Origin of the sequence: Bradyrhizobium sp. 137 (assembly GCF_023074095.1) — a bacterium.
In the GTDB taxonomy this organism is placed as follows: domain Bacteria; phylum Pseudomonadota; class Alphaproteobacteria; order Rhizobiales; family Xanthobacteraceae; genus Bradyrhizobium.
In genome coordinates this window covers 110,660-168,330 of record NZ_JADPKU010000055.1, presented here as the reverse complement: position 1 = coordinate 168,330, position 57,671 = coordinate 110,660, and the positions used below count along the sequence as shown (strand labels likewise).

49 protein-coding genes (2 of these 49 running past the window's edge) are annotated in these 57,671 nt (G+C 64.4%); 17 read left to right on the top strand and 32 right to left on the bottom strand.

Annotation, left to right across the window (positions count from 1 at the left end; translation table 11 throughout):
* The 5 genes from IVA78_RS17210 to IVA78_RS17190 form a co-directional block, all read right to left on the bottom strand.
* On the bottom strand, positions 1-596 hold the 5' portion of the coding sequence (locus IVA78_RS17210) for an ABC transporter permease (protein ID WP_247466665.1). 298 nt of this gene lie to the left of the window's left edge; the window shows 596 of its 894 coding nt (coding positions 1-596); it begins with the start codon at positions 594-596; its stop codon lies beyond the left edge, outside the window.
* 9 nt (positions 597-605) lie between these two features.
* The gene (locus IVA78_RS17205; RefSeq protein WP_247303622.1) at positions 606-1,553 is read right to left on the bottom strand and encodes an ABC transporter permease; all 948 of its coding nucleotides are present in this window, start codon (positions 1,551-1,553) and stop codon (positions 606-608) included.
* 35 nt (positions 1,554-1,588) lie between these two features.
* On the bottom strand, positions 1,589-3,187 hold the full coding sequence (locus IVA78_RS17200) for an ABC transporter substrate-binding protein (protein ID WP_247281923.1): 1,599 nt from the start codon (positions 3,185-3,187) through the stop codon (positions 1,589-1,591).
* A 247-nt stretch (positions 3,188-3,434) separates the two neighbouring features.
* Complete coding sequence (locus tag IVA78_RS17195) at positions 3,435-4,979, bottom strand: AMP-binding protein (RefSeq protein WP_247466663.1); 1,545 nt, start codon at positions 4,977-4,979, stop codon at positions 3,435-3,437.
* 18 nt (positions 4,980-4,997) lie between these two features.
* Complete coding sequence (locus IVA78_RS17190; RefSeq protein ID WP_247466659.1) at positions 4,998-6,152, bottom strand: iron-containing alcohol dehydrogenase; 1,155 nt, start codon at positions 6,150-6,152, stop codon at positions 4,998-5,000.
* Positions 6,153-6,461: 309 nt separating this feature from the next.
* Here IVA78_RS17190 and IVA78_RS17185 point away from each other — a divergent pair, with 309 nt between their 5' ends.
* The 3 genes from IVA78_RS17185 to IVA78_RS17175 all read left to right on the top strand — a co-directional run bounded on the left by IVA78_RS17185 (position 6,462) and on the right by IVA78_RS17175 (position 12,245).
* Positions 6,462-7,661 carry an efflux RND transporter periplasmic adaptor subunit gene (locus tag IVA78_RS17185; RefSeq protein WP_247466657.1) on the top strand — a complete coding sequence of 400 codons (1,200 nt, stop codon included), beginning with the start codon at positions 6,462-6,464 and terminating at the stop codon, positions 7,659-7,661.
* On the top strand, positions 7,658-10,816 hold the full coding sequence (locus IVA78_RS17180; protein WP_247466653.1) for a multidrug efflux RND transporter permease subunit: 3,159 nt from the start codon (positions 7,658-7,660) through the stop codon (positions 10,814-10,816). The genes IVA78_RS17185 and IVA78_RS17180 overlap by 4 nt, the downstream gene beginning before the upstream one ends.
* A 238-nt stretch (positions 10,817-11,054) precedes the next feature.
* Positions 11,055-12,245, top strand: coding sequence for an ABC transporter substrate-binding protein (locus tag IVA78_RS17175; RefSeq protein ID WP_247466650.1), 1,191 nt, complete (start codon positions 11,055-11,057; stop codon positions 12,243-12,245).
* A gap of 138 nt (positions 12,246-12,383) precedes the next feature.
* On the opposite strand, the gene IVA78_RS17170 is transcribed toward IVA78_RS17175, so the two are convergent.
* The 4 genes from IVA78_RS17170 to IVA78_RS17155 are packed head-to-tail and all read right to left on the bottom strand — an operon-like array spanning position 12,384 to position 16,979.
* Positions 12,384-12,770 carry an MAPEG family protein gene (locus IVA78_RS17170; protein ID WP_247466648.1) on the bottom strand — a complete coding sequence of 129 codons (387 nt, stop codon included), beginning with the start codon at positions 12,768-12,770 and terminating at the stop codon, positions 12,384-12,386.
* 24 nt (positions 12,771-12,794) lie between these two features.
* On the bottom strand, positions 12,795-13,877 hold the full coding sequence (locus IVA78_RS17165) for a lipocalin-like domain-containing protein (RefSeq protein ID WP_247466647.1): 1,083 nt from the start codon (positions 13,875-13,877) through the stop codon (positions 12,795-12,797).
* Complete coding sequence (locus tag IVA78_RS17160; RefSeq protein WP_247466645.1) at positions 13,867-16,329, bottom strand: FtsX-like permease family protein; 2,463 nt, start codon at positions 16,327-16,329, stop codon at positions 13,867-13,869. The genes IVA78_RS17165 and IVA78_RS17160 overlap by 11 nt, the downstream gene beginning before the upstream one ends.
* A complete protein-coding gene (locus tag IVA78_RS17155; protein WP_247281915.1) occupies positions 16,326-16,979 on the bottom strand; it encodes an ABC transporter ATP-binding protein in 654 nt (217 codons plus the stop codon). Before IVA78_RS17155 ends, IVA78_RS17160 begins: the two co-directional genes overlap by 4 nt.
* Positions 16,980-17,128: 149 nt before the next feature.
* Here IVA78_RS17155 and IVA78_RS17150 point away from each other — a divergent pair, with 149 nt between their 5' ends.
* On the top strand, positions 17,129-18,454 hold the full coding sequence (locus tag IVA78_RS17150; RefSeq protein ID WP_247418216.1) for an MFS transporter: 1,326 nt from the start codon (positions 17,129-17,131) through the stop codon (positions 18,452-18,454).
* A 111-nt stretch (positions 18,455-18,565) separates the two neighbouring features.
* On the opposite strand, the gene IVA78_RS17145 is transcribed toward IVA78_RS17150, so the two are convergent.
* The 10 genes from IVA78_RS17145 to soxX form a co-directional block, all read right to left on the bottom strand.
* Complete coding sequence (locus IVA78_RS17145) at positions 18,566-19,774, bottom strand: MFS transporter (protein WP_247466643.1); 1,209 nt, start codon at positions 19,772-19,774, stop codon at positions 18,566-18,568.
* Between the two features lie 184 nt (positions 19,775-19,958).
* A complete protein-coding gene (locus IVA78_RS17140; protein WP_247281912.1) occupies positions 19,959-20,147 on the bottom strand; it encodes a hypothetical protein in 189 nt (62 codons plus the stop codon).
* Between the two features lie 86 nt (positions 20,148-20,233).
* Positions 20,234-21,271, bottom strand: a complete 1,038-nt coding sequence (locus IVA78_RS17135; RefSeq protein WP_247281911.1) for an MBL fold metallo-hydrolase — start codon at positions 21,269-21,271, stop codon at positions 20,234-20,236.
* A gap of 252 nt (positions 21,272-21,523) precedes the next feature.
* Positions 21,524-21,982: a hypothetical protein gene (locus IVA78_RS17130; RefSeq protein WP_247281910.1), complete on the bottom strand. Its 459-nt coding sequence runs from the start codon at positions 21,980-21,982 to the stop codon at positions 21,524-21,526.
* Positions 21,979-23,730, bottom strand: a complete 1,752-nt coding sequence (soxB, locus tag IVA78_RS17125) for a thiosulfohydrolase SoxB (protein ID WP_247466641.1) — start codon at positions 23,728-23,730, stop codon at positions 21,979-21,981. The genes IVA78_RS17130 and soxB overlap by 4 nt, the downstream gene beginning before the upstream one ends.
* Positions 23,731-23,883: 153 nt before the next feature.
* Positions 23,884-24,192: a hypothetical protein gene (locus IVA78_RS17120; protein ID WP_247281908.1), complete on the bottom strand. Its 309-nt coding sequence runs from the start codon at positions 24,190-24,192 to the stop codon at positions 23,884-23,886.
* The gene (soxA, locus tag IVA78_RS17115) at positions 24,189-25,052 is read right to left on the bottom strand and encodes a sulfur oxidation c-type cytochrome SoxA (protein WP_247282052.1); all 864 of its coding nucleotides are present in this window, start codon (positions 25,050-25,052) and stop codon (positions 24,189-24,191) included. The genes IVA78_RS17120 and soxA overlap by 4 nt, the downstream gene beginning before the upstream one ends.
* A complete protein-coding gene (soxZ, locus tag IVA78_RS17110) occupies positions 25,052-25,363 on the bottom strand; it encodes a thiosulfate oxidation carrier complex protein SoxZ (protein WP_247281907.1) in 312 nt (103 codons plus the stop codon). The genes soxA and soxZ overlap by 1 nt, the downstream gene beginning before the upstream one ends.
* A 13-nt stretch (positions 25,364-25,376) precedes the next feature.
* Entirely contained in the window at positions 25,377-25,868 is a 492-nt protein-coding gene (gene soxY, locus IVA78_RS17105) for a thiosulfate oxidation carrier protein SoxY (protein WP_247281906.1), read from the bottom strand.
* A gap of 26 nt (positions 25,869-25,894) precedes the next feature.
* Positions 25,895-26,248 (bottom strand): sulfur oxidation c-type cytochrome SoxX, encoded by a 354-nt coding sequence (gene soxX / locus IVA78_RS17100; protein ID WP_247282051.1) that lies wholly within the window; start codon positions 26,246-26,248, stop codon positions 25,895-25,897.
* Positions 26,249-26,507: 259 nt separating this feature from the next.
* Here soxX and IVA78_RS17095 point away from each other — a divergent pair, with 259 nt between their 5' ends.
* Complete coding sequence (locus IVA78_RS17095) at positions 26,508-27,182, top strand: DUF938 domain-containing protein (protein ID WP_247281905.1); 675 nt, start codon at positions 26,508-26,510, stop codon at positions 27,180-27,182.
* Positions 27,183-27,193: 11 nt separating this feature from the next.
* Here IVA78_RS17095 and IVA78_RS17090 read toward each other — a convergent pair whose 3' ends face one another.
* Positions 27,194-29,263: a prolyl oligopeptidase family serine peptidase gene (locus IVA78_RS17090; RefSeq protein WP_247466638.1), complete on the bottom strand. Its 2,070-nt coding sequence runs from the start codon at positions 29,261-29,263 to the stop codon at positions 27,194-27,196.
* 198 nt (positions 29,264-29,461) lie between these two features.
* Here IVA78_RS17090 and IVA78_RS17085 point away from each other — a divergent pair, with 198 nt between their 5' ends.
* The gene (locus tag IVA78_RS17085) at positions 29,462-30,709 is read left to right on the top strand and encodes an MFS transporter (protein ID WP_247281903.1); all 1,248 of its coding nucleotides are present in this window, start codon (positions 29,462-29,464) and stop codon (positions 30,707-30,709) included.
* Between the two features lie 189 nt (positions 30,710-30,898).
* Positions 30,899-32,131 (top strand): MFS transporter, encoded by a 1,233-nt coding sequence (locus tag IVA78_RS17080; RefSeq protein ID WP_247281902.1) that lies wholly within the window; start codon positions 30,899-30,901, stop codon positions 32,129-32,131.
* A 165-nt stretch (positions 32,132-32,296) separates the two neighbouring features.
* On the opposite strand, the gene IVA78_RS17075 is transcribed toward IVA78_RS17080, so the two are convergent.
* Entirely contained in the window at positions 32,297-32,791 is a 495-nt protein-coding gene (locus tag IVA78_RS17075) for a VOC family protein (protein WP_247281901.1), read from the bottom strand.
* A 200-nt stretch (positions 32,792-32,991) separates the two neighbouring features.
* Complete coding sequence (locus tag IVA78_RS17070) at positions 32,992-33,537, bottom strand: carboxymuconolactone decarboxylase family protein (RefSeq protein WP_247281900.1); 546 nt, start codon at positions 33,535-33,537, stop codon at positions 32,992-32,994.
* A 148-nt stretch (positions 33,538-33,685) separates the two neighbouring features.
* Here IVA78_RS17070 and IVA78_RS17065 point away from each other — a divergent pair, with 148 nt between their 5' ends.
* Both IVA78_RS17065 and IVA78_RS17060 read left to right on the top strand, forming a co-directional pair.
* Entirely contained in the window at positions 33,686-34,900 is a 1,215-nt protein-coding gene (locus IVA78_RS17065; RefSeq protein WP_247281899.1) for an acyl-CoA dehydrogenase family protein, read from the top strand.
* A gap of 126 nt (positions 34,901-35,026) precedes the next feature.
* Positions 35,027-36,166, top strand: coding sequence for an acyl-CoA dehydrogenase family protein (locus IVA78_RS17060; RefSeq protein WP_247466636.1), 1,140 nt, complete (start codon positions 35,027-35,029; stop codon positions 36,164-36,166).
* A 254-nt stretch (positions 36,167-36,420) separates the two neighbouring features.
* Here the strand turns inward: IVA78_RS17060 and IVA78_RS17055 are convergent, their stop codons facing one another.
* The 10 genes from IVA78_RS17055 to IVA78_RS17010 form a co-directional block, all read right to left on the bottom strand.
* Positions 36,421-37,458 carry an amino acid ABC transporter substrate-binding protein gene (locus IVA78_RS17055; RefSeq protein WP_247303951.1) on the bottom strand — a complete coding sequence of 346 codons (1,038 nt, stop codon included), beginning with the start codon at positions 37,456-37,458 and terminating at the stop codon, positions 36,421-36,423.
* Between the two features lie 54 nt (positions 37,459-37,512).
* Positions 37,513-38,106, bottom strand: a complete 594-nt coding sequence (locus IVA78_RS17050) for a L,D-transpeptidase (RefSeq protein WP_247281897.1) — start codon at positions 38,104-38,106, stop codon at positions 37,513-37,515.
* 448 nt (positions 38,107-38,554) lie between these two features.
* Complete coding sequence (locus tag IVA78_RS17045; protein ID WP_247466634.1) at positions 38,555-39,529, bottom strand: hypothetical protein; 975 nt, start codon at positions 39,527-39,529, stop codon at positions 38,555-38,557.
* A 102-nt stretch (positions 39,530-39,631) separates the two neighbouring features.
* Positions 39,632-40,195 (bottom strand): thioredoxin family protein, encoded by a 564-nt coding sequence (locus tag IVA78_RS17040; RefSeq protein WP_247466632.1) that lies wholly within the window; start codon positions 40,193-40,195, stop codon positions 39,632-39,634.
* Positions 40,196-40,226: 31 nt separating this feature from the next.
* Positions 40,227-40,925 (bottom strand): cytochrome c biogenesis CcdA family protein, encoded by a 699-nt coding sequence (locus tag IVA78_RS17035; protein ID WP_247466630.1) that lies wholly within the window; start codon positions 40,923-40,925, stop codon positions 40,227-40,229.
* Positions 40,926-41,292: 367 nt separating this feature from the next.
* Complete coding sequence (locus IVA78_RS17030) at positions 41,293-41,904, bottom strand: sigma-70 family RNA polymerase sigma factor (RefSeq protein WP_247281893.1); 612 nt, start codon at positions 41,902-41,904, stop codon at positions 41,293-41,295.
* Between the two features lie 351 nt (positions 41,905-42,255).
* Positions 42,256-42,993 (bottom strand): response regulator, encoded by a 738-nt coding sequence (locus IVA78_RS17025; RefSeq protein WP_247281892.1) that lies wholly within the window; start codon positions 42,991-42,993, stop codon positions 42,256-42,258.
* A gap of 10 nt (positions 42,994-43,003) precedes the next feature.
* The gene (locus IVA78_RS17020) at positions 43,004-44,749 is read right to left on the bottom strand and encodes a DUF3369 domain-containing protein (protein WP_247466628.1); all 1,746 of its coding nucleotides are present in this window, start codon (positions 44,747-44,749) and stop codon (positions 43,004-43,006) included.
* Positions 44,719-46,797, bottom strand: coding sequence for an ATP-binding protein (locus tag IVA78_RS17015; RefSeq protein ID WP_247466627.1), 2,079 nt, complete (start codon positions 46,795-46,797; stop codon positions 44,719-44,721). The genes IVA78_RS17020 and IVA78_RS17015 overlap by 31 nt, the downstream gene beginning before the upstream one ends.
* Positions 46,798-46,803: 6 nt before the next feature.
* On the bottom strand, positions 46,804-47,799 hold the full coding sequence (locus tag IVA78_RS17010; RefSeq protein ID WP_247281889.1) for a TRAP transporter substrate-binding protein: 996 nt from the start codon (positions 47,797-47,799) through the stop codon (positions 46,804-46,806).
* Between the two features lie 221 nt (positions 47,800-48,020).
* Here IVA78_RS17010 and ugpB point away from each other — a divergent pair, with 221 nt between their 5' ends.
* The 8 genes from ugpB to IVA78_RS16970 all read left to right on the top strand — a co-directional run.
* Positions 48,021-49,325 (top strand): sn-glycerol-3-phosphate ABC transporter substrate-binding protein UgpB, encoded by a 1,305-nt coding sequence (ugpB, locus tag IVA78_RS17005; protein ID WP_247466746.1) that lies wholly within the window; start codon positions 48,021-48,023, stop codon positions 49,323-49,325.
* Positions 49,326-49,534: 209 nt separating this feature from the next.
* Positions 49,535-50,494 carry an aminoglycoside 3'-phosphotransferase/choline kinase family protein gene (locus IVA78_RS17000; RefSeq protein ID WP_247466624.1) on the top strand — a complete coding sequence of 320 codons (960 nt, stop codon included), beginning with the start codon at positions 49,535-49,537 and terminating at the stop codon, positions 50,492-50,494.
* A gap of 384 nt (positions 50,495-50,878) precedes the next feature.
* The gene (locus IVA78_RS16995; protein WP_247466622.1) at positions 50,879-52,501 is read left to right on the top strand and encodes an ABC transporter substrate-binding protein; all 1,623 of its coding nucleotides are present in this window, start codon (positions 50,879-50,881) and stop codon (positions 52,499-52,501) included.
* Between the two features lie 233 nt (positions 52,502-52,734).
* On the top strand, positions 52,735-53,748 hold the full coding sequence (locus IVA78_RS16990) for an ABC transporter permease (RefSeq protein ID WP_247281885.1): 1,014 nt from the start codon (positions 52,735-52,737) through the stop codon (positions 53,746-53,748).
* A 212-nt stretch (positions 53,749-53,960) separates the two neighbouring features.
* On the top strand, positions 53,961-54,860 hold the full coding sequence (locus tag IVA78_RS16985) for an ABC transporter permease (protein WP_247466618.1): 900 nt from the start codon (positions 53,961-53,963) through the stop codon (positions 54,858-54,860).
* A gap of 274 nt (positions 54,861-55,134) precedes the next feature.
* Positions 55,135-56,919 (top strand): ABC transporter ATP-binding protein, encoded by a 1,785-nt coding sequence (locus tag IVA78_RS16980; RefSeq protein WP_247466615.1) that lies wholly within the window; start codon positions 55,135-55,137, stop codon positions 56,917-56,919.
* A gap of 17 nt (positions 56,920-56,936) precedes the next feature.
* Complete coding sequence (locus IVA78_RS16975; protein ID WP_247281882.1) at positions 56,937-57,116, top strand: DUF4089 domain-containing protein; 180 nt, start codon at positions 56,937-56,939, stop codon at positions 57,114-57,116.
* Between the two features lie 7 nt (positions 57,117-57,123).
* Positions 57,124-57,671: the 5' end (the start) of an AtzE family amidohydrolase gene (locus IVA78_RS16970; protein WP_247418701.1), read on the top strand. It continues 847 nt past the right edge of the window; 548 of the gene's 1,395 nt are visible here — the first part of the coding sequence; it begins with the start codon at positions 57,124-57,126; the stop codon falls past the right edge of the window.

Below are 57,671 nucleotides of genomic sequence, written 5' to 3'. Positions count from 1 at the left end.
TCGCTCATACCGATCGATTTTGCCGCTTCCACGAAGGGCTGTTCGCGCAGCGCCAACGTGTTGGCGCGGATGACGCGCGCGACCGTCGGGATCAGCGGAATGGCGATGGCGAGGATGACGTTCGGCAGCGACGGACCCAGCGCCGCCGTCATCACCAGCGCCAGCACCAACAGCGGCAGCGCCTGGAGAACATCGGAGACGCGCTGGAACACGAGATCGACCCAGCCGGAGAGATAGCCGGAGGTGAGGCCAACGATCACGCCGATCGAGCCGCCGAGTGCCGTGGAGCCAAGCCCGACCGCGAGCGAGATCCGCGCCCCGTGGATGATGCGGCTGAACACGTCGCGGCCGAAGGAATCGGTGCCCATCCAGTGCGCAAGGCTCGGGCGCGCCAGCGCTCGGGCGGAATCGACCGTCAGCGGATCGTAGCGCGCGATGAAATCGGCGAAGATCGCAGTCAACACGAACACCGTCATGATGACGAGCCCCGCCGCGCCCAGCACGTGCCGCTGCGTCATGTACAGCACGCGCCGCCAGCCGCCGGTCGCATGTGCGCCGGCGCGCCTTAATTCGAGATCATAGTCGATCGCAGTCAAGCTGGTCTCCTAGTCCGTATACCTGATCCGCGGGTCGAACACCGCGTAAAGCATGTCGACGGTGAAATTCGCGAACACGACCACGACCGCAATGAACATCACGAGGTTCTGCACGATCGGGTAATCGCGCCAGCGGATCGCCTCGACCAGGAAGCGGGCGACGCCGGGGATGTTGAACACGGTCTCAGTGACGATCAGGCCGCCGATCAGGAACGCCGCCTCGATGCCGATCACGGTGATGACGGGCAGGATCGCGTTCTTCAGCGCGTGGTGATAGTTCACGGCAGCATCGGATGCGCCCTTGGCGCGGGCGGTGCGGATATAATCCTGCCGCAGCACCTCCAGCATCGAGGAGCGGGTGATGCGCATGGTCAGCGCGGCGCTGCGGAAGCCGACGGCGGCCGCGGGCACGGCATAGGTGGCAAACGCTTCGAGCCAGGTCTGCGGATTTGGATTGAAGATCGGCATCTGCCCGAACATCGCCACCGACGCGGTCAGGATCAAAAGGCCAAGCCAGAACGAGGGCAGCGACAATCCGCTGAGGCTGACGACACGCAGGGCATAGTCGAGTTTTGTGCCCTGCTTCACGGCGCTGATGACGCCGAGCGGGATGCCGATGGACGCCGAGAACAACAGCGCAAGGCCGGCAAGCCGCGCCGTGATCGGAATCCGCGGCAGGATCTCCTGAAGCGCCGGCTTCTCCGAGACGTAGGAATAACCAAAGTCGCCGCGCAGAAGACCGCCGATCCAGTGCCAATATTGCACGATCAGCGGTTGGTCGATGCCGAGCTCCTTCTCCAGATTGGCCTTGTCGGCGGGATCGACGTAGCCAGCCGCTGCGAACAGAATGTCGACGATGTTGCCGGGGACGATGCGCAGCAGAAAGAAGATGACGATCGAGATCCCGAACAGGGTCACGAGCATCAGGAACAGGCGCCGCACCAGATAGGCAAACATGCACCGCCTCCTGTCGAACCCGTCAGCTGTCGGCGTTACTTGTCGATCCAGACGTCCTCGTAACGAAAGCCGTTATAGGAGCTGTTCGACATGATCGTGATCCCCTTGACATAGGGCTGCCAGCAGGTGCCGGCCCGCGCATGGAAGATGATCGGCCGGGCGACGTCTTCCTGCAGCTTCTTGTCGATGTCCCAGACCAGTTGCTTGCGCTTGCCTATTTCGATCTCTTGGGACTGCACGTCGAATAGCTTCTCGATCTCCTTGTTGCAGTAATTGGTGTAGTTCCGCTCCGAACCACAGGAGTAGTTTTCGTAGAATGACTGATCGGGATCGTCGACGGAATTGCCGGTCAAGTTCAGGCCGAGCATGTAATCCTTGCGTGCGACCTTCGGGAACCAGTTCGCCGTCTCCACGACGTCGAGCTCGCCGTCGATATAGATGCTCTTGAGCTGGTCGATCAGGATCACCGCGGGATCGCGATATTCCGCGAGATTGCGCGTCGAGACCTTCACCGCGAGGTGCTTGTCGGGGCCGTAGCCCGCCTTCTGCATCAGCTTCTTGGCCTCCTCCCGGCTCGCGTTCACGTTCGGGCCATAGCCTGGAATGGTCTCGAGCTTGTCCTTGGGCATGCCCCAGATGCCCTGCGGCGGCGGGAGCATGGTGCCGCCGATATCGGCCTGGCCTTCGAACAGGATGTCGACGAAGGCTTTGCGGTCGAGCGCCATCGCCATCGCCCGGCGAATATCGATGTTGTCGAATGGCGGGGACGCCGAATTGACGATGATGTTGGTCGAAACGTTGGTCGGCTCGACGGCGCAGATCGCGTTCGGCGCCTGCGACTTGATGTCTTTGAGGAGCGGGATGGTAATGTGCGTCGGGAAGGTCATGTCGAACTTGCCGGCGACGAAGGCGAGGATGGCAGTCGAGCGGTTGGTGATGATCGTGTACTCGATGCCGTCGAGATAGGGCAGGCCCTTCTTCCAGTAGTCAGGGTTTCGCGTCAGCTTGATCGATTCATTGGCCTTGAACTCGACGAATTTGAACGGGCCGGTTCCGACCGGGTGGGTGCGCATGTCGGCCGGCGAGACGTGACAGGGATAGATCGGCGTATAACCGGATGCGAGCATCGCCAGCAGCGACGGCTGTGGCCGTTTGAGGTCGAATGAGACCTCGAAATCGCCGTTCGGCGCGACGTCGTTGACCTCGTTGTACCAGGCCTTGCGCGGATTCTGCCGCAGCTTCTGCTGCGATTTGCCCATCAGGAGATCGAAGGTGCATTTGACGTCGGCCGACGTGAACGGCTTGCCATCGTGCCACTTCACGCCCTGACGCAGCTTGAACGTCAGCTTCTTGTTGTCGCCGCTCCAGGACCAGCTCTCGGCCAGCTCTGGCCTGACGGTCTCAGGGCTGTTCTGCGCTATGTGCTGATCATAGATGACCAGATTGTTGAACACCCCCATGAAGGGCACGTTGATCGAATAGGTCGCGCCCTCGAGGATGGACGCATTGGCCGGGCTGTCGCGATGATACATCCGCAGGATACCGCCCTGCTTGGGCTCGCCGGCAAGCGCAATGGTCGAAAACGCCAGCAAAGATAGCGCCGCCGTCGCGGCGAGCGCCCGCACGCTCCGCATCCTCGTCCTCCCTGGACATCGGCCTTTTGGCCTGTTTGAGGGGACGATAGCGATGGGCGTGAAGGGAGGCAACCGGCAAGGCCGTCCACGCTCTCGACAATTCGGATGACGGAAGGCCGCGGCGCTGTTCTCTCACGATGTCACAGTGCGGTGCGAAGGACGGTTCCTTTCGGGGCGCAGCCAACAAACGCCAGCGTTGTCCCAAATCGGTGCGCGCTGGGACAACAACCGAGTTTGTGGCTGCGCCTCACACGATACGCGACGCCTTGTTCCCCCAGTACCTGTCCCGCAGCAGCCGCTTGTACAGTTTCCCCGTCGGCAGTCGCGGCAATTCCTTTTCGAAATCGACCGAGCGCGGCACCTTCTGCCGCGACAGCGATTTTGCGCAGAACGCGATCAGCTCTTCCGCGAGCGCCGGGCCCGGCACCACGCCTGGCATCGGCTGCACCACCGCCTTCACCTCTTCGCCGAGATCGGCATTGGGCACGCCGAACACCGCGGCGTCGGCGACTTTCGGATGGGTGATCAGCAGATTCTCGCATTCCTGCGGGTAGATGTTCACGCCACCGGAGATGATCATGAAAGTCGCGCGATCGGTGAGGTAGAGGAAGCGGTCCTTGTCGACATAGCCAACGTCGCCGACCGTGCTCATGCTGCCGTCGGCAGAGCGCGCCTCCCGGGTCTTTTCGGGATCGTTGAAATATTCGAACGGCGAGGCCGTCTTGAACCAGATCTGCCCAGGCGTGCCGGTCGGGCACTCCCTCATGTTCTCGTCGAGAATGTGGAGGTCGCCGAGCAGCACCTTGCCAACCGTGCCGCGATGGGCGAGCCACTCCTCGCTGTTGCAGGCGGTGAAGCCGAGTCCTTCGGTGGCGCCGTAATATTCGTGGATAATCGGTCCCCACCATTTGATCATGTCGTCCTTGACCAGGGCCGGGCAGGGCGCCGCGGCATGGATCGCGATCTCCAGCGAGGATAGGTCATAGCGTACTTCCTCCGGCAGTTTCAGCATGCGCGAGAACATCGTTGGCACCAGCTGGGTGTGGGTGATGCCCCATCGTTCGACGAGCTGGAGGTAACGTTCCGGATCGAAACTCTCCATGATGACGACGGTCCCGCCCATGCGGATCGTGAGGTTCACGGCAGCTTGCGGCGCGGAGTGATACAGCGGTGCCGGCGATAGATAGACCATGCCCTCGCGGTAGTACCAAAGTTTCGTCAGGAAATCGAATAGCGGCAGATTGTGCTTTGGCGGCTCCTCCGGCAGCGGTCGCAGGATGCCCTTGGGCCGTCCGGTCGTGCCCGACGAATACAGCATGGCGGTGCCGAGCCACTCATCCGCGATCGGCGTTGTCGGCAGACCGGCGGTCACGTCGGCCAGGCCGACGATGCGCTCGCTCTCGCCAGGACCGTCGGCGACGACGCAGAGCCTGACGTCGGGGCAAGCCTGTATGGCTTCGCGCGCGATGTCGAGCTTCGCCATTGACGTGATCAGGATCTTGGACTGGCTGTTGACGAGGAGATAGGCGAGCTCGCCCGGCGTCAGGAAGGAGTTGATGCAGGTGTAGTAGAGGCCAGAGCGCTCGCCCGCGGCGCAGGCTTCGAGATAGCGCGAATTGTTCTCCATGAAGATCGAATAATGATCGAGCCGCTTCAGGCCGTGCCTACGAAACAGATGCGCGAGGCGGTTACTGCGCGCCTCCAGCTCGCGATAGGTGACGGTCTCGTCCGTCGCCGCCATGATGAAGGCAGGCTGAAGCGGGCGTAGGCGGGCATGCTGACCTGGGTACATCAGTCCTCCGGCTTTGGATCATGCGGCAAGAAGCAGGATTTCGCGCACTTGCGCGGGGCCATCGATCTTGCGGGGATTTCGCGGGATCCAGTTCGTGCGCATCGCCTGTTCGGCGATGGCGTCGAAATGTTCCGGCGATACGCGCACCTCGGCGAGGCTGCGGGGCATGCCGAGCGAGCGGATGAAGGCATCGAGCACGTCGGCGGCATTTTGGCCGGGGAAGCCCATGGCGGCCGCGACGATCATCTGGCGCTCGGCATTGTCGCGCGCATTCCAGCGCATCACCGCCGGCAGCATGACGCAGGAGGTGTAGCCGTGCGGCACGTCGAAGGCTGCGCCCAGGACGTAACCGATGCCGTGGCTCGCGCCCATGGGAACGCCGGCCGAAAGCGCGCCCATCGATAGCCAGGTGCCGATCTGCGCATCCATCCGCGCGTCGAGATCGGCGGGATCGGCCTTCACCCGCGGCAGCGCATCGGCGAGCATGGCGAGGCCCTTCACCGATTGCGCGTCGGCGTAAGGGTGCGTTTCGCGCGAGCAGATCGCCTCGACGCAATGGTCGACGGCGCGAATGCCGGTGGACAGAAACAGCCATTCCGGCGTGTGCACGGTGATAGCGGGATCGAGGATGGTTGCGCGCGGCACCGTGAGCGGATGCCGCAACATCTGTTTCATATGCGAGCTGCGGTCGGTCACGCCCGCGATGGCGCTGAACTCGCCGCCGGCAATCGTCGTCGGCACGCTGATCTGCCGCACGCTCGGGGCGGTCAGCTCGGGCGCGATGCCCTTGTGGACGCGGATGCGCTCGATGCCGCCGATATCATCGATGCCGTTGGCGAGGCAAAGCTGCACCGCCTTGGCGCCGTCGGTGATGGAGCCGCCGCCGACGGTGACGATCAGATCCGCGTTCACCTCGCGCGCCGCATGGGTGGCCGCGATCACAGCCTCGCGCGGCGTATGCGCCGGCATGGCGTCGAACAGGCCGGCGCAGCGCTCGCCGAGCGCCTGCGTAATCTTTTTGATTTCATCGGTCTTCCGGTTGAGCGTGCCCGAGACCATCAGGAAGGCGCGGCGCGTGCCCAGCCGGTCCATCTGCGCGACGATGGCTTCGGCCGCAGGATGGCCGAACACAACCTCCTCGATCGCGCCGTAAACGACACGTCCCTGGTGCACGCCTGTCCTCCCTGGACAATTCGTCTTTGTTTTATGAGCATAATCTAGCCGAGCCGCTGGCGTTCGTCATGCGCGAAGACGCTGGCCGCTTGTCGCCATCCAGGGGAGGGTAGCGAGCATCGCTTTTTGTCACCCATCTCGCACTGCCCGTGCGACCATCTCTGTCTCTGTCAACCCACCATCCGGTCAGGGCCTCTTCCCCAGCCTTGCGTCCGCCGTCGTCTTGAAGAGTTCATCATCGCAACACATCTTGTGTCGCCCGCGGGTAGACGAGTACCCTGTCCTGCGGCTTTGATGCGAGGACCTGGGATGAGCGGACCGGACGGAAGCGAGCAGTTCGTCAAAAAGCACGATTTCGTTCAGCGCAGCGCAATTGCCGGGCTTCTCGCTGCGGCGTTCGCCCTTTCCGGCTGCGACAAGCCGGCGTCACAGGCCGCTGCCCCGCCGCCGGCGCCGGTGACAGTCGCCCAGCCGGTCAAGCGCACCGTCACCGATTGGGATGAGTTCACCGGCCGCTTCGAGGCGGTCGAGGAGGTGCAGGTGCGCCCCCGCGTCGGCGGCTTCGTCAACTCGGTCGAGTTCCAGGACGGCGCCATCGTGCGTCAGGGCGATCTGCTCTACGTGATCGATCCCCGTCCGTTCGAGGCGGTGGCCACGCAGGCGGAGGGGCAGCTGTCGGATGCGCGCGCCAGGGTGGAGCTTGCCAAGCGCGAGCTCGACCGCGGCCTCAATCTGGTGCAGACCAATGCGGTCTCGGAGCAGGTCGTCGATCAGCGTCGCCAAGCCCTGCAGGCCGCGCATGCGGCCGAGATGCAGGCCGAAGGCGCGCTGAAGGCCGCCAAGCTCAACATCGAGTTCACGCATGTGACGGCGCCGCTGACCGGTCGCGTCAGCCGCCATCTCGTCAGTCCCGGCAATCTCGTGCAGGGCAGCGACAACGGCGCTTCGACGCTGCTGACCTCGATCGTCACGCTGGATCCGATCTACATCTATTTCGACATGGATGAGGCGACCTTCATCAAATACAGCAAATTATGGTTCGAGGGGCGGCGCCCAAGCTCGCGCGACACTGCGAACCCGGTGCAGGTGACGCTGGCCGGTGAGACCAAGCCGTCGCATGAGGGCACCGTCAACTTCCTCGACAACCGGCTCGACGTCTCGACCGGTACGCTGCGCAGCCGCGCCGTGGTCAAGAACACCGACCTGTCGATCCTGCCCGGCCAGTTCGGGCGCGTCCGCCTAATTGGCAGCGCGCCCTATGAGGCGCTGCTGATTCCGGACGTCGCTGTCGCAACCGACCAGTCCCGCAAGATCGTGTTCGTGGTGAAGCCCGATGACACGGTCGAGGCGCGTCCGGTGGTGCTCGGGCCGCTCGATGACGGCCTGCGCGTCATCCGCGAGGGGCTGAAGGCGGAGGATCGCGTCATCGTCAACGGCATCCAGCGCGCCCGGGTCGGCGCCAAGGTCGCCCCGCAGACCGCGCAAGCGCCGGCCGGTGGCAAGTCATGAATCTTGGCCGCCTCTCCATCAACCAGCCCATCCTGGCAATGGTGCTGTCGATCGTGCTGCTGATCGTCGGCGCGATCGCCTACACCACGTTGCCGGTCTCCGAATATCCGCAGGTGGTGCCGCCCACCGTGGTGGTCACCACGCAATATCCCGGCGCGTCCGCGCAAACCGTGTCCGACACGGTCGCAGCTCCCATCGAGCAGGAGATCAACGGCGTCGAGGACATGCTGTATCTCTACAGCCAGGCGACCTCGAACGGCCAGCTCACCATCACCGTTACCTTCAAGCTCGGCACCGATCTCGACAAGGCCCAGGTGCTGGTGCAGAACCGCGTCGCCATCGCGCAGCCGCGTCTGCCGGAGGAGGTCCAGCGCAACGGCGTCACCACACGCAAGAACTCGCCCGACATCCTGATGGTCGTGTTCATGCTGTCGCCGGACGACACGTTCGACCAGCTCTACATCTCCAACTATGCCTTGCTCCAGGTCCGCGACCAGTTGCTGCGTCTAGACGGCGTCGGCGACATCCAGATCTTTGGCGCACGCGACTATTCGATGCGATTGTGGCTCGATCCTGACCGGATCGCCAATCTCGGCCTGACCTCGGCCGAGGTGCTGGCGGCGATCCGTGCCCAGAACGTTCAGATCGCCGGCGGCCAGATCGCCGAGCCGCCGATCGCCGACCGCGCTTTCCAGCCGAACCTCACCTTCACGGGGCGCCTGAAGGATCAGAAGCAGTTCGAGGACATCCTGATCAAGGCCGGCCCCGATGGCCGGATTGTCCGCCTGCGCGACGTCGCTCGCATCGAGCTGGGTGCCTTGTCCTACACCACCAACAGCTTCCTGCTGCGCAAATCCGCGGTCGCCATGCTGGTGACGCAGCGACCCGGATCCAACGCGCTCGCGACGGCGAAAAACATTTCCGACACGATGACGAAGCTCAAGGAGAGCTTTCCGAGAGGTCTCGACTACAATATCGGCTACAATCCGACCGAGTTCATCGCGCAGTCCGTCCACGAGCTGATCAAGACCATCTACGAGGCGATGCTGCTCGTGGTCGTCGTGGTGTTGGTGTTCCTGCAAGGATGGCGGCCCGCGATCATTCCGATCATCGCTATTCCGGTCTCGCTGGTCGGCACTTTCGCGGTGATGGCGGCGCTGGGCTTCTCCATCAATAATCTCACGCTGTTCGGTCTCGTGCTCGCTGTCGGCATCGTGGTCGACGACGCCATCGTCGTGGTCGAGAATGTCGAGCGGCATCTCGAGCACGGCATGAGTCGGCGCGACGCCGCGCTGAAGACGATGGAAGAGGTCGGCGGCGCGCTGGTGTCGATCGCGTTGGTGCTTTGCGCAGTGTTCGTCCCGACCGCGTTCCTGGGCGGCATTTCTGGGCAATTTTTCCAGCAATTCGCCGTCACCATCGCGGTCGCGACCGCGATCTCCTGCTTCTGCTCGCTGACGCTATCGCCCGCGCTGGCGTCGCAGATCCTGGTGCCGCACGAGGAGAAGCGGCCGCCGGCCGGCTGGAACGTCATCGCGCGCGGCTGGAATGCTTTCACTGGCGTGTTCAACCGGGCGTTCGACCGGCTGGCGCACGGCTATGCGGGTCTTGCCAATTTCGTGATCCGGCATTCGGTCGTGATGCTCTTGGTGTACGTGGTGCTGATCGGCAGCGCGGGCTGGCTGATCGTGACGACGCCGCAGGGCTTCATTCCCGCGCAGGATCGCGGCTACGTCATCATATCCGTGCAATTGCCGGGCGCAGCGTCGCTGGCGCGCACCACCGAGGTCGTACGTGAGATCGAGCGGATCTCGCTGGATACGCCGGGCATCGTCCGTGTTGCGGCATTCGCCGGCTTCTCCGGCGCCACGCGCACGCAGGCCGGCAACGCGGCGGCGCTCTTTCCGGTTTTCGATGAGCCCGAGGTGCGACTGAAAAAGGGGCTGTCCGCCAACGCCATCACGGCCGAGCTGCGCAAGCGCCTCACCGCAATTCAGGGTGCCTTCATCATCGTGATTCCGCCCCCGGCCGTGCCCGGCATCGGCACCGGCGGCGGCTTCACCATCCGCGTCCAGGATCGCCAGGGCCGCGGGCCCGAAATGCTTGCCGCTGCGACCGACGAGCTGGTCGCCGCCGCGCGCAAGGCACCCACTCTCACCTCGGTATTCTCGCCGTTCACGGCCAACACGCCGCAGCTCTTCGTGGACATCGACCGCACCAAGGCGCAGAAGCTCGGCGTTCCCATTTCCAACATCAACGACACGATCCAGTCCTATTTCGGCTCGACCTATGTCAACGACTTCAACCTGTTCGGCCGCACCTACCACGTCACCGCGCAGGCCGATTTCCCGTACCGCAAGGAGCCGAGCGACCTCGCGCGGCTGCGCACGCGCAACGCCTCCGGCGACATGGTGATGCTGGGCAGCGTCGTCGAGTTCAAGGATGTCTCGGGTCCCGATCGCGTCGCGCGCTATAATCTTTACGCCGCCTCCGAATTGCAGGGCGAGCCGGCGCCGGGCACCAGCTCGACCACCGCGCTCAACACCATCAAGCAGCTCGCCAACGATACCTTGCCGAGCGGCTTCACCTTCGAATGGACGGATTTGTCCTACCAGCAGGTCACCGGTGGCAATGCCGGCCTCTACGTGTTCCCGATCTGCGTGCTGTTCGTCTATCTCGTGCTCGCCGCGCAATATGGCAGCTGGACCTTGCCGTTTGCAGTGATCTTGATCGTGCCGATGTGCCTGCTCGCTGCCACCATCGGTGTGCGCATCATGGGCCAGGACGTCAACATCCTCACCCAGATCGGCTTCGTCGTTCTGGTGGGACTAGCAGCAAAGAACGCGATCCTGATCGTCGAGTTCGCGCGCGACATCGAGAACGAGGGCAAGCCGCGGCTCGAGGCCGTCATCGAGGCCTGCCGGCTGCGCTTGCGGCCGATCCTGATGACGTCCTTCGCCTTCATCCTCGGCGTGCTGCCGCTGGTGATCTCGAGCGGCTCCGGCTCGGAGATGCGGCAGGCCGTCGGCGTTGCCGTGTTCTTCGGCATGATCGGCGTCACCCTGTTTGGGCTTCTGTTCACGCCCATCTTCTATGTGGTGGTGAGGAACTTGGCGGAGGGGCGGCGGGATAAGAAGCCAGGGGTCGTTGCGTAGTCAGTGTCGCCACCGGCGTATCCACATCCGCGCCGTCGTCCCGGACAAGCGTAAGCGCAGATCCGGACCCACCCCCAGAGACGCGCGCTCGCTCAAGGCGCGCTTGGTCCGGTGACGAAGCGGAGAAAATAGCGCCCACCTCCATACTAACGGCCTACGCCGAAATGGATGGGCATGCGCGGGGTTCTTCACTACTATCCGCGCGATTTCACAACAGAAGACTGCTGGGAGTTAACATATGAAATCAACATTTTTGGCCGTAGCGGCCTCTGCCGTATTGCTGACGGCGCCGGCCGCCGCGCAGGGCGTCAAGATCGGCATCCTCAACGACCAGTCCGGCGTCTATGCCGACTACGGCGGCAAATGGTCGGTCGAAGCCGCGAAGATGGCGATCGAGGACTTTGGCGGCGAGGTGCTCGGCCAGAAGATCGAGCTCATCACGGCCGACCACCAGAACAAGCCGGATCTCGCCAGCTCGATTGCGCGGCGCTGGTATGACGTCGAGAATGTCGACATGATCACGGAGCTGACCACCTCCTCGGTCGCACTCGCGATCCACGAGCTCTCCAAGGAAAAGAAGAAGATCGACATCGTCGTCGGCGCCGCGACCTCGCGCCTCACCGGCGATGCCTGCCAGCCTTACGGCTTCCACTGGGCCTACGACACCCGCGCGCTCGGCGTTGGCACCGGCGGTGCGCTGACCAAGGCCGGCGGCGACACCTGGTTCTTCCTCACCGCGGACTACGCCTTCGGGTACGCGCTGGAAAAGGACACCAGCGAGATCGTCACCGCCAATGGCGGCAAGGTGGTCGGCTCGGTACGCGTGCCGCTCAACTCATCGGACTTCTCCTCCTTCCTGCTCCAGGCGCAGAGCTCGAAGGCGAAGATCGTCGGCCTCGCCAATGCCGGCCTCGACACCACCAACTCGATCAAGCAGGCGTCCGAGTTCGGCATCGTCGCAAGTGGCCAGAAGCTCGCCGGCCTGCTGATGACGCTCGCTGAAGTGAACGGCCTCGGCTTGCAAGCTGCGCAAGGCCTGGTGCTGACCGAGGGCTATTACTGGGATCTCAACGATCGCACCCGCAATCTCGGCGAACGCTTCCTCAAGCGCACCGGGCGGATGCCGAGCATGATCCACGCTGGCACCTATTCGGCGACGCTGAGCTATCTCAAGGCGGTCAAGGCCGCCGGAACCAAGGATTCGGACGCGGTTGCCAAGAAGCTGAAGGAGCTGCCGGTCGACGACGACTTCGCGCAAGGTGGCAAGGTGCTCGAAAACGGCCGCATGGTCCACGACATGTATCTGTTCGAGGTCAAGAAGCCCTCGGAATCCAAGAAGCCCTGGGACTATTACAAGCTGCTCGCTACCGTCCCCGGCGACAAGGCATTCTTCGCCGCCAAGGAAAGCGGCTGTCCGCTGACGAAGTGACGCGCAGCGTCATTCCGGGGCGATGCGAAGCATCGAACTATGGTGCGCAATTGCGCACCTGAGAATCTCGAGATTCCGGGTTCGGCGCCAATGCGCCGCCCCGGAATGACGGCGGAATTTGGAGCCGCAGATGGGCCCTCACATCAGCCGCAACGCCACCGCCCCTAACGCCCCCGCCCACAGCGCCATGGCGGCGAGGCTCTGGATCGCGAAACCCAGGCTGCGCTTTGCCGCCGCCTTGGAATAGCCGACGAAATAGAGGATGCGGCCGATGATCCAGACCACGCCGATGCTGGCTGCGATGGCGTCGCTGATATAGATGGCGAACAGCCACAGCGCCGGCAGGAAGATCGGCATCCATTCCAGCGTGTTCATCTGGATGCGAAAGGCGCGCTCGAAATCCGGATGGCCGGACATCGCCGGTACCTTGACGCCGGTCTTGGTGCGCGAGCGAGAGACGTTGACGGCGGTGAAAAAGTAAAATGCGATCGCCAGCAGCGTGACGAGGGCGGTGAGATGATGCATCGTTAGTCCCTTCGAGATCGCGCTTCAATAGCCCGTCAGCTCGAGATAGCCAACGCCATCATGCGTGCCGGCAAAGCTCATCGGCCCTTCCCAGTAGGAGAAGCCGGTCCCCATCCAGGCCCCTGGATTGAGCGGCTTGCACAGGATCGAGAACGATTGCGAGGGGATTGCGATGTGCCATTCCACCGGCAGCTTGCGTCCCGCAACATCCGCGGTCGCCTTCGGCATCATCTGGATGTCGCTACCTGCAATCATCCGCGTCTCGCCGGCGGCGCTGATCCAATTGCCGAACGGATAGTTTTGGCCGTCCTTCTGCCGCAGCCGGTACAGCATCAGCTTGTCGCCGGATCCGAGATGCAGCGACAGCCAGTCCCAACCGGTCTGATCGGCATCCAGCGGCTGGCTGCTCCATTCGCGGTCCATCCAGGCCTGGCCCATCACTTCGGCCGGCTTATCGTCGATCGTGATGCTGCCGCGCGCGCGGTAGAACGGCTGGCTGTAATAGTAAGATGCTTGCCCGCGCTCCGACTTGCGGCTGTAGCCGCGGTCGCCCTGCAATACCATCGGACGATCGGCCTCCAGCGTCAGCGCATAGCTGAAGTCGGTGGCGGAGGCTTTGAGCGTCAGCGGCGCCAGCGTGCGATCATCGGTGCGCTCAAGCCCCTTCATTTCCCAATCGTCGATCCAGGCATCGAACGGCTTGGCCGTGACGCCGGCCTGCCCCACACCGCCGCGTGAAAACGTCTCGCTAAAGCGGTGGGTGTCGGCGCGCGTCACCGCCGCATGTCCCATCCATACCTGCTGATTGGCCCAGCCCTCGCGTTGCGGGCCCGGCTGCGCCGCCTGGCGGAACAGGGTCCATTGCAGGCCGCAAGCAGCACCACTGGCATCGACGAGGTTGGCCGTGAGATACCACCACTCGATGCGAAACTCCGGATGCGGCCCGTGATCGCCCGGAAAGGTGAAGACCTTGCCCGCCGTTACCTTGGCAAAGCCGTCCGCGGTCTCGCCGAGCCCGGCATAGCCCTGCGCCCCCGCGCGAGGTGTGAGTGCCAGCGCAGCAAAGCCGCCGATGACCGCGCGTCGTGAGATTTTCTCAGCGCTCATTGGCGAACACCTTGACGAGATTTGCCGGCTGCATCCGCGCCAGCCGTAGCATCGGCAGCAATGCGGCAAGCAGCGAGGCGAGCAGCGCGACCGCGACCAACTCGACCAATTGCAGCGGAAACACATGGAACGGCAGCCGCCAGCCGAATGCCTTCACATTGACGATCGCGATCAGGCACCACGCCACCAAGAGGCCGAGCGGCACGGCCAAGAGCGATGTGAACAGCGCCACCGATAGCGTCTTGGTCAGCTCGATCGCGGCAAGGCGCGGCCGGGTGAGGCCCATCGCCCACAGCGGCGCAAGCTGCGGCAGGCGGGAGTTGGCCAACGTCAGCAGGCTTGTGAGCAGCGCGATGCCGGCGACGCCAAGCGTAAAGGCATTCAGCGCGGACGTGACCGCAAAGGTGCGGTTGAAGATGCGGATCGATTCCGCCTTCACCGTCGCCTGGTCGGCGACGCTGCGATCGTCGAGCGCAAATTGCTTCTGCAACGCTGAGATCAGGCCGGGGATATCGTTCTTGTCGACGATCAGGCCGATCCGCGTCTGCGGCGTCTGCGGAAATTGCCGGATCAGCGCCGCGACATTGATGGCGAGCTGCCCCTTGGGATTGCCGTAGTCAGCATAGATGCCGACAATGTCGAGCTCCCAGGTCCCGCCCGGCGCCGGCACCTCGACGACGTCGCCGATGCGGACGTTCAGCCGGCGGCTCAACTGCTCGCTGATGAAGGCAGCATTGCCGGGCACGAGCCGGGTCCAGGCGCGCGGCGCGGCTTCCAGCAGCGGCCAGCGTTCGCGATAGAGCGCGTGGTCGGGAAGGCCGAGCAATTCCACCGGCTGGCCCTGAACTTGCGCCTCCGCGCGTCCGCCCGAGAGGATCGCCTGGACATCGCTGCGCTCGCGCAGCCAGTTCCGGATCGCAACGCCTTGCGTGTTGTCGGACGCGCTGATGTAGACGTCGGCCGCCAGCCGTCCATTGAGCCAGCCGATAAAGGTCCGGCTGAACGTCTCCACCATCGTGGACACCCCGACATTGACGGCGAGTGCAAGCAGCAGCGCCATCAGCGCCAGCGACAATCCGGAGAGTTGCTGCCGGCTGTCGGCCCAGAACCACAGCGCCAGCGGCCCTTTCGCCCAACGCTGGCCAACGAGCAGGATGAGTTCGAGAAATGTCGGAAGGATCAGGGCCGCACCGAGCATCAGCGCGGCCAGCACGCCGAAGCCTGCGATCAGCGATTGCCCATAGTGAAGCAGCAGCAGCGCGACGGCGAATACGGCGCAGGCGCCTGCACTTTGCAGGATCAGCCAGCGGCGCTGCGCCTGCTGCCAGGCGCGTGGTTGCGCGGTTGCCAGCACCGGCATCCTGATCGCCTTGATCAGGCTGGTTGCGGCCGCGACCAGCGCGCCGACAACGCTGATGCCGATACCAGCCAGCCACCATTCGGAACGCAGCGTCAGCTGCCCCGGGATCTGCGCGCCATAGAGCCCGCGCAGCGACGCCGCGACGTCGGGCAACAGCGCTGCCGCGATGAAATAACCGCAGACGAGCCCGATCAGCCCGGCGATCAGCGCCAGCACCACCAGCTCCAGCACCAGCATCGTGTTGACCAGCCGCGCCGACGCGCCGCAGGCGCGCAACGTCCGCAGCATCGGCAGACGCTGCTCGAAGGCGAGGCCGACGGCCGAATTGACGATGAAGAGCCCGACGAAGAATGACAACAGGCCGAAGGCGGTGAGATTGAGATGAAAACTGTCGGTGAGGCGTTCCAGCTCCGTCTCGGCATCCGGCTCAACCCGCTGCAGCTGATCGCCGACGACGCTTTGAAGTGACGTGGGCTTACCCTTCGCCTTGCCGATCAGCAACCGCGACACCTGGTCCGGCTTGTTGAGGAGCCGCTGCGCCACGCCGATATCGACCGCCAGCACGCCGGGCACGAGCTGCGGCAGCACGCGCAGCGGCGGCAGTTTTGCGCCGCTGCTGATCACCAGCACCGCACCCTCCTGCTCTTGGAAGTCACTCAGCGTCTCCCGCGCCACCAGCGTCTGGCCCGGCGGCGCGACGAAACTGCTGAGATCCGAGGCGCCAAGGCGCGGCGCATTGCCGACGTCGGTCGGCAGCGTCACCGGCTCGATGCCGAGCAGCCGCACCGAGCGTCCATTGATCTGGACGCGTCCCTCCAGTACCGGGGAGACCGGCCAACCGGCGCGGCGCAATTTTATGAACAGCTCCTGGGAAAAGGTCGCCGAATCCGGCGCGACCAGCATCGCCGTACGTGCGCCGCCGAATGTCGCCGCGGCGCGGTCATAGGCGCTGCGGGCCTGCTGGTTGATCGCCTGCACGCCACTCCACAGCGCGGTCGCCGCGATCAGCCCGATCAGCAGCGTTGCGAACTGCATCTGGTGACGCCGCCAATGGCTGAGCAGCACGGCGAGGATCCACAGCGCGCGCCTCATGCGATGCGCCCGCCGTGCAAAGTAAGGTGGCGGTCGAGCGTCGCTGCCAGATGCAGGCTGTGCGTCACCATCAGGAAGCCGCAGCCCGTGCGCGCCACGAGATCGCGCGTCAGCGCCAGCACGTCCTCGGCGGTGGCTTCGTCCAGATTGCCAGTCGGCTCGTCCGCCAGCAGCAGCGAAGGCTTCGTCGCCAGCGCCCGGCCGATGGCGACCCGCTGCTGCTGTCCGCCCGACAATTGCTCTGGATAACGCTTGAGGAGAGTGCGAAGTCCGAGCCGTTCGATCAGCTCTTTGGTCCAGGCCGCATCGTGCCGGCCGGCGATCCGGGCCTGGAAGGCGAGATTGTCCGCGACCGACAGGCTCGGGATCAGGTTGAACTGCTGAAAAACCAAGCCGACCCGGTCGCGTCGCAAGCTGGCGCGTCCCGCATCCGACAGCTTCGTGACCTCGATGTCCGCCAGCCGGATCGAGCCGCTATCAGCCGCATCGAGCCCGGCGATCAGGTGCAGCAGCGTGCTCTTGCCGCTGCCGGATTCTCCCGTCAGCGCGACCCGCTCGCCGGCCGCGAGGTCGAGATCGACGCCGCGCAGCACGTGGACCGGCTCGCCGGCTGAGAAGAAGGTCTTCGAGAGATTTTTGATGTTCAGCACGATTAATGGCGCCGGACGGAATTAGCGGAATTGCTGCCTAGCACACTTGCTGCGGAAATGCCGGGGTTGCGTTGGCATCCAAGCCGTTGTTAGCTCCAAGAAGGTCAAATCAAAAAAGTGCCAAAAAGATACATGGGGAAAATAGAAGCATGAGCGCTCAGGGAACGCCGTCCGCGGCGAGCAAGCCGACAGCGACGCCGAAGGGCGCCTGGACCATCACCTTTCTCCTGTTTCTGTTCATGCTGGTGAACTTTGCCGACAAGATCGTCGTCGGTCTTGCCGGCGTGCCGATCATGGCGGACCTCAAGCTCACGCCGGAGCAATTCGGCCTGCTCGGCTCTTCGTTCTTCTTCCTGTTCTCGATCTCGGCCATCGTGGTCGGCTTCATCGTCAACAAGGTGCCGACGCGCTGGGTGCTGCTGTCGCTCGCGGTGGTTTGGGCGCTGGCGCAGTTTCCCATGGTCGGCACCGTCTCCTTCACCACGCTCCTGATCTGCCGCATCGTGCTGGGCGCCGGCGAAGGCCCGGCCTTCTCGGTCGCGGCGCACGCCATCTATAAATGGTTCCCTGACGAGAAGCGCACGTTGCCGACCGCGATCCTGTCGCAAGGCTCGGCCTTTGGCGTGATCATCGCAGTGCCGGCCTTGAACTGGATCATCGTCAACCATTCCTGGCACTATGCCTTCGGCGCGCTCGGCGTCGTCGGCCTGGTCTGGGTCTGTGCCTGGCTCGCGCTCGGCAAGGAGGGGCCGCTGGAGGATGCGCAGGCCCTCGCCGCCACCGAGACGAAGATTCCCTACATTCAGCTTCTCACCTCGCGCACCTTTCTCGGCTGCGTCGCCGCGACCTTCGGGGCCTATTGGGCGCTGTCGCTCGGGCTGACCTGGTTCACGCCCTTCATCATCAAGGGTCTCGGCTTCTCTCAGAGCCAAGCCGGCTGGATTTCCACTCTGCCCTGGATCTTCGGCGCCACCATCGTGATCCTGACGGGCTGGATCTCGCAAATGATGATGGCCCGCGGCTCGACCACGCGCATCGCTCGCGGCGTGCTCGGCTCGGTGCCGCTGGTCGTCGGCGGCCTGATCCTGGCGACGATGCCGCATGTCCAGGGCGCCGGCCTTCAGCTGGCTTTGCTCGTGGTCGGAACGGGCCTGTGCGGCGCGATCTATGTCGTCTGCCCGCCCATGCTCGGCGAGTTCACGCCGACATCGCAGCGCGGCGCCATCCTCGCGATCTACGGCGCGCTCTATACGCTTTCGGGCATCATCGCACCCGCCGTGATGGGCACCGTGATCCAGCACGCCGGCAGCATGCTCGACGGCTACATGACCGGCTTCACCATCAATGCGGCGATCATGGTCGGCTCCGGCCTGCTCGGCCTGCTGCTGCTCTGGCCGAACACCGAACGCGCCAGGTTGACGGGCGGTGCCGCCCCGCAGGCGGGCGCGCTGAAGAGCGCGGTATCGCCGACGTAAGGGTGGCGGCGCACGCCCAAGCAACACCCTCGTCCCCGGACAAGCGCGCCCCAAGGGCGCGCCGATCCGGGGTCATGACTGCGGGGCGATGTTTGGCGCCGGAACGGACGACTAGCTTTGTGGTCGCCGCTTCTGCTCCGTGAACCCTGACAGCACCACCGTCGCCGCCATGAAGATCACGGAGGCGCCGAACACCCAGTGCGGCGCGCTCTGGTCCATGATCCAGCCGAACAGCAGCGGGCTGACGATGCCGCCGAGATTGAATCCGGTGGAGACGATGCCGAAGGCACGCCCCGCAGCGCCGGGAGGAGCCGCGTTGCGCACCAGCATGTCGCGCGAGGGTGCGATCACGCCGCTGAGGAAGCCTGCGGCCGTCATCGCCGCGGTGAGAGCCCAGCCCGGCAGTGTGGCGAGTGCGATCAGCAGCACGATCGCCGCATTCGCGGCAAAGCAGGCCGCGGCGACCTGGCCGTGGCGCTCGGTTCGGTCGGCGAGCAAGCCGCCTGCGAGCACGCCGATGGCGCTGGCGCCAAGGAATGCCGTCAGCGCGATGTTGGCGGCGGAGTAGGAGGCGCCGTAGCCGCTCATCAGCGCCACCACGCCGAAATTGTTGATGCCGGCAACCGAGAGGCTCAGCAGCATGAACAGCGCGGTCAGCGTGATCAGCGCCGGCGTGATGACGGCCTGTTTTGGCGCGTTCGCGCTGCCGGGTTTTGTCTTGTGCGCGCCGGCGTCGGGAATGTTCATGGTGATCAGCAGCAGCGCCACCGCGACACCGATCGCGCCGGAGGCGATCAGCGCTCCAGTGCCACCGGACAACGTGACGAGCGCAGCGACGATGGCAGGAGCGACGGCGCCGCCGAGAAAGCCGGCAAAAGTGTGGATCGAGAAGGCGCGGCCCATCCGCGCCTCGTCCATGTGCGCGGCCAGGATCGCGTAATCGGCGGGATGGTAGACGCTGTTGGCGAGGCCCAGCAGCACGGCGCACGCGATTAGCGAGGCGTAGCTGAGGTGCAAGCCGAGCAGGATCAGCGCGAAGCCGCCGAGTGCGAGCCCGGCCAGCAGAATTCGTCGCGCGCCAAAATGGTCGACGAGATAGCCGGTCGGCGCCTGCGTCAATCCCGACACCACCGCAAACACGGTGAGTGCGAAGCCGAGCTCGATATAACCCACGCCGAGCTGGCTCTTGAGGAACGGGAACAGCATCGGAAGCACGAGCAGATGGAAATGGCTGACCCAATGCGCGATCGAGATCCCCGTCAGCGTGCGCAGCGCGCTGTCCGCCTTGCCTTGCTGCGGTGCGGCGAGAACGTCGACCATTGCAGTTCCGTCTTGCGTCCCAAAGGAGGCGCAAACTATCGGGCAGAGCGGTTATTTGTCCATGAACGCGGGCGCATGGCAGGTAGCGCGGGCGGCGGCATGAGGTTGTCGCTATGCCTCCACTTCGCCGGAACGACTTTGGAGGATGTTGCGCCAGCGTGCGCTCAACCCGCGAGCACCGTCCTCACAACGGCTCGTCGTCCGGCCCGTAGCGGTCGCGCTTCGGGGTCGCGATGTCGCCGTCTTCGTAATCGTCATGGTCGATCTCGCGCGGAGGCTTGGGCTTTTTCGCCTTGTCTTGCGCTTGCTTATCGTCCGCGATCTTGTTGTCCGCGATCTTGGGCGGCTCGCTCGGCTTGCCGATCTTGGCCATGGCGGCTCCCGGATGGTGATGCTGCATCCGTCCTAGCCCGACATATGGGAACTTCCTGATCTATCTCAAGCACGGCACTCGGCCGTTCAGTGCACCACCGGCCCGCCTGCCTTCTTCCAGGCATCCAGACCGCCGGCGATGTGCGCGCTGTTGGAGAGCCCCGCCTCCTTGGCGGCGGCCACCGCCATCGCCGAGCGTTCGCCGAAGGCGCAGAAGAACACGACGCGGCGGCCGGTAGCGGCTGCGACCTCCCGCAGCATGCCGCCGGGCTTCAGGCTCTCCTCCACAGATTGATAGGGCGTGTGCAGCGCGCCTTCGAGCATGCCGTGCTTCATCCGCTCGTTGCTCTCGCGCAGATCGACCAGCAGGATGTCGGGCCGGCCGAGGATGCGGATCGCCTCGGCGGCGCTGAGCGCGCGGCCCTCTTTCTCGAGCTCCTCCTGATGCAGGCCGACATGCATGTTGGCAGGGACCGCCACATCCATCATCTTCGGATTGGGCAGCTTCAGATTGGCCATCAGCTCGATATATTCGTCGACCGAGCGGACCTGGAGCCGCGGATTGTAGCGCTTCTCCTCGCCGATGGTGGAGACGGTATCGCCCTTGTAGTCATGCGCCGGAAACACCATCGTCTCGTCCGGCAGCTTGAGCAGGCGGTTGAAAATCGAATCGTATTGCGCGCGCGATGAGCCGTTCTGGAAATCGGTGCGGCCGGTGCCGCGGATCAGAAGCGTATCGCCGGTGAAGACACGGTCGCCCATCAGATACGAATAGGAATCGTCGGTGTGGCCCGGCGTGTACATCACGTCGAGCGACAGGCCCTCGATCGTCACTTTGTCGCCGTCGGCGACCCGCATCGCCACCACGTCGGCCTTGGTCTGATCGCCCATCACAGTCATGCAATGGGTGCGGTCGCGCAACTCGCCGAGACCGGTGACGTGATCGGCATGCAGATGGGTGTCGATCGCCTTGACCAGCTTGAGGTCGAGCTCGCGCAGCAATTGGCAGTAGCGGTCGACCTTCTCCAACACGGGATCGAGGATCAGCGCCTCGCCGCCTGGGCGGCTCGCAAGCAGATAGCTGTAGGTGCCCGAAACACTGTCGAAGAGCTGGCGGAAGATCATGGCGGGACCTGACGTGTGGTGATTTCTAGGATTCTACTACGGGACGGGCCCCAGAGAGAAGCAAATCACTGTGTAGAGAATGAATTTTAGAAGATCTTTATTGCGCGGGTGGCCGTCCCCACCCACCCCTGTCATCGCCCGCGCAGGCGGGCGATCCAGTATTCCAGAGGCGCTGAACGGGATGAGGGGGCCGCCTTCGCGGGGAATGACACCGATTGTGTTGCGCGGACGTGCGACAAGCTCGGACAGCTCCTACGGCCGCACCACCGTGTAGCCGTTCTCCGCCAGGAACAGGATCTGCCCGACGCCCACCTGCACCGGCGTCGCCGCGGGAATGAACTCCGGCCGCTTGCCCGTCTCGCGCTCGATCGTGTCCACCGTATTGAGGCAGATGTCGAAGCGCACGCCCTGTGCGATCAGGCTCTCGACCTGCTTGCGACGCTCGCTGCCGGACAGCAGCAGATCGATACCGGGACCGAACGCCACCACTTCGACCGCGATCTTGTCAGGGTCGTAAGCCTTCAGCAGGTTGTTGGTGACGCTGAGCACCAGTGCCTGTTTCTTCGCATCGCCGTCGGAGAGCTGAAGCACGACCTTGTGCTCGGCGAACGGCTTGTCCTGCAGCGGCACCTGCTGCGCCAAAGCCGGCGGGATCGCTGCCCAGACGAGCAATGCCAGCAGCATCGCGGATGAGATTTGCGACCGCATCATCCTTGTCCTGCAATGCCTGGATTGCCCTCGACCCCTTTCAGCGTGACGCCGGAGCCGAGCCGCTCCTGAAACATCCGGCCCGAGCGCAGATATTTGCCAACGACGTCCCACACCGGCGCGCCTTGCTGGCGGTTGACCGAGGCCCAGCCTGCGACCTTGTAGCGGTGGCTGGCGCCGAGCGCCTTGCCGCCGTTGAGCTTCAGCTCGGAGATGCGGCCGCCGATCGCAGCCTCCGGCGTGCAGGTGTAGCTGAACCCGCCGGCGCGCACCATGTCGCCACCCTGCTGGTAATAGGGATCTGCGTTGAAGAGGTTGTCGCAGATGTCCTCCAGCACGTCCTTGATCTGTGCGCCGGTCATCTCCTGCACATAGGTCTCGGGATAGGTGATCGCGGTTTCCGCGAGCAGATCCTCCATGGTCAGCGCCTGGCCCGACAGCGCCGTGACGCCCCAGCGGAAGCCCGGCGACAGCGCGATCTCGGCATCGAGCTCGCTGCGCAGCGCCGTGCAGATCAACTCGTCGACGGGACCGGAAAAATTGCCCCGGCGGTAGAGCAGGCGATCGGGCGTTGTGATCTTCTCCGACCAGTCGCTCACATGCGGCGCGCGCAGCCGGCCGATCAGCTCGGCCATCCCCGGATCCGGCTTCAGCAGCTCGGAAAAAACCGGCAGCAGATGATAACGAATGTCGCTGACCTTGCCCTTGCCGATTGCGAGATCGAGCACGGCCAGGAATTTTCCGTTGGAGCCGGCATTGGTGACGAGCGTGGTTCCTCCAGCGTTCTTCACGGCAATCGGCTGCGGCACGGCGTCGTGGGTATGGCCGCCGAGGATGACGTCGATGCCGGTGACGCGGCTCGCGAGCTTGAGATCGACGTCCATACCGTTGTGCGACAGCAGGATGACGGCATCGACCTTCTCGGTGGCGCGCAGAGCATCGACATGCTTCTGCAACTCCTCTTCGCGGATGCCAAAGGTCCAGTCCGGCGTGAACCGCTTGGGATGCGCGATCGGCACGTAAGGGAACGCCTGGCCCACAATTGCGACACGATGGCCGCCGAGCTCCTTGATGACAGACGGTTTGAACACGCGCCCGCTGGCCTTGTCGAAGGCGGGGGCGTCGTTGAAGGCGGCCTCTTCGGTCAGGAAGACGTTCTGTGCCAGAAACTCGCCCTTGAAGCGCTCGAGATTGTCGCGCAGCACCTGCTCGCCATAGGTGAATTCCCAATGTCCGGTCATCGCCTCGATGTCGAGCAGATTCGCGACCTCGACCATGTCGCGGCCCTGCATGACGTTGGCAAGCCCGGTGCCCTGCCAGAGGTCGCCGCCATCGACGAGCAGCGAATGTTTTGCGCCGACGTCGCCGCGCAAGCGGTCGATCAGCGTCTTCAGATGGGCAAAGCCGCCGAGCTTGCCGAAGCGGCCCGCAGATTTCTCGAATTCGAAGCAGGTGAAGGCATAGGCATCCGCGCTGTCGGACCGGATGCCGAACCGCTCCAGGAAGGCGCGGCCAACCAGGTGCGGCGGTCGTCCCGCCATCTCGCCGATGCCGATATTGACGCTGGGCTCGCGGAAATAGACCGGATTGAGCTGCGCATGCGTGTCGGTGATGTGCAGGATGCGCGCATTGCCGAAACGCTCGATGTCATAGATGCTCGCGGTGTCGGCACCGCGCGCGAGCCGCGGCAGTCCGAGCGATGCGGCGGCTAGGCCCGCGCTCTTCAGGAAATCGCGGCGGCGGATGCCCATCTTAACTTCTCCGCGCCCTCAACGCTGTCGACTGTTCTACAAGCATATCCGGATCCGAAGGGCCGCGTCAGCGCAAGGTTTGGTGCGGCTTTCCGACAAGATCATGCTCAAAGAATGATCTGGAGCACGATGTTCTCGCGCGCCAAGCCCAGTCTAGCGGATTTCCATCGCCTTCCAGGCCTCTTTTTCGGAATTAGCCTGGAAGATCGACGCCTTCGCCAGCGCCTCGGCCTCTTTCGCTGCGGCAAATGCGCGGTCGAAATCGCCGCCATCGGCCGCCTTCTTCGCCGCCGTCAGCGTCGAGACGGTCGTGGTCCATTGGTGACGCAGGCTGGCCGCCTCCTTGGCTGCGGCTTCGGCGGCGGCATAGGCCGCCTTGTAGTCCGCTTCCGTTGCCGCGCGCGCCGACGGTAGCGCGATGGTCAACGCAACCAATGTGGCCAGGAGACATGCCCGCTTCATGGCCGCGCTCCCGGTCCCGAGATCGGCAGGCCGTTGGCGACGTAGGAGAGGAAATATTCGACGTCGCGATATTCGTCCGATTGCGGCTCCAGCGGAACCGCGCGGGTCTGGCTGTTGCAGGTGACGAAGCGGCGGCTGGTCGTGCCCATGCCGCTCCATTCGGAGCGGTAGATCGGCATCGCATTCAAAATGCCGAGCGCCGGCGCCAGAGTCTCGGCGCGGATGCGCTCGCCCGGGCTCTGCACGTGGCAGCTCGCGCAGGAGAAGTTCATCTGGCCGCGGCGGGTGTAGAAATACCGCTTCCCGTTCTCGAACGCTTCGAGCGCACGGGGATCATCGGGAATCTTGATGTCCATCGGCTTGCCGCGCGAGGTGTAGGCCATGTAGGCGGTGAGCGAGGCCATCTCGTCTTTGACGTAGGAATAGGGCGCCTCGCCATTGGCCTCGCGGCAGCGGTTCAGCGCGAGCTCCAGCGTGATGACCTTGCCTTCCTTGGTGTCGAAGTAAGGATAGTTCTGGCGGATGCCGATGCCGCCGTTCGGGAAGCAGTCGGCGTAAGTCTTGCCGTTCTTGAACGGGGTCGCAAACATTTCCTTGCCGGCGTCGAGCGCGAACTCGTAAGGCGGGAATTCTTCCTTCTCCTGCCACTGCCGCTTCATGTCCTCGTTCATGGAATAAGGACCGTTGACGAAATCCTCGCGCTTCACGTTCGGAAATTTCTGGAAGAAGAAATTCTGGAACGCCTTCGCATCAGCAACGGGATCGACCTTGTCGGCCGCGACGACGCGCGGCGAGGTGAGGGCGCACGCAACGAGTGCGGCGCCTACCGAGCCAAGCAGGAGGGAGAAGCGGGTCTTCATCACGCGATCTTCGCGGTGGTCGTATCCGACGCACCCTTGTTGTCGGTCCAGGAGATCTTGAGCTCGTCGCCCTTCTTGGCGCCCTTGAAGCTGAATTTGACGTAGGGGTCCTTGGAGACCGCCGTGCCCCAATTGGCGACAAAGACGTCCTTGCCGTTACATTCGAACTTCAGCTCCTGGATGAAGTGGGCCGGGATCAGCTCGCCCTTGGAATCCTTGACCAGGCCGGTGTCCATGGGGTGCTGAATCAGCGTCTGCACCTCGGTGATGTCGCCATTGGATGTTGCGCGCACGCGAATGCTTGATGCCATCGGACCGATCCTCCTAGCCGCCGCAGCCGCCGACGGTGACCTTCACTTCCTTGGTCGCGCTGTAGAGCTTGCCGTCAGCCTCGACGATGGCGACCAATTTGGTGGTCTTGGCCATCTTCAGCCGGTTGGCAACGCCCGGAATCGTGCCGTCGGCGATCCTGTAGGACGCGGCGAGAGCGTACGGGTTCTCCGCCACGAAGAACGAGATCGAGGTCACCTTGTCGAGCGTCGTCGTCACTGAGACCGGCACCACGCCGCCATTCTCGGCGATCTCCGGCGCGTCCAGCTTGACCTTGTCGGAGGGCTCGGCGGTCCTGCCATAGAGCGCCTTGATCGCGTCGGCCTCGCTCTTCTGCTTGAAGGCCTCTTCCGGATATTTATCGTTCGCCGCGGCGCTCGCTGGGCGGGCCGCGAACGGCAGGTTGCCGAGCCCGATCAGCGCGACCGAGGCAGCGCCCAGAAGGATCAGGCGCCGCGTCGGATGAGGGCCTGTGGTCGTGGTCATCGGAGGTCTCCTGGCCTACCGGCCGTTTACAGCGTTTGCAGGAAGTCAACGATCGCGTTGATCTCCTGTTCGGTCAAAATCCGGTTCCGGCCGAACGGCGGCATCATGGTCTGCGGATTGCGTTTGGTCTCGTCGAAGATGATCGCGGCCAGCTCGTTGCGGTCAGGGTATCTGGCCTTGATGTCCTTCAGTTCCGGCCCAATCGTCCCCGGCAGGTCGCCCCCCTGGATAACGTGGCAGGTCAGGCAATTGCCCTTGCTGCGGTCGAAGGCGAGCTTCCGGCCCTCGTTTGCCGCGGATTGGGCCTGCGCCGGGCTGGCGAGGCCGGCAGCGACGGCCAGCAGGAGGAACAGGACAGGCGTCCGGGACAAAGCAGGCAAGGCGTCATTCCGAGGCGTTATGGCGATGGTCGCGATCGCTGAAATAAAGGCGTTCCAGAGCATAAAGGACATCGCCTGACAATCGAGACTATGCACGGAGCAAAATGGAGTTAATATCTTCCGCATTGCAATTAAAGACATTATTGGTTCGGCCGATCTGGCCAACAATAAGGACAATGGGCGCGGGCCGGCTGTTTCGAGGGCGTTTTCGCGCCCATCCTGTTTTCATCGCGTTCTCGTGTTTTCAAGGGGACCTCACTTGGCTGAATATGTCGTCGAATTTGGCGGGGATGGCGGACGGGTCGCGCCCGATGGGCGGCTCGATGCGCCGGCCTTCCATCGCAACCACGAGCCGATCTGGGCGGCGCTGGAAAAGCATCTCGCCGGCACAACCGGTGACGTGGTCGAGCTCGGCAGCGGAACCGGGCAGCACGTGGTCCATTTCGCCCGTCATACGCCCGGCCTGATCTGGTGGCCGAGCGACCTCAACCAGCGCCATCTCAAGAGCATCGAGGCCTGGCGCGTTCATTCAGGCCTGCAAAACGTCCGCCCGCCCTTACGGATCGATCTCACCGACCCCGACTGGTGTCCGGAGATGAAAAGCGGGCAGGGGCCGACCAACCTTGCCGCATTGTTCTGCGCCAATGTCATTCACATCGCGCCATGGAGCGTGGCCGAAGGCCTGTTCGCCGGCGCCGGGCGCTATTTGCGCGCCGACGGCAAGCTGTTCCTCTACGGCCCGTTCAAGCGCGGCGGCAAGCACACCGCGCTCAGCAACGCCGTCTTCGACACGTCCTTGCGCGAGGGCAATCCCGAATGGGGCGTGCGCGACATCGGCGATGTCGAGGCGCTGGCGCAGGGCGTTCGCCTCCGGCTGATCGATACGATCGAAATGCCAGCGAACAATCTCACGCTGGTGTTTTCGCGGGACTGAGCGCGAGGCCGTCAGGCCTCGCCGTCCCGCCACCCGATCTTCTCCTTCAAGAACCGATAGCCCAGCACCTCGAAGCCGGCGCGCTCCTTGTTGTCCTTGCCGTAGCCGTGGCCGCCGGCTGCCGGTTCGTAGAACCAGGCCTCGTAGCCCATCGCCTGGAGCTTGGCAGCCATCTTGCGCGCGTGGCCGGGATGCACCCGGTCGTCGCGCCGTGTGGTGGCGATCAGGATCGGCGGATAGGGCTGAGCGGCCTTGACGTTGTGATAGGCCGAGTAGGTCTTCAGCCAGTCCCATTCCTCCGGCTTGTCCGGGTCGCCATATTCCGCGATCCAGCTCGCGCCCGCAAGCAGCTTGGTGTAGCGGCGCATGTCGATCAGGGGGATGGTGCAGAACAGCGCGCCGAAGCGCTCAGGGTATCGCACCAGCATGTTGGTGATGAGGATGCCGCCGTTCGATCCACCCTGTGCGGCGATGCGCTTTGACGTCGTCACGCCGCGGCGGACGAGATCGGCGGCGACGGCCGCGAAATCGTCATGCGACAGCCTCTTGCCGGCGAGCCGCCCGGCATCGTGCCAGCGCGTGCCGAACTCGCCGCCGCCGCGCAAATTCGCCTGCACAATCGTGCCGCCGCGCTCCAGCCACAGCTTGCCGAGCGCGGCATTGTAATACGGCTTCACCGAATGGGCGAAGCCGCCATAGGCGCTCATATAGACCGGTGCATCGCCGGTCTCGCCGGCAGGGCCGGTCTGGACATAGGGAATTCGCTCGCCGTCGATCGAAATGGCCTCGTGCTGCGTCACCACGAGACCATCGGCGGTGAACGTTTTCGGCGCCTGCTTGAGCACGGTCGGGCTGGCGACGCCGCGTTCGATCAACAGCAGCGACGGCGGCGTGAGTGGATCCTGCACATTGGCGAGCAGATCGCCGTTGCTTTCGGACGGATGGCGATCGAGCGGCCAGATGTCGACGACGCCGATCTGCGGCAGACCGCCAAGCATCTCGCGGCTCCAGCCCGCAGCGGATGGCGTGCAGATCTCGAAGCACGGGCGCAGCTCGTCGAGAATCGACAGCATGAGCTTGCCCGCGGCCCAGAACAGACCTTGCAACGCGCGCCGCGGCGCTGGCTCGAACAGCACCGAGAAATTGCGGCTACCGGCGAGGAACGCCGACAGCGACATGCCGAGCACCGTGTCAGCGGTATAGGTTCGGCCTTCGATGGACCAGTCCTTGCGCAGCTTGATCGCGAACCAGTCGCCATGCGCCTGCAACCAGATGCCGGTCGGCAGGTCGAACTTCGTCATCGCGCCGGCCGCATCGCGCAGCCAGATGGCGTGATTGAAGAAGTCGATCTGGTCGACGATCCAGGCGCGCGGCGCCGCGCCGGTGTCGTCGGCCATGCCGTAGATCACCATGTGATCGGCGGTGGTCTCGATAATGATCTCTGCCTGATCGACAGGCTGGCTGCGCCGCCACAGCCGAACGGTGCGCGCATATCCCGAGCTCGTGGCCATGCCCTCGCCATGCGCGCTCGACAGCAGCAGTGTGTCGGCATCGAGCCAATCCACGCCGCCCTTCGCTTCCGGCAGCGTGAACCCGCCGGCCACGAAGCTCTTGGTGTCGAGGTCGAACTCCCGCAACGTGACGGCATCGCTGCCGCCACGCGACAGGCTCAGAATCGCCCGCGAGCTTCCGGGCATCGTGGCGATCTGGCTCAGCAGCCAGTCCTCGCCTTCGCTTGCGGCGAGCTGGTCGATGTCGAGCATGGTCTCCCACGCTGGGTTGGCTTTGCGAAACTCCGCCAGCGTCGTCCGCCGCCACAGGCCCCGCGGATTGGTGGCGTCTTTCCAGAGATTGTGCAGATCGCTGCCGCGCCGGCTGACATAGGCAATGTTGTCGGGCCGGTCGTAGATCGCGGCGAGCGTGTCGCGGTCGCGCACGAATGCTGGGCCACCGAACGCGGCGAGCGTCAGTTGATTCTGCCGTTCGACGAAATCGAGTGCCTGCTTGCCTTCGATCTCTTCCAGCCAGAGCCACGGATCATCGTCGGGAGCGCTGAGCGTAGGCCTGTCGTCGACGGTCATGAGCGAAACTCCAGGAAGATCGCGGCGAATAGGATTCAATCGAGCGCAAGGCGTCAAGGGCGCCGCTCGCTATCATCCGTCCGATTGCGCCAGAGGCATGGCCCGCGCCCGTTTGCGCCGGTTGCCCGCCCTCTCGCGCCCCTCCATAGTGCCGGGATCAATGAGAGCTTCTTGAGCGCCCTTGGGGCGGAAATGCCGATGTTAGACGTGATCTCTACCGCCGAAATCGCCGACGACGCGCGCGTGCGTGCCAATGTGGTGCGCCTTGCCGCCGCGCAGGCGCTGACCGGCGCCAACTCGGCGGTGATCTTCGCCACCGGCTCGATCGTCGGCGCGACGCTCGCGCCGGACATGTCGCTCGCGACCGTGCCGCTGTCGATGTACGTGCTGGGGCTCGCCGCCGGCACCTTGCCGACCGGCGCGATCTCGCGCCGCTTCGGCCGCCGCGCCGCCTTCGTCATCGGCACCGGCCTCGGCACGCTCACTGGCCTCACCGGCTCGTTTGCGATCCTGCACGCCTCCTTCGCGCTGTTCTGCGTCGCGACTTTCCTCGGCGGCCTCTACGGCGCGGTCGCGCAATCCTACCGCTTCGCCGCCGCCGATGGCGCCAGCGCGGCCTATCGTCCCAAGGCGGTGTCCTGGGTGATGGCGGGCGGCGTCTTCGCCGGCGTGCTCGGTCCGCAGCTCGTGCAATGGACCATGGACCTCTGGCCGCCTTACCTGTTCGCCTTCAGCTTCCTGGTGCAGGCGGCGGTGGCGCTGGCCGCGATGGGCATCCTCGCCGGCGTCGACATGCCAAGGCCCGCGCCGGCCGATCTGCATGGCGGCCGGCCGCTCCTCAGCATCGTGGTCCAGCCGCGCTTCATCGCGGCCGCTTTGTGCGGCGTCATCTCCTATCCCATGATGAACCTGGTGATGACCTCGGCGCCGCTCGCCATGAAGATGTGCGGCCTCAGCGTTTCCGATTCCAATTTCGGCATTCAATGGCACATCGTCGCCATGTACGGGCCAAGCTTCTTCACGGGTGCGCTGATCGCGCGCTTCGGTGCCCCGAAGATCGTTGCGGCCGGCCTGCTGCTGGAGGCCGGCTCCGCCGGCATCGGCCTTTCCGGAATCAGCGCAATGCATTTCTGGGCGACGCTGATCGTGCTCGGGGTCGGCTGGAATTTCTCCTTCATCGGCGCCTCCGCGCTGGTGCTGGAGACGCACCGTCCGCAGGAGCGCAACAAAGTGCAGGCCTTCAACGATTTCCTGGTGTTCGGCATGATGGCGATCGGCTCGTTCTCCTCCGGCCAGCTGCTTGCCAATTACGGCTGGTCCGCGGTGAACATGGTGGTGTTCCCGCCGGTGGTTCTGGGTCTCGCCGTGCTCTCCCTGGTATCCTGGGCCCGCCGCCGCAAGGCGCGGCTGGACGCTGCGATGGGCGAGCTCCCGGATGCGATTTGACGCATGATCCGGAACCTGCGCAGCGGCTTTCCGGACCATGGTCAATAGGTTGGCAGGAGGCTGTCAGCAGCGTTGATGCTTCGATCGCGGTCGAAGTGATTTTCGGAGCTGGTGTCGTTACATGATGCTCGTCATGAAGAGACGGGCGTGAAGCAAGGCGCTCGCGGGGGAAACAAAGGACAAGCGCAAATGCTCGACAATCCCCGGCCCGCTGCTCCAATCAACGAATCCTCTCTCCGCTACGAAGGCTGGCGCATCGTCGCGGTCTGTTTCCTGCTCGCGACCTTCGGCTGGGGGCTCGGCTTCTACGGCCAGAGCGTCTATGTCGCCGAGCTCCAGCGCGCGCATGGCTGGTCGGCGTCGCTGATCTCGTCGGGCACGACCTTCTTCTATCTGTTCGGTGCGCTGCTGGTCGTCTTCGTTGGCGAGGCCATCCAAAAGCATGGCGCGCGCCTCTGCCTGATCGCCGGCACGCTGGCGATGGCGGCGGCGGCAGTGGCGATCGGCGCGGTGCGCGAGCCCTGGCAGCTCTATCTCGCCAACGCCGTGCTCGCCTTCGGCTGGGCCGGAACCAGTCTCGCCATGATCACCAACACGATCAGCCTGTGGTTCGACCACAAGCGCGGTATGGCGATCAGTCTCGCGCTGAACGGCGCCAGTTTCGGCGGCATCGTCGGCGTGCCGCTACTGGTGGCGCTGATCGGTCATGTCGGCTTTGCCAGCGCGATGTACGCCGCGGCCGGCGCCATGCTGGTGCTGCTCCTGCCGGTGATCCTCATTCTCGTCGGCCGGCCGCCCGATCACGGCTGGCATGCGACTGCGAAGCCGAAGCCGCAATCGTCGGCGCAGATCCGCGCGCAGGCCTTGCGTGACGTCGGCTTCCTCACCGTGACGATTGCGTTTGCATTGGTGCTGTTCGCCCAGGTCGGCTTCATCGTGCATCTGATCTCGTTCCTCGATCCCGTGATCGGCCGCGAGCGCGCCGCCGTCGCGGTCGCGGTGCTGACGGCGATGGCGGTGATCGGCCGTGTGCTGTTCTCTCTGGTGATCGACCGCCTCGACCAGCGACCGGCATCGGCGCTCTCGTTCCTGAGCCAGGCGGCGGCGCTCCTCGTCATCATCAATTTTCACAATGATTACGTGCTGATCGCGGCCTGCGCGGTGTTCGGCTTCTCGGTCGGCAACCTCATCACGCTGCCGTCGCTGATCGTGCAGCAGGAGTTCGAGTCCGCCTCGTTCGGCGTGCTGATCAGCCTCAACACTGCGATCAACCAGGTCACCTACGCGTTCGGCCCCGGCGTCGTCGGCTTCCTCCGCGATCTCTCCGGCGGCTACTCGCTGCCGTTCTATCTCTGCATCGCGCTGGAAGTGATCGCCGCCGCGCTGATCATGGTGCGCGGAAGGCGCGCGAACAAGTCATAGAGACGCGACGGCGTTTCCAAAAAATTCCGTCATTGCGAGGAGCACTTGCGACGAAGCAATCCAGACTGTTTCCGCAGAGACAGCCTGGATTGCTTCGCGGAGCCTGTCATCGGGCCGCGCTGCGCGCGGACCCGTAGGCTCGCAATGACGAGGGGAGAGCGGAGCTCACGCCTCCCGCTGCTGCAACAGCGCTTCCACATCCAACCGCTTCGTAAACATCGCCAGCTTCCCATCGGGCCCGAACGGCCATCGCTCCCTCGGCTTGTCCCAATAGAGCTCGACGCCATTCTGGTCGGGGTCGCGCAAGTAAAGCGCTTCGCTGACGCCATGGTCGCTGGCGCCATCGAGCGCAATGCTCGCCGACAGCACCCGGTGCAGCGCGTCCGCCAGCGCCGGCCGCGTCGGATAGAGAATCGCGGTGTGATAGAGCCCGGTCGTGCCTGGCGGCGGCGGCGAGCCACCCTTGCTTTCCCAGGTATTGAGGCCGATGTGATGATGATAGCCGCCGGCCGAAATGAAGGCCGCGCCGGAGCCCATCCGCTGCATCAGCTCGAAGCCGAGCACGCCGCAATAGAAGCCGAGCGCACGATCGAGATCAGCGACCTTGAGATGGACGTGGCCGATCCTGGTGCCGGCGGCGATGGCTGGGCTTTGCGACATGCTGGTGCTCCGTTCACACTATGCACATAAGGCCTGCCTTGGGATCGCGCTACGGGCCGATCCCGAAACCCATTGTTTCCAAACGGGAAGCCAATCGGGGATGAAATTGATGGTGTCGGTATCAGCCCCAGGCGGAGGTGACCTCTCCCCGCTGGGGAGAGGTGAACAAAGTCCGGCGATCGTGCCCAAGGTCACTCGCTCTAGCTCAGCTCCGACACTTCGCCCTCGGGCAACCCGAATTCGAACGTGTTCAGCGTCATCGACACCATGGTGTAATAGCCGCACAGCCCGATCACCTCGACGACGCCGCGTTCACTGAGCAGTTTGACCGCCTCATCGTAGAGACCCTTCTCGACGCCATGCCCTTCGTGCAGCGACTTCGCGACGTCGTAGATCATCTTTCCCTGGGGATCGTCGAACTCAGGCGTGCGGCGGTCGCGGATCGCCTCGATGATTTTTGGATCCATGCCGCCGGCAAGCGCGAGGCGCTTATGCGCATACCATTCGTAATGCGCAGTCCAGTGCCGTGCCGTCACCAGGATCGCGATCTCCGAAAGCCTTGCCGGAAATATGGTGTCGAAGCGGAGCACCTCGCCAAGCCGCGTGGCGTGCCGCGCCATCTCGGGGCTGCTCAGCCAGGCCATCATCGGCGCCGGCGGCTTGCCGCGCTTGCCGGCAATGGATTCGTCATAGGTCTGGCGCTGGCTTTCGTTCATTTCGCCAGGCGAAAGAAGTTTCAGGCGCATCCTCGTTTCCTCTTTGTTTTCAAGCCGACATGCCCCGGATTATAGCCGAAGGCAGCGCGGCGCGCGCGGCACGGAAGTGGTTGAATTCCACGGTGCGATGGCCCAGAGTCGCGTCCAACAAGTCGATTTTGATTGATGGAAACGACCAATGGCTGAATCTAGGACCAGCGACACTGAGAGCGCCGATCTCGAACAATTCCGCAACAAGACGCGCGCCTGGCTTGAAGCCAATTGCCCGCCGGAGATGCGCAAGCCGGCGACGTCGGATGCCGACGTGTTCTGGGGCGGGCGCAACGCAAAATTCTCGTCCGAGCCGCAGCGCGTCTGGTTCGAGCGCATGCGCGACAAGGGCTGGACAGTGCCGGACTGGCCGAAGGAGTATGGCGGCGGCGGCTTGAGTGCTGCCGAACACAAGGTGCTGCGCGCCGAAATGGCAAAAATGGGCGCGCGCCCGCCGCTGTCGAGCTTCGGCATCTGGATGCTCGGGCCGGCACTGCTGAAATACGGCAACGACGCCCAGAAGAAGGAGCATCTGCCGAAGATCGCCGCGGGCGAGATCCGCTGGTGCCAGGGTTACTCCGAGCCGAACGCCGGCTCCGATCTCGCCTCGCTCCAGACCCGCGCCGAGAGCGACGGCGACGACTTCATCATCAACGGTCAGAAGATCTGGACGTCCTACGCCAACTACGCCGACTGGATCTTCTGCTTGGTCCGCACCGATCCGACCGCGAAGAAGCACGACGGCATCAGCTTCATCCTGTTCGACATGACCTCGAAGGGTGTCTCCACAAAGCCGATCCTCCTGATCTCCGGCTATTCGCCGTTCTGCGAGACCTTCTTTGACAACGTCCGCGTGCCGAAGTCGCACGTGGTCGGCCAGATCAACCGCGGCTGGGATGTCGCAAAGTATCTGCTCCAGCACGAGCGCGCGATGATCTCGGGCATGGGCGAGCGCGGCGTCGGCCGTCCACTCGGCCAGATCGCGGCTGACACCGTCGGCACCGATGCGCTGGGGCGGCTCGATGATGCCATGCTGCGTGGCCAGATCGCGCGCTTCGACGTCGACGAAGCCGCGCTTGCCGCCTGTGCCGAGCGCGCGGTCGATCTCGCCAAGGCGGGCCAAGCGCATCCGGCGTTCTCGTCCGCGATGAAATATTACGGCACCGAGCTCAACAAGCGGCGCTACGAGATCCTGATGTCGGCCGGCGGCGTCGATGCGCTGGAATGGGAGAGCGAACGCTCGAAGCAGGGCGCCCGCCCGCGCGCCTGGCTGCGCACCAAGGCCAACTCGATCGAGGGCGGCACGTCCGAGGTCATGCTCGGCATCGTCGCCAAGCGCATCCTGGATCTGCCGGGGGCGTAACGTCCCGTCGTTCCGGGGCGGTCCGCAGGACCGAACCCGGAACCTCCAGATTCCGGGTTCGATGCTGCGCATCGCCCCGGAATGACAGCAACAATTCATTCCGCGCGATACTAGAGACTTAGACACATGGCCCTCGTCCTCACCGAAGAACAATCGATGCTCCGCGACTCCGCGCGCGGGCTGATCAGCGACAAGGCACCGGTGTCGCACCTGCGCCATTTGCGCGACAGCAAGGATCCCACCGGCTTCTCCAAGGAGCTTTGGCATTCCTTCGCCGAGATGGGGTTTGCCGGCCTGCTGGTCCCCGAAGAGTTCGGCGGCTCTGGCCTCGGCTATGTCGAGGCCGGTGTCGTCATGGAGGAGATCGGCCGCACCTTGATGCCTTCCCCCTTCCTCGCCACCGGCGTGGTCGCGGCCTCGGCCCTCAATCGCGGCGGCAATGCCGCGCAGAAATCGGAATATTTGCCGAAAATCGCGAGCGGCTCTCTGCTTGCGGCGCTCGCCATCGACGAAGGCGCAAAGCATCGTCCGCTCCAGACCAGCCTCCGGGCCGTGCGCGCCGGTAACGGCTTCAAGCTCTCCGGCGCCAAGGCACTGGTCGTCGACGGGCACGTCGCCGACCTCCTCATCGTCGCCGCGCGCACCGCGGGTGCTGCCGGCGAGCGTGAAGGCCTGACGCTATTCCTGGTCGACCCCAAGGCGAAAGGGATCGCGGTCGAACGCACCGTCATGGTCGATGCGCACAATGCGGCGCGGGTCGAATTCGCCAATGTCGAGGTCAATGCCGACAGCGTGCTCGGCGAGGTCGATCAGGCCGCCGGCCTGCTCGACGGCGTGCTCGATATCGGCCGGGGCGCCGTCGCCTCCGAAATGGTGGGATTGAGCGAAGAGGTGTTCAATCGCACCGTCGAGTACCTGAAGAGCCGCAAGCAATTCGGCAAGCTGATCGGCGAATTCCAGGCGCTCCAGCACCGCGCCGCCGAACTCTACATCGACATCGAGATCACCCGCGCCGCCGTCATGAAGGCGCTTCAGGCGCTGGATGCCGATGTCGCCAAAGCAGCCTCAGCCGTGGCGGTCGCCAAGGCCCGCGCCGGCACCACCTCGACGCGCGCGGTGCAGGAAGGCGTGCAGATGCACGGCGGCATGGGCATGACCGACCAGTTCGACATCGGCTTCTTCATGAAGCGCGCACGGGTCTGCGAGGAACTGTTCGGCGACGCCAATTACCACACTGAGCAACTGGCACGGGCGCGGGGATATTAGGCGCACCGTCACGTCACCCTCGGTGTCATCGCCCGCGAAGGCGGGCGATCCAGTACGCCGCGGTTTTTCCGGATACGATTGACATCTCGTAATACTGGATCGCCCGGTCAAGCCGGGCGACGACAGTTGAGAGTGTGAAAGCTTGCCCCAAGCTCGTCATTGCGAGGAGCCCTTGCGACGAAGCAATCCAGACTGCGTCCGTGGAAAGATTCTGGATTGCTTCGCTTCGCTCGTAATGACGGCGGAGGGATCTCCTACCTCATTGGCGGTGCATACTGCACACCACCGGCATTCCACAGCTGGTTCATGCCGCGCGGGATCTTCAGCTTGGACTTCTCGCCGATGTTGCGGTCGTACATCTCGCCGTAATTGCCGACATGGCGGATGATGCGGGCGGCCCAGTCCTTGGTGAGGCCGAGCTGCTCGCCGTAATTGCCCTCGGTGCCGACGAGGCGCATCACTTCCGGCTTCTTCGACTTCAGGGCTTCGTCGATGTTCTCCGAGGTCACCCCCAACTCCTCGGCGTTGATCATCGCATAGAGCGTCCACTTCACGATCATCATCCAGTCGTCGTCGCGCTGGCGCACGACCGGGGCGAGCGGCTCCTTGGAGATCATGTCCGGCAGGATCATGTGGTCGCCGGGTTTTGAGAGGTTCAGCCTGAGTGCATAGAGCTGGGAGACATCGGCGCTCAGCGTGTCGCACTTACCGGTGTCATAGGCTTTCACGACGTCGTCGAGCTTGTCGAACTTCACCTCGTCATATTTCATGTTGTTGGCACGGAAGTAATCGACGACGTTGAGTGCGGTGGTGGTGCCGGACTGGACGCAGACCTTGCTGCCGGTCAGGTCGAGCGACGTCTCCTTGTTGCGCGAGCGCGGCAGCATGAAACCTGCGCCGTCATAATAGGCCACGGCCGGGAAATAGAGGTCGTAGTCGAGCTCGCGCGCCATGCTCCAGGTCGAGTTGCGGGAGAGGATGTCCACCTTCCGGCTCTGCAATTCCTTGAAGCGCTCGCTGGCATCGAGCGCGACGAACTTCGCCTTGCCCGGATCGTTGAAGATCGCCGCGGCCACCGCACGGCAGAAATCGACGTCGAAGCCGGTCCAATTGCCCTTGTCGTCCGGGATCGAGAAGCCCGGCAGGCCCTTGTTGACGCCGCACAGCACCTCGCCACGGCGCACGGTCCGCTTCAGGGTGCGGGTGTCGTAGAATTCATAGATGATGGCCAGAACGGCGACCAGCACGGCGACCGCGAGCCCGATCAGCAGGCCGCCTCGAAAAGTGCGCATCATGTTGCTCTCTCGAAAAATCGGGAAAAGGAATATTCGCTAAGGCGAGGAAGATCAGAGCTCAGGCTTCTGCCGGATGACAACCTTGGTCCCGACCGGGACGCGATCGTAGAGATCGGCGACGTCATTGTTGACCAGGCGGAAGCAACCCGAGGACACCTTGGTGCCGATCGTATCCGGACGGTTGGTGCCGTGGATGCGGTAGACCGTGGTGCCCAGATACATGGCGCGGGCGCCGAGCGGGTTGCCAGGGCCGCCGGCCATGAAACGCGGCAGATAGGGCTGGCGCTGGATCATCTCGGGCGGCGGCGTCCAGTCCGGCCATTCCTTCTTGTTGGTGATGTTCACCAGCCCCTGCCACTGGAAACCGTCGCGGCCGACGCCGATGCCGTAGCGGATCGCGCGCCCGCCGGGCTGCACCAGATAAAGGTGCCGCTCGGCCGTCGAGATGATGATGGTACCGGGCGCCTCGGTGGTGCGGAAGTAGACCACCTGCTTCTGCCATTCCTGGTCGAGCTGGTAGCCGTCATCGGCGATCAAGCCCGGCTCGTCGCCGCGATCAGGCTGCTGCGCGAAGACGTGGGGAGCCGACAGGATCAGGCCCATCGCAGCCACAAACATCCCGGTCAGGCGACGAAAATCCGTCATGTAAAAGCTCTCCCCGCTGCCACAGCGCAAATCATTTCAGAACCATCAAACCTGAGGGGCAGGTTCATGGCAAGTTGATGGCGCGCCGCCCTAGTATGTCACGAGAATGCTTTGGTTTTTTGACGGGCGGCGCAATGCCACAAACAGGGGATGGCGCGAAAAGCATATATTGTCGCGGCAGGTCGGCGCACTCGCTTTCCCCGCGTGTGGAGAAGGGGATCGCATAGGACTTCCCGGCGGCCTAAGCGCGCGCCTCGTCCGTCGAGACGGCGCTCACGCGCCTCTTCAGGATGAGGCTAAGAGGCATCGCGGCATCACTCAAATTGCTGCCGCGGACTCCGTTCCTCATCCTGAGCGCCCGCCGGAGGCGGGCGTCTGGAAGGATGGCCGCAGGCGATTTGTCAGCTCCTCTCCAGATGCGACCGCTCTGTCGCAAGCAGGGTGAGAGCTAAATCCGGTTATTCTCCGCCGCGATCCCCAGCCGCCGGACGATCTCGGCGCCCACGGCGCGGGCCTCGAGCCGCGAGCCGATGCGGGGGCTGCGGAAGCGCCGCCCGGAGTGCAACCGGATCACGACGATGCAGTGCTCGTCCTCGGATCGGCCGCGGCGCTCGACCGTGATCGCCTTCACGTCGCCGCCCTCGATATGGTCGGCGCGCGGCGTGCCGTCGCCCCACAGGCGTTCGACGCGAATATCCCGTTGCCGGATGATCCAGAAAGCGCCGGTCACGAGATTGGCGTATCTGTGCACGGCGAACGCGGCGATCGCGCCAACCGGCAGCAGCATGATGTCGATCGGTCCGGGCGGCAGTCCGCGCCAGAGTTTGTAGGCGTAGGGAACGGCGCACAGTGCGACAGCGATCAACGCCACGATGCGGATGTCGCGCGCGGAAAACGGCTCGAGGGGTTCGCCGAGATGCATCTCGGGATTGCTGGCATCGAGTGGATTGCTAGGTGCCTCGACGTTGGGAACGCCGAATTGCGCGGCGATCTGGGCCACGGTATCGCGCACATGCGTGACGTCGGAGATCGGTGGGGACGTTAGGCGTTCCCCGGAGGCCAGCGTGAAGGCCAGCTGGAAGCGGGCTTTCGCCCTCTTACTGCCGGGAACCTGCAATTCCCTGATGTCGTCCTTCGGGACGACCCGCGTGCGGAGCTTTCCGAAAGGACGCTGTTGCCCGATCAGGATCTCGTTCGGTGTGATGATCCACACCACCGCCGGCGCCAGCATAATCCCGCAGACGAATGCCGCGCCCAGGAGGAGAGCGGCCACCGAGATGGTCACTTCCAGTGCGTCGTGCGTGAACAGGCCCGGCGTGAAGCACAGCGCAACCGCGGCCGCAGAGCCGGCCATGATCAGCCGCTGCGCGATCGAGGAGCCTTCACGAAGGCGGATGTCGGTGCTGGTGGTCGCGTCGTCCATCGCGGGCGGCTGATTCCGGGGCTGCGAAACTCCACGGACGGCTCCGTGGAGTCAAGCAACAAGGACGACAGATGAAGCCGGCCGGGCGATGCCGGCGCGGCATCAGCTGTTCACGTTCAGGAGCCGCGCCACCGTGCGGTCGATCTGGTCGTAGCTGCCTTCGCCTTCGTGCTGGAACACGATCTTGCCGGTCTGGTCGATGATGTACTGCGCCGGCCAATATCGGTTGCGGTAGGCGTTCCAGGTCTTGGAATCGTTGTCCTGCGCCACCGGATAGGTGATGCCGTGGCGTTTCAGCGCAGCCTGCACGTTGGAGGCGGAACGCTCGAACGGGAATTCCGGCGTGTGCACGCCGACAACGATAAGGCCTTTGTCCTTGTACTTGGCGTAGAGGTCGGTGACGTGCGGCAGCGTGTTGACGCAGTTGACGCAGCCATAGGTCCAGAAGTCGACCAGCACGACCTTGCCGCGCAGCTCGGCCATGCTCAGCGGTTTCGAGTTGAACCAGGTGTTGATGCCGGTGAAGTCGGGCGCGGTCTGCTGGCTCGCGGCCGCGGTGACGACGGGCGCAGCGCGTGCGGCCTCGTCGCAGATGCCGGGGATGACGGCGCCTGACATGGTCATGCTGATCAGGGCGGTGGCCACGGCGAGCAGTTTGAAAGTCATGAACGAGTCCTCCGGTTGAGATGCGCGATGATCACAGGCCGATCTGGCTGGTGGGATAGAAGCCGGTGAGCCACGCCACGATCAGCGTGTCGTATTGAAAATAGGCCGCAACCGCGAAGGCGATCACAACGATGCCAAAGCCCTGCTGCAGCCGCGGCGAGATGCGGGCGAGGCTGCGCACCCGCGTGCTCGCGGCCTGGCCGCCATAGGCGATCGCCAGCATCGGGATCGCCGCGCCGATGGCGTAGGCGACCAGCAGCGTGCCGGCCCAGGTCAGATTCTTGGAGGTCGCAACCAGCGTCAGGATCGAGCCGAGCACCGGACCGGCGCAGGGCGTCCAGACCAGGCCGAGCGTGGTGCCGAGCACGAGCCCACCCAGTGCGCCCTCGCGCTCGGTGGCGCTGGAGCTGCCGAGATCGAGCCAGCCATTGAGCCGGATCGACAGCCATTCGAACGGCGTCGGCCACAGCATCAACAGGCCGAAGCCGAGCAGCAGGATGGACGCGGCCTCGCGCAACACGTTCGGATCGAAATCGAATAGCCGCGTGATTGCTCCGAGCAGCAGCGCGGCGGCCGAGAACGACATGACGAAGCCGAGCGCGATCATGGCGGGGCGCAAGTGCCCCGCGCGCCCGATCGAGGCGCCGAGCAGGATCGGCAGCATCGGCAGCGTGCACGGCGCGGCGATAGTCAGGATTCCGGCAAGGACGGCGAAGAGAAGTTCGAGCATGGAGCACTCGTGCATGAGGTCACGAGGGTTGTTCGGGATGGATGTGTCAGACGTTACGCGGCGTCACGCCTTCGTGACGAGCGAGCTGCGCACCACGACGGCGGTGCGCCCCCTCTCCCGCAAGCGGGAGAGGCCGGAGCGCGCGGCACGAGTCTAGCCCCAAACACAAAACGACCCGGAGGGGGGCATCCCGTCCGGGTCGCTGGAGGTCCTTGGGAGGTTTAAGCAAAACCGTATGTGAGTTTTATAGGAGGGAAGTTTTTCCGCCTGATGTTGTGCTTTGTTTCAATTGTTTCGTCGGCGGTAACACTTCCGTGTCCGGGGATGGGGCCAAAGGAGCGGTCCTATCCCATTGAATCCATTGAGCTTAGGCGGCGAAACGATCGACGCCGGCGCCCTTAAGCAAATCGGCCAGTTGTTTGCGGGCGTAGAACATCCGCGTCTTCACCGTGCTCTGGGGGATGCCGATGATCTGGCCGACCTCCTCCACCGACTTCTCGTGGTAGTAGACGAGATTGATGATCTCGCGGTGGGCGGGCGACAGCTTCTGCACGCAGGCGCGGAGGATGGCGCTGGTGTCATTGCGATCGAGCGAGGTCTCGGGCGTCTCGGCATCGTCGGGAATCTGGCGCACGTCCTCCTGGTCGATGTCCTCGAAACGCCGCTGGCGCATCGCGGTCAGCGCCTTGAAGCGGGCGATCGAGAGCAGCCAGGTCGAGACCTGCGAGCGGCCTTGGAACTGGCCTGCGGTCCGCCACACGTCCAGAAACACCTGGCTGACCAGGTCTTCCGCCGTGGTGGCATCGCGCACGATGCGCAGGATGAAGCGGTACACCCGAACGTTATGGCGGCAGTACAGCATGTGCATGGCCGTCCGGTTGCCGTCGGCGATGCTTTCGAGAAGCATATCGTCCGAAGTCGCCTGAACGGCAATGATGCTGTGGCTGGCTTGGGCGTTGATGGCAATGACGTTCGGCATGGACTTAGCTCCCCGTAGCGCCGCAACCGAGCGGCGTTTCCTTGAGCCGAGTGTTAATGAGCCAACGTTTCGGGACGTCTGCACGAAAAGGAGAAAATGGTTTCGTGCATCGCCAAATTGTTTCTTCGGAAGGGGGGCGACGAAATATTCGGGGCAAAAAGTCGTGGAATTTCAATGTGCGGAAAATGCGGGAATGGGGATTCGGGGCCGGACGGGCACGCCGCGGAACGAATTTCGGGGGATTGCGTTTGGTGGCGCCGTTACCCGTCATTCCGGGGCGATGCATAGCATCGAACCCGGAATCTCGAGATTCCGGGTTCGCCCTTCGGGCGCCCCGGAATGACCGGAGCCCTACGCCTTCTCGCCGGCCGGCGAGAACAGATAGCCGCCGCCGCGGATGGTGCGGATCACGGCGGGTTTTGCCGGGTCGGGCTCGATCTTGCGGCGGATGCGCATGATGCGCAGGTCGACCGCGCGGTCGAAGGCCTCGGCGTCGCGCGCGTTGGCGAGCTCCAGCAGGCGCTCGCGCGACAGCACGCGTTTCGGATTGGCCGCGAACACTTTGAGCAGCCCGAACTCGGAGGCGGTCAGCGGATGCTCGTTGCCCTCGTCGTCGCGCAAGGCCTGCGCTTCGAGATCGAGCCATTTGGTGCCGAAGCGCACCAATTGGTCCTTGTCGGACTTTGCGGCCGCGGCGTCCGGCGCGGCAGCCTTGGCCGGCCCGCTTCGCCGCAGCACCGAACGGATGCGCGCCATCAGCTCGCGCAGCTCGCACGGTTTTGCCACGTAATCATCGGCGCCGAGCTCGAGCCCGACGACGCGGTCGATCGGGCTCGCGGTCGCCGTCAGCATGATCACGGGCACGTTGATGCGGCTCTTGAGATCGCGGATGATCGAGAGCCCGTCTTCCTCGGGCATGTTGAGGTCGAGTACGACCAGGTCGGGCATGCTGCCCTGGATCGCGGCGCGCAAGGACTTGCCGCCGTCGCACAGCGTCACGGTGAAGCCGTGCATCTTGAGGTAATCGCCGACCATCTCCCGGGCCGGGGCCTCGTCGTCGACGATCATGATGTGCTGGCTTTGGGTCATGGTCTTGAGATCACGGCATTTCGGTCGCGGGGAGGGTGATGGTGAAGGTCGAGCCCTTGCCAGGGCCGTCGCTGTTGGCGGTCACCTCGCCGCCATGCATGTCGATAATACGCTTGACGATGGACAACCCAAGCCCCGTCGAGCTCTCGCCGGCGGTCGGCTTTGCGGACAGGCGCTGGAACCGACCGAACAAGCGGCCGAGATCCTCCGGCGACAGGCCGGCACCCTCGTCGCTGACCCGGACGGTGGTTTCGGTACCCTCATGGGTCACGGCGACGGTGATCTTGCCGCCGATCGGCGAGTATTTGATGGCGTTGCTGATGAGGTTGTCGATCGCCTCGCGGATGCGGTCGGTATCGCACATGGTGACGATGTTGGGCGGCGCGGCGACGCTGATCGTCTGCTGCTTGTTGACGGCGAGCGGCTGGTTGGCATCGGCGACCTCCTTGACCAGGGCCGCGACGTCGACCGGCTCGCGGCGGATGGTGATGTCGAAAGCATCGGCCATCGCGTCCGAAATCAGGTGATCGACCATCGTGGTCAGCCGCTTGGTGGCATCACGGATGTGATCGACCTGAGCAACCACGCCGCTTTCCGATGCGCCGGTCGAGATCAGCTCCTTCAGCATCTCGGTGCGGCCGAGGATGACGCCGAGCGGATTCTTCAGATCGTGCGCGACGGTGCCCAAAATCTCGTTCTTGAAGCCGTTGGCGCGCTGGAGCCGCAGCCATTGCGCGGACAGGCGGCGGTTGGCCTGCATCAGCGCGCGGGTGCGCTGGGCGACGCGATCCTCCAGCTGCGTGTTGGCGTCCTGAAGCTGCTGATAGAGGATCACATTGTCGAAGGCGATCGAGAGCCGGCTGGAGAAGATCTCGACCAGCGAACGGTCGGTCTCGGACAGTTCGCGCTCGGCCTGGAGCAGCACCACCACCTCGCGGCCGCTGCCGGTGCGCAAGTAGATCACGCTGCGGTGGTCGGCGAATTCGTTCTTGCGGCGCTGGAACGCGGCTTCCACCATCTCGCGCAGATCGGGATCAAGCGCCTTCGATGTCGTGCTGCCGATGAAGCGGCTGTAGCAGCCGCTGCCGGCGAGCACCGAGAGCTCGGGGTCGATGCCGCCATTGTCGCGCAAGACCAGGATGCCGGCGCAGTCGACGTTGAGCAGCGAGGCGAGCTGGGTCAGCACGCCCTCGGCGAGCCGCTGCATCGACTTGAAGTCGTACAGTGTCGAAGCGGCGTCGATGATGATCTCGAGCCCGCGCCGGGTCTGCACCATGCGCTCGAGCTGCTGATAGGAGCGCAGCGCCGCGGTCAGCGAGGTGAAAAGCTTGTCTGCGGTGAGCTCGGTCTTGGCCTTGTAGTCGTTGATGTCGTACTGCACGATCACGCGCCGCTCGGGCGCCTGGCCGGGCTGCCCGGTGCGCAGGATGATGCGGACAGTCTCGTTCTTGATCTCGTTGCGGATGAATTCGACGAGCTCGAGGCCTGCGACGTCAGTCTCCATGATGACGTCGAGCAGCACGGCGGCGATGTCAACGTGCTCGGCCATCAGCTTGCGACCTTCTGCCGCGGAATAGGCCGACAGGATCTCCAGGCTCTGGCCGTTGAGGCTGTAGTCGGACAGCGCGAAACGGGTGCCGTCATGCACGGCCGGATCGTCGTCGATGACGGCGATCTTCCATTTCCGGGTGTTGGCATCCTCCGACGCGGTACCGGTGTCGTCGATCAGGTGGAGGACATCGTCCTGTTCGGCCATTGAGAAGTCCCGTCACTTTCTGTGCTTTGCGCGCCGCCCTTGGCAATGCGCGGCATGATAATGCGAAAAGTAGTGCCTTGTCCCAGCTTGGATTCCAGCATCATGCGGCCGCCGAGCTGCTGGGTGACGAGGTTATAGACGATATGGAGGCCAAGTCCCGTGCCGCCTTCATTGCGCCGGGTCGTAAAGAAAGGGTCAAAGGCCTGGCGCTGCACGTCGGGGGTCATGCCGGCGCCGTCATCGGTGAAGCTGATCTCGATGTCGTCGGTCCCGCGCGGCCGCGCCGAAATGATGATGGTGCCGGCACGTCCGTCGGCGAAGGCGTGGTTGGCGGCGTTGAGGAACAGGTTGGTCAGAATCTGGCCATAGGAGCCGGGATAGCCGTCGAGCAGGAGCCCTTCGGGCACATCGACCTGAAGCGTGATCGGCGAGCGCTTCAGCACCGGGCGCAGGCTGGCGATGATCTGCTCGGTGGCCTCGCTGAGCGAGAACTGCCGACGCTCGGCATGGGAGCGGTCGACCGCGACCTGCTTGAACGACTGGATCAGCTCGCCGGCGCGCTGGAGGTTGGCAACCAGCTGCTGCGAGGCCTCGCGCGAGGACTGCACGAACTCTTCGAGCTGCGAGCGGCGCAGGCCCCCATCGCCCTTGAGCTGCGCCTCGAAGATCTCGCTTCGCCGGGCAAAGCTCGAGGCCACAGTCAGGCTGATGCCGATCGGATTGTTGACCTCGTGGGCGACGCCGGCAACCAAGCCACCGAGCGCGGCGAGGCGCTCGGCGTCGATCAGATTCTGCTGTGCGGTGTTGAGCTCGAGCAGCGCACTCTCGGCTTTTTCCTTCGACGCGCGCAGCTCGTCCTCGGTCTGGCGCTTGGCGATGGCGTTCTCGCGGAACACTTCCACGGCGCGCGCCATCGCGCCGACCTCGTCGCGTGCCTTGGTGCCCTGCACCTCGCGGCCGAGGTCGCCGAGCGTGATCGCGCGCATCGCCGTCATGAGCTGCTGGAGCGGCAGGCGGATCGACAGCGCGATCAAGACGCCGGCGGCGAGGATGATGCCGAGGAAGATCACCGCGACGGAGAGCACGCGGCGAGAGATGTCGGCCAGCGTGCGGTCGAAAGTCTCCTGCGCCTTCTGCTCGCGGTGGCGCATCTTGGTCGAGAGGTCGTCGATGGCGCCGATCGCCTCGGCCTGGCTGGCGTCGATGGTGTTGCGCAACAGCTCGGTGCGGCTCGCCAGCTGCTCGGACAGCTTTGCAAAGCCCTCGCGCAAGGACGCGGTGCGGTCTGCGAGCCGCCGCAAGGCCATGCGCTGGAGATCGTTGTCGGCGAGGTCGATCATGACCGGGATGGTCTTCTCGATCGTCTCGGTGTTGCGCCGCGCGTCGTCGGCCGCGCCTGACGACAGCGACAGATAGTACGAATTGGCCGCGACCAGCATCGCGGTGAAAGCCTCGCGGGATTTTCCGAGCGAGGGCCAGATCAGCGCGTCGCGATGGCCGGTGGCGCCTTCGATGATGGAATAGAGGCCGGCCATGTCCCTGGCGGGACCCTGCACCTGCTCCTCATAGGTCTTGGCGATGGTGGCTTGCACGCTGCGCAGCTCGCCAAAGCCGTTGAGGAAGCGGTCGGTGGTGCGCTCGAGCTCCTCGACCGAGCCTGACAGCATCGGGTCCTTGGTGGCGCGGCCCGTCAGCGTGCCCAGCACCGCCTCGCGCAGCAGCAGGATCTCGGCGAACAGGTCCGGGCTCGGCTGGTTGATGTAGCGGTGGATCAGGTTTTGCAGCCGCCCGGTCTCGCTTTCGAGCAGCGCCAGGATCCGGTCGGACTCGCGCACCTGGCGCACGTCGTCCCAGGCCGAGCCCAGCACTTGCACGCCGTTCCAGATCATCGCGACCAGCACCACCACCACGGCGGAGTTCAGCGCCGCGATTGACAGGATGCGCCAGCGGATCGGCACCGCCCGGAGCGCGGCGACGATGCGCGCGCGCACCCGTCCGAGCGGGCCGGGCGACCTCTCTGCGGTCTCGCTGTGTCCGAGCCCAGCCAAGAAGCTCTACTCCACCTTGCGAATGCGTTCGATCAGCGCGGCCGCGGCCGGATCACGCCCAGCCTTGGCATAGATTGGGGCCATCGCCTCCTCGAACGGCTTGCGGTCGACGTCCTTGATGACCGTGACGCCCGCGTCCTGGGCCTTGCGCTGCGATTGCTCCTCGAGATCGCGCCATTTCTCGCGCATGAAGCGGCCAGAGCGCTGCGCGGCCTCCCTGAAGATCACCTGCTCCTCCGCCGAGAGGCTCTTCCAGGCCTTCAGCGAGATCACCAGCACTTCCGGGCTCATCGTGTGCTCGGTGAGCGTGTAATGGCCGGCGTGTTTGTAATGGTCTGTCGTCACGAAGGATGGCCAGTTGTTTTCGGCGCCGTCGATCAGGTGGTTGGCAAGCCCGGTGAGCACCTGCCCGTAAGGCAGCTCGACCGCTTCGGCGCCGAGCGCGCGCATCATCTGGCTCATCAACTCCGACTGCTGTACCCGGATCCGCATTCCCTTGAGATCGGCGACGCTTCGGACCGGGCGGAGAGCGTTGTAGATCGACCGCGCGCCGGAATCGTAGAAGGCGAGCCCGACGAACCCATAGGGCTCGAAGCTGCCGAGGATCTCGCTGCCGATCGGCCCGTCCAGCACCTTCTGCATGTGCTCGATGGACCGAAACAGGAACGGCATGGCCAGCACATTCATCGCCGGAACGAAATTGCCAATCAGCGCCACGTTGGTCCGGTTGAGGTCGATCGCGCCAGCGCGGGTCTGCTCGATGGTCTCCTTTTCCTCACCGAGCTGGCGGGAGTGGAACACCTTGATCTCGTGCCGGCCGCCGGTGCGCTCGGCGATCAGCGTCCCCATGTAGCGCAGCGCCTGGACGGTCGGGTAATCCTCGGTCTGGGTATCGGCGGCGCGAAATTCGCGCGCAACGGCGTCCGTCGCACAGACGGCAAGCAGAAGCGCGACGAAGATCACCCCGGTCCGCGAGAGTTCGGCACGGCTCAGCACTGGCACACTCAACCCCTCAGTGGTGCAGTCTATGGGGGAAGGAAAAGGTTCAACGCAATCTAGCAGATGGTAAAGGGAAGGCCATCCCGCTCCGGGCGGTGGGCCGATTGTGCGGCGCGGCCGCCGCGCATTCCCGGTTGAAACTGCCAACGCCGCGCCTTAAGCAGGGCAGCCGCCTTTTGTCGCGCGCGCCGGGAAGAGCCATCGTGATTTCAGCATTGCGCTTTTTGCAGGTCGCCGCCGTCTTTGCGGCTGTCGCCTGGGCCACTCCGGTGCGTGCCGCCACGGACATCGCGCTGTGGCACGCGATGTCCGGCGAACTCGGCCGGCAGCTCGACAAGCTTGCCGCTGACTTCAACGCTTCGCAATCCGATTACCGCATCGTGCCTGCGTACAAGGGCAATTACACCGAAACGGTGACGGCGGCGATCTTCGCCTTCCGCTCGCGCAGCCAGCCCGCGATCGTCCAGGTCAATGAGGTCGCCACCGCCACCATGACCGCAGCGAAGGGCGCGATCTATCCGGTGTTCAGCCTGATGCGGGACCAGGGCGAGCCGTTCTCGCTGAGCGATTACCTCCCCGCCGTCTCCGGCTATTACACCGATGCAGCCGGCAATCTGTTGTCATTCCCGTTCAATTCTTCGACGCCGATCCTCTACTACAACAAGACCATGTTCCGGGATGCGGGCCTCGATCCGGAAACGCCGCCGAAGACCTGGCCGGAATTGGGACTAGCTGCAAAGCGCCTGCGCGAGCGCGGTGCTCCTTGCGGCTTCACCACGTCCTGGCCGTCCTGGATCCATGTCGAGAATTTCTCCGCCTTTCACAATCTGCCGCTGGCGACGCGGGCGAACGGCTTTGCCGGGCTGGATGCGGAATTGACCATCAACAATCCGTCTCTCGTGCATCACATCGCAGTGCTCAGCGAGTGGCGGAAGACCAAGCTGTTCGACTACAGCGGCCGCGGACAAGCGGCCGAGCCGCGTTTCCAGAACGGCGAATGCGGCATCTTCATCGGCTCCTCGGCAACGCGGGCCGACATCAAGGCGAATTCGAAGTTCGAGATCGGCTACGGCATGATGCCGTACTGGCCCGACGTGAACGGCGCGCCGCAGAATTCGATCATCGGCGGTGCCACGCTCTGGGTGCTGCGCGACCGGCCGCGCGAGGAATACAAGGGCGTGGCGCGGTTCTTCGCCTATCTGTCGCAGCCCGGCGTGCAGGCCGCCTGGCATCAGAACACCGGCTATCTGCCGATCACCCGCGCCGCCTTCGAGCTGACGCGGGCGCAGGGATTCTACGAGCGCAATCCCGGCTCGGCGATCTCGTTCGAGCAGATCACGCTGCATCCGCCGACGGAGAACTCCAAGGGCGTCCGGCTTGGCTCCTTCATTCTGATCCGCGGCGTGATCGAGGACGAGCTGGAGCAGGCTTTCTCCGGCCACAAGAGCGCGCAAGCCGCGCTGGATTCGGCAGTCGAGCGCGGTAACAAGCTCTTGCGCCAGTTCGAGCGTGCCAGCCCGGAGCGGTAGGCACCTCGGTGCCGTCGCAAAGAAGGTGCGCTCCCTCCCCGCCTGCGGGGGAGGGCAGGGGAGAGGGTTGTCTCCGCAACGGGACAATCCCCTAGAGGAGAAAACCCTCACCCGACGCTTCGCGTCGACCTCTCCCGCAAGCGGGAGAGGTGCACCGCCTGCTCGGTTTGCACTGAGTCAATCAAGCTTCTCTTGCTGAGTGAATGCGGATGACCAAAGGTCCGTCGCAACAGCTGCCTCACCTCACCGATGCCGCAAGCTTCCACGCCTTTCGCTCCGCTCCCGCGCAATGGCTGGGAATCGCGCTCGACATCACGCGCGGCCACGGTCTCGATGCCAGCGAGCCCCAGGTATTTTCCACCGGCACCAATCTCGTCATCGGCCTCGGTGAAAAACTCATCCTCAAAATCTTCCCGCCGCTGCTGCGCGCGCAATTTATCTCCGAGCGCCGCTCGCTGACGCAGCTTGCCGGCCGCTTGCATCTGCCAATTCCGGAGATCGTCGCGGAGGGGATGCGCGACGGCTGGCCATACCTCATCATCACGCGCCTTGCCGGCACGCTGGGCTCGGAGGCCTGGCCGCACTTGGCCGAAGACCAGAAGGAGCGCGTGCTGCACCAGATCGGCGAGACCATCGCTGCTGTGCAGCGCGCCCCGCTCGGAGAGCTCGCGCACATCGAGCCGCGCTGGGATGATTTCATGCGCAGGCAGATGCAGGGCTGCCGTGCCAGGCACGAACGCCTTGGCCTTGCGCCGAAATTCCTCGGAGGTCTCGAAGATCTCTTGCGCGATGCGGCAAAACTCATTCCAATGGATGCGCCGCCGGTGATCCTGATCGGCGAATACATTCCGGAGAATTTTCTGCTCGCCTGTGATGACGGCCAATGGTCGCTCGCCGGCCTGTTTGACTTCGGCGACGTCCTGACGGGGTGGCGCGATTACGATTTGCTCGGGCCCAGCGCTTTCATGGCGGCGGGACGGCCGGGCAGGGTGCGCAGCCTGCTCGACGGCTTTGGCTATGCAAAGCTCGACTTCGCGCTCAAGCGGCGCCTGATGGCGCTGATGCTGCTGCACCGGGCCAGCGACCTCAACAGCCACATCTGTGTCGAAGGCTGGCAGGAGAGGGCGAATGATCTGGTCGAATTGCAGGAGCTGATCTGGCCTGGGTGATCCCGCCCCACAGTCCGGGGCGCTGCGGAGCGGCAAGCCCGGAATCATTGTCCCGCGCATTCTGCGGCTGGATGGATTCCGGGCTCGATGCTGCGCATCGCCCTGGAATGACGGCCAATCCTCATCGCTTCAGCAGGTCGCCACGCTACCTGCTCAAGGGATTCTGCTATCGCCTCTGAATGGGCCTCTGCGCTCCGGCTAATATTTAGGCAATTTCCTGTCCTTGTATGCAGAAGAGGAGCGTGCCGCATCGGCTGTGAAAGGCCTCCTGCCTTCATTTTCGTGGAATACCAATGTCTTAGGATCAGGCTAAGCCTCCATTAAGCCTTGGCACGAACCTTGCGAATCCGGCTCCAACCAAAAACTTTGTGTTGGAGCGATTTCATGAAGCGCCGCGATTTCCTCAAGTCCGTTTCCGGATTGGCCGCTGGCGCGGCGCTCCCGGCCATGCCCTCGATGATCTCCTCGGCCGAAGCCGATGCGCGCTCCGAGACGCTGCTGATCGTCTCCGAGGGCGGCCCCAACAATCTCGACATCCACGGCGTCGGCACCAACGTGCCCGGCTATGAGGTGTCCTGGAATTGCTACGACCGCCTGATCAGCCACGAGATGAAGAGCGGTCCCGGCGGCGTGCCTTATTACGACCGCGACAAGTTCAAGGGCGAGCTCGCCGAGGACTTCAAGATCGACGACATGTCGGTCACCTTCAAGCTGAAGAAGAACGCCAAATTCCACGACGGGGCGCCGGTCACCGCCAAGGACGTGAAATGGTCGCTCGACCGCGCCGTCAGCGTCGGCGGCTTCCCGACCTTCCAGATGAGCGCGGGCTCGCTGACCAAGCCGGAGCAGTTCGTCGTCATCGACGACCATACGGTGCGCGTCGATTTCCTGAAGAAGGACAAGCTGACGATTCCCGATCTCGCGGTCATCGTGCCCTGCATCGTCAATTCCGAGTTGGTGAAGAAGAACGCCAGCGAGAAGGACCCTTGGGGCCTCGAATTCACCAAGCAGCAGACCGCGGGCTCCGGCGCCTACAAGGTGACGAAGTGGACGGCCGGCACCGAGGTCATCATGGAGCGCAACGAGGATTGGGTCGGCGGTCCCTTGCCCAAGATCAAGCGCGTGATCTGGCGCATGGTGCCGCAGGCCGGCAACCGCCGGGCCCTGCTCGAGCGCGGCGATGCCGACATCTCCTATGAGCTGCCGTTCAGGGATTTTGGGGAGATGAAGGCGAACGGCAAGCTCAACGTTGTATCGCTGCCGTTCTCCAACGGCATCCAGTATATCGGCATGAACGTCACCAAGCCGCCGTTCGACAATCCCAAGGTGCGGCAGGCCATCGCCTTTGCATTGCCGTACCAGAAGATCATGGAAGCGGTGCTGTTCGGGCTCGGCAATCCCATGTTCGGCGCGCCCAAGGACAAGCCGACCGAAGTCGCCTGGCCGCAGCCGCACAAATTCAACACCGACATGGACAAGGCGAAGGCGCTGCTCAGCGAAGCCGGCTACGCCAACGGTTTCGAGACCACGATCTCATTCGATCTCAACTTCGCCGGCGTCAACGAGCCGCTCTGCGTGCTGGTGCAGGAGAGCCTCGCCCAGCTCGGCATCAAGACCACCATCAACAAGGTGCCCGGCGCCAACTGGCGCACCGAATTGAACAAGAAGGAGATGCCGCTTTTCACCAACGTGTTCTCGGGCTGGCTCGATTACCCCGAATACTTCTTCTACTGGTGCTATCACGGCAACAATTCCGTCTTCAACACCATGAGCTACAAGTCGGCGGAGATGGACAAGCTCATCGACGGCGCGCGCACGGCCGCAGCCACCGGCGACAAGGCAGCCTATGAGGCCGACGTAAAAGGCTTCGTCGATCTCGCCTATTCCGACCTTCCGCGCATCCCGCTGTACCAGCCCTTCGTCAACGTCGCGATGCAGAAGAACATCAGCGGCTACCAGTACTGGTTCCACCGCCGCCTGGATTACCGCGCGATGGCGAAGGGGTGAGGGGGCATGGTCGGCGCGCGCGATATGGTCGCGACTCTGGCTGCGTTTCCGAGTGAGGTGGCCACTGCTCTCTCACTCCCTCCCCCCTTGTGGGGGAGGGGCGGGGAGGGGGGTAGCCACAAACTCCGACCTCTCCCGGAGCCACTCCCCTCCCTAGCCCTCCCCCACAAGGGGGGAGGGAACGCAGTGGAGTGTGCGGCCAGCAGCGCGCGCAACACGCCCAGGAGCACCGCATGCTGACCATGATCGGCAAGCGGTTGATGTTCGCGATCCCCTCGCTGATCGGCGTCGTCATCGTCACCTTCCTGCTGACGCGCGCGCTGCCAGGCGATCCCGCCGCCTACTTCGCCGGCCCCGCCGCGACCAAGGAAGCCGTCGAACAGATCCGCAAGAAGCTCGGCCTCGACAGGCCGCTGATCGAGCAGTTCTTCCGCTACACCAACGATCTCGCTCATGGCGATTTCGGCAACTCGCTGACCACCGGCCAGCCGGTCGCGGCCGAGATCCGCAACCGCCTGCCGGCGTCCGCCGAGCTGACGCTGCTCGGCCTCTTCGTCTCGATCGCCATCGCCATTCCGCTCGGCGTGCTGGCGGCAACGCGGCCGGGATCGTGGATCGACCATCTCTGCCGCGTCACCACCACGGCCGGCGTGTCGCTGCCGGTGTTCTTCACCGGCCTCGTGCTGGTCTATCTCTTCTATTTCCGTCTCGGCTGGTCGCCGGCGCCGCTCGGCCGGCTCGACGTGTTCTACAGCGCGCCGCCGACAGTGACCGGCTTCTACCTGATCGACACGCTGCTCGCGCGCGACATTGAGGCGTTCCGCTCCGCGCTGAGCCAGCTGATCTTGCCCGCGACGACGCTCGCGATCTTCTCGCTGGCGCCGATCGCGCGCATGACGCGCGCCTCGATGCTGGCGGTGCTGGCTTCGGAGTTCGTGCGAACGGCCCGCGCCAGCGGCCTGTCGCCGGGGACCGTCATCGTCACCTACGCCTTCCGCAACGCCATGCTTCCGGTCATCACCACGCTGAGCATGGTGTTCTCGTTCCTCTTGGGCGCCAACGTGCTGGTGGAGAAAGTGTTCGCCTGGCCGGGCATCGGCTCCTATGCGGTGGAAGCGCTGATCTCGTCCGACTTCGCGCCGGTGCAGGGCTTCGTGCTGACCATGGCCGTCATGTACGTGCTGCTCAATCTCGTGATCGACATTTTGTACGGCGTGATCGATCCGCGCGTCAGGCTGGAGGGATAGCGCATGAGGTTTCGTCGGTTGCGAGCCCCAAGGAAGGTGGGCTCCCTCCCCCGCTTGCGGGGGAGGGTTGGGGAGAGGGTGTCTCCACAATCGAGAACCCCCAAGAGGAGAGAACCCTCACCCGGCGCTCCGCGCCGACCTCTCCCGCAAGCGGGAGAGGTGAAGCACCTCCGCTACGCGTTAGCTCAATCAAGCGCTATCTGGGCGACATCATGAGCACCGTTGCATCAGCCGCCGAACCCGTCGGCCCCGCCCGCACCTCGGGCCTGGTCGCAATCCTCGAACAGACGCGCTACGTGCTCGGCGAGAACAAGGTCACGGGCTTCGCCTTCGCGCTGCTGATTCTGATCCTGGCAGCCGCGATCTTCGGCCCCTATGTCGTGCCGTATGATCCGCTCGCCTCCGATACCGCCGTCGCGCTGAACCCGCCGTCGGCGGCGCACTGGTTCGGCACCGACCAGCTCGGCCGCGACATCTTTAGCCGCGTCATCGTCGCCACGCGGCTCGATGTTTTCATCGCGGTCGCCTCCGTCGCGCTGGTGTTCTTGATGGGCGGGCTCGCCGGCATCGCCGGCGGTTATTTCGGCGGCTGGACCGACCGCATCGTCGGCCGCATCGCCGACACGATCATGGCTTTCCCGCTGTTCGTGCTGGCGATGGGCATCGTCGCTGCGCTCGGCAATACCGTGCAGAACATCATCCTCGCCACCGCCATCGTGAACTTCCCACTCTATGCCCGCGTCGCTCGCGCCGAGGCCAATGTCCGCCGCAATGCCGGCTTCGTGCAGGCGGCACGTCTGTCCGGCAACGGCGAATTCCGCATCCTCCTGGTGCACATCCTGCCGAACATCATGCCGATCATGATCGTGCAGATGTCGCTGACCATGGGCTACGCCATCCTCAACGCCGCCGGCCTGTCCTTCATCGGCCTGGGCGTCCGCCCGCCCACCGCCGAATGGGGCATCATGGTCGCCGAAGGTGCGGGCTTCATGGTCTCGGGCGAGTGGTGGATCGCGCTATTCCCCGGCCTTGCTTTGATGATCGCCGTGTTCTGCTTCAACCTCCTCGGCGACGGCCTGCGCGACATCGTCGACCCGCAGCGGAGGACGTGATGGTGGTCGGATTCGTGCAGCGAAGTCGTGAGGAGGGCACGTCTCTCTCGCTCCCTCCCCCCTTGTGGGGGAGGGCAGGGGAGGGGGGTAGCCCCAAGCGACGTCGGAGTTCGTGGCTACCCCCCTCCCTGCCCCTCCCCCGCAAGGGGGGAGGGAATGAGAGAGCCAAACCTCCCTCACGCGCAAAAATCCGTCAAAAATTCCCCAGCGATTCCAACGCCATTCTACTGTGCATGGGGTTGTTTTCGCGTTTTTTGAGCGGCGGGACCGCGTCATGACGGCCCAACCCCTGCTCGACGTCCAGGACCTCACCGTCGAATTCACCACCCGTCGCGGCATCGTCAAAGCGGTGCAGCACGTCAGCATCTGCCTCGCCAAGGGCGAGACGCTGGCGATCGTCGGCGAGTCCGGATCGGGCAAGTCGGTGACCTCCTATGCGGTGATGCGCATCCTCGATCGCGCGGGGCGGATCGCCCAAGGTTCGGTCATGTTCTCCGGCATCGACGTCAAGGCCGCGACCGAGGACCAGATGCGCGATCTGCGCGGCCGCGAGGTCTCGATGATTTTCCAGAATCCGCGCGCCGCCCTGAATCCGATCCGCAAGGTGGGCGACCAGATCGAGGACGTCTTGCGTACCCATGTGCAGCAGGCCCAGGTCGCCGATCATGGTGAAAAAGCCATTGAGGCGCTGGAGCAGGTCAAGATCGCCCGGCCGCGCGAGCGCTACCACGCCTATCCGTTCGAGCTGTCAGGCGGCATGTGCCAGCGCGTCGTCATCGCGCTCGCGCTGGCCTGCAATCCGCAGCTCCTGATCGCGGACGAGCCGACCACCGGCCTCGACGTCACCACGCAGAAGGCGGTGATGGACCTGATCGTCGAGCTGACCAAACGACGTGCGATGTCGACCATCCTGATCACGCACGACCTCGGCCTCGCCGCCGCCTATTGCGACCGTGTGGTGGTGATGGAGAAGGGAAGGGTGGTTGAGACCGCCAAGGCCGCCGACATCTTCGCGAGCCCGCAGCACCCCTACACCAAGAAGCTGATGCGCGCGACGCCGCGGCTGGGTGTATCGTTGCGAGACTTGCTGCCGGAGGAGGGGGCTGGAGCGGCGCAATCCCCATCCGTCATGGCCGGGCTTGACCCGGCCATCCATCACACTTCGAAAGACCACCCTCAGTCGATGGACCCCCGGGTCAAGCCCGGGGGTGACGAGAGTACAAAGCCCCTTCTCCTCGTCGAAAAGCTCGTCAAGGAATACCCCCGCCAGGGCGCGACCGCCGTGCTCGGCAAATTGTTCGGCCGCAAGCCGCCCGTCGAGCCGGACGTGTTCCGCGCCGTCGACGGCATCAGCTTCTCGATTCGCGTCGGCGAGAGCGTCGGCCTGGTCGGCGAGTCCGGCTGCGGCAAATCGACGACGTCGATGATGGTGATGCGCCTGCTCGACCAGACCTCGGGCCTGATCCAATTCGGCGGCGATGACATCGGCAGCATCGCGCCTGCCGCCTTCGCCCGGCTGCCGCAGCGCAGCCGCATCCAGATGGTGTTCCAGGACCCGACCGACAGCCTCAACCCGCGCTTCACCGCCGCGCGCGCCATCGCGGACCCGATCATGCATCTCGGCGACATCAGGGGGCGCGACGCGCTGCGCGCCCGTTGCGAGGACCTGGCCACGATGGTCGGCCTGCCGCACGACCTGCTCGATCGCTTCCCACATCAATTGTCCGGCGGCCAGAAGGCCCGCGTCGGCATCGCCCGCGCCATTGCCCTGCATCCAAAACTCATCATCCTGGACGAGCCGACGGCGGCGCTTGACGTGTCGGTGCAGGCCGTTGTCCTCAATCTACTTCAGGACCTGAAGCAGCGCCTAGGTATGAGCTATCTGTTCGTCTCGCATGATTTGAATGTGGTGCGCTTGTTGTGCGATCGTGTCATTGTGATGCGGACGGGACGGATCGTCGAAGAAGGCTCTTCCGAGAAGGTCTTGAGCGATCCGCAGGACGCCTACACCAAGGAACTGCTGATGGCGATCCCGCATCCGCCGTTGCAGGTTCACTGAGATAGTTTGGGAGCGTGATGGCCGAGCCGCTGGACGACTATATCGAAGCCGTATCGAAGGCGCTTGCGCTACCGGTCGAGGAGGCCTGGAGACCCGCCGTTCGCGCCAATCTCGAAGTCTCGCTGCGGCTTGGCCGCCTCGTCGACGAATTCGCGCTGCCGGACGAGACCGAGCCGGCGCCGATTTTCACGGCCTGATGTCGCCATGATCACAAAGCCAGAGATGACCGCCACCGAGATCGCGAGCGCGGTTGCGGGCGGCAGGATGTCGGCGCTCGCTGCCACGGAAACAGCTCTCGCGCGCATCAAGCAGCACGACACCATCCTCAATTCCTTCACCGATGTCACCGCCGACCGCGCCCGTGCCAAGGCGCGCGCGATCGATGCCGAGATCGCCGCGGGTAAGAAAGTCGGCCCGCTCGCCGGCGTGCCCTTTGCAGTGAAGAACCTGTTCGACGTAGCTAACCTCGTGACGCGCGCGGGCTCGAAGATCAACCGCGACCTCTCGCCAGCCAGGCGCGACGCCGCGCTGATCGAGCGGATGGAAGCAGCCGGCGCCGTGCTGGTCGGTGCGCTCAACATGGGTGAATACGCCTACGACTTCACCGGCGAGAACGTCCATGACGGTCCCTCGCGCAATCCGCATGACACCACGCGGATGACCGGCGGCTCCTCGGGTGGATCGGGCAGCGCCGTTGGCGCCGCGTTGGTGCCGATCGCGCTGGGCTCGGACACCAATGGCTCAATCCGGGT

Bases quoted from the DNA above. Each gene is read 5' to 3' on its own strand.
- IVA78_RS17045 (WP_247466634.1), bottom strand. From the start codon at position 39,529: ATGGACGACGCGACCACCAGCACCGACATCCGCCTTCGTGAAGGCTCC.
- IVA78_RS17050 (WP_247281897.1), bottom strand. From the start codon at position 38,106: ATGACGGATTTTCGTCGCCTGACCGGGATGTTTGTGGCTGCGATGGGC.
- IVA78_RS17135 (WP_247281911.1), bottom strand. From the start codon at position 21,271: ATGATCTTCCGCCAGCTCTTCGACAGTGTTTCGGGCACCTACAGCTAT.
- IVA78_RS17070 (WP_247281900.1), bottom strand. From the start codon at position 33,537: ATGCGCCTGAAACTTCTTTCGCCTGGCGAAATGAACGAAAGCCAGCGC.
- IVA78_RS17140 (WP_247281912.1), bottom strand. From the start codon at position 20,147: ATGGCCAAGATCGGCAAGCCGAGCGAGCCGCCCAAGATCGCGGACAAC.
- IVA78_RS17180 (WP_247466653.1), top strand. From the start codon at position 7,658: ATGAATCTTGGCCGCCTCTCCATCAACCAGCCCATCCTGGCAATGGTG.
- IVA78_RS17075 (WP_247281901.1), bottom strand. From the start codon at position 32,791: ATGTCGCAAAGCCCAGCCATCGCCGCCGGCACCAGGATCGGCCACGTC.
- IVA78_RS17200 (WP_247281923.1), bottom strand. From the start codon at position 3,187: ATGCGGAGCGTGCGGGCGCTCGCCGCGACGGCGGCGCTATCTTTGCTG.
- soxB (WP_247466641.1), bottom strand. From the start codon at position 23,730: ATGGGCATCCGCCGCCGCGATTTCCTGAAGAGCGCGGGCCTAGCCGCC.
- IVA78_RS16985 (WP_247466618.1), top strand. From the start codon at position 53,961: ATGAGCACCGTTGCATCAGCCGCCGAACCCGTCGGCCCCGCCCGCACC.
- IVA78_RS17145 (WP_247466643.1), bottom strand. From the start codon at position 19,774: ATGGTCGACGTTCTCGCCGCACCGCAGCAAGGCAAGGCGGACAGCGCG.
- IVA78_RS17080 (WP_247281902.1), top strand. From the start codon at position 30,899: ATGCTCGACAATCCCCGGCCCGCTGCTCCAATCAACGAATCCTCTCTC.
- soxY (WP_247281906.1), bottom strand. From the start codon at position 25,868: ATGACCACGACCACAGGCCCTCATCCGACGCGGCGCCTGATCCTTCTG.
- IVA78_RS16990 (WP_247281885.1), top strand. From the start codon at position 52,735: ATGCTGACCATGATCGGCAAGCGGTTGATGTTCGCGATCCCCTCGCTG.
- IVA78_RS16980 (WP_247466615.1), top strand. From the start codon at position 55,135: ATGACGGCCCAACCCCTGCTCGACGTCCAGGACCTCACCGTCGAATTC.
- IVA78_RS17130 (WP_247281910.1), bottom strand. From the start codon at position 21,982: ATGATGCGGTCGCAAATCTCATCCGCGATGCTGCTGGCATTGCTCGTC.
- IVA78_RS17085 (WP_247281903.1), top strand. From the start codon at position 29,462: ATGTTAGACGTGATCTCTACCGCCGAAATCGCCGACGACGCGCGCGTG.
- soxA (WP_247282052.1), bottom strand. From the start codon at position 25,052: ATGAAGACCCGCTTCTCCCTCCTGCTTGGCTCGGTAGGCGCCGCACTC.
- IVA78_RS17025 (WP_247281892.1), bottom strand. From the start codon at position 42,993: ATGACCCAAAGCCAGCACATCATGATCGTCGACGACGAGGCCCCGGCC.
- IVA78_RS16995 (WP_247466622.1), top strand. From the start codon at position 50,879: ATGAAGCGCCGCGATTTCCTCAAGTCCGTTTCCGGATTGGCCGCTGGC.
- IVA78_RS17170 (WP_247466648.1), bottom strand. From the start codon at position 12,770: ATGCATCATCTCACCGCCCTCGTCACGCTGCTGGCGATCGCATTTTAC.
- IVA78_RS17040 (WP_247466632.1), bottom strand. From the start codon at position 40,195: ATGACTTTCAAACTGCTCGCCGTGGCCACCGCCCTGATCAGCATGACC.
- IVA78_RS17060 (WP_247466636.1), top strand. From the start codon at position 35,027: ATGGCCCTCGTCCTCACCGAAGAACAATCGATGCTCCGCGACTCCGCG.
- IVA78_RS16975 (WP_247281882.1), top strand. From the start codon at position 56,937: ATGGCCGAGCCGCTGGACGACTATATCGAAGCCGTATCGAAGGCGCTT.
- IVA78_RS17195 (WP_247466663.1), bottom strand. From the start codon at position 4,979: ATGTACCCAGGTCAGCATGCCCGCCTACGCCCGCTTCAGCCTGCCTTC.
- soxZ (WP_247281907.1), bottom strand. From the start codon at position 25,363: ATGGCATCAAGCATTCGCGTGCGCGCAACATCCAATGGCGACATCACC.
- IVA78_RS17055 (WP_247303951.1), bottom strand. From the start codon at position 37,458: ATGCGCACTTTTCGAGGCGGCCTGCTGATCGGGCTCGCGGTCGCCGTG.
- IVA78_RS17065 (WP_247281899.1), top strand. From the start codon at position 33,686: ATGGCTGAATCTAGGACCAGCGACACTGAGAGCGCCGATCTCGAACAA.
- IVA78_RS17150 (WP_247418216.1), top strand. From the start codon at position 17,129: ATGAGCGCTCAGGGAACGCCGTCCGCGGCGAGCAAGCCGACAGCGACG.
- IVA78_RS17090 (WP_247466638.1), bottom strand. From the start codon at position 29,263: ATGACCGTCGACGACAGGCCTACGCTCAGCGCTCCCGACGATGATCCG.
- IVA78_RS17030 (WP_247281893.1), bottom strand. From the start codon at position 41,904: ATGCCGAACGTCATTGCCATCAACGCCCAAGCCAGCCACAGCATCATT.
- IVA78_RS17035 (WP_247466630.1), bottom strand. From the start codon at position 40,925: ATGCTCGAACTTCTCTTCGCCGTCCTTGCCGGAATCCTGACTATCGCC.
- IVA78_RS17175 (WP_247466650.1), top strand. From the start codon at position 11,055: ATGAAATCAACATTTTTGGCCGTAGCGGCCTCTGCCGTATTGCTGACG.
- IVA78_RS17160 (WP_247466645.1), bottom strand. From the start codon at position 16,329: ATGAGGCGCGCGCTGTGGATCCTCGCCGTGCTGCTCAGCCATTGGCGG.
- IVA78_RS17205 (WP_247303622.1), bottom strand. From the start codon at position 1,553: ATGTTTGCCTATCTGGTGCGGCGCCTGTTCCTGATGCTCGTGACCCTG.
- IVA78_RS17120 (WP_247281908.1), bottom strand. From the start codon at position 24,192: ATGAAGCGGGCATGTCTCCTGGCCACATTGGTTGCGTTGACCATCGCG.
- IVA78_RS17000 (WP_247466624.1), top strand. From the start codon at position 49,535: ATGACCAAAGGTCCGTCGCAACAGCTGCCTCACCTCACCGATGCCGCA.
- IVA78_RS17020 (WP_247466628.1), bottom strand. From the start codon at position 44,749: ATGGCCGAACAGGACGATGTCCTCCACCTGATCGACGACACCGGTACC.
- IVA78_RS17185 (WP_247466657.1), top strand. From the start codon at position 6,462: ATGAGCGGACCGGACGGAAGCGAGCAGTTCGTCAAAAAGCACGATTTC.
- IVA78_RS17165 (WP_247466647.1), bottom strand. From the start codon at position 13,877: ATGAGCGCTGAGAAAATCTCACGACGCGCGGTCATCGGCGGCTTTGCT.